The sequence below is a fragment of the Streptomyces sp. NPDC088747 genome (genome assembly GCF_044751025.1).
GTDB lineage: Bacteria > Actinomycetota > Actinomycetes > Streptomycetales > Streptomycetaceae > Streptomyces.
Genome location: NZ_JBIVKZ010000029.1, coordinates 1 through 56,505, shown reverse-complemented (window position 1 = coordinate 56,505; position 56,505 = coordinate 1). Strand labels below are relative to the sequence as shown.

At 67.7% G+C, this 56,505-nt stretch carries 55 protein-coding genes and 3 CRISPR repeat arrays (1 of these 58 only partly in view); of the genes, 23 read left to right on the top strand and 32 right to left on the bottom strand.

The annotated features are described in order from the left end of the window. Positions 1–763: the 3' portion of a Ku protein gene (locus ACIP79_RS41755; protein WP_401233077.1), read on the top strand. The gene continues 155 nt to the left of window position 1, outside the view; only the last 763 of its 918 coding nucleotides appear in the window; its start codon lies beyond the left edge, outside the window; its stop codon occupies positions 761–763. Positions 764–873: 110 nt separating this feature from the next. After that, positions 874–1,095, top strand: coding sequence for a hypothetical protein (locus tag ACIP79_RS41750; protein WP_401233074.1), 222 nt, complete (start codon positions 874–876; stop codon positions 1,093–1,095). 619 nt (positions 1,096–1,714) lie between these two features. Here ACIP79_RS41750 and ACIP79_RS41745 read toward each other — a convergent pair. Then, positions 1,715–2,053 (bottom strand): DUF6233 domain-containing protein, encoded by a 339-nt coding sequence (locus ACIP79_RS41745; RefSeq protein ID WP_401233071.1) that lies wholly within the window; start codon positions 2,051–2,053, stop codon positions 1,715–1,717. 89 nt (positions 2,054–2,142) lie between these two features. On the opposite strand from ACIP79_RS41745, the gene ACIP79_RS41740 reads away from it, so the two are divergent. After that, on the top strand, positions 2,143–3,150 hold the full coding sequence (locus ACIP79_RS41740) for a hypothetical protein (RefSeq protein WP_401233069.1): 1,008 nt from the start codon (positions 2,143–2,145) through the stop codon (positions 3,148–3,150). A 162-nt stretch (positions 3,151–3,312) separates the two neighbouring features. On the opposite strand, the gene ACIP79_RS41735 is transcribed toward ACIP79_RS41740, so the two are convergent. Genes ACIP79_RS41735 through ACIP79_RS41725 form a run of 3 tightly spaced genes read right to left on the bottom strand, consistent with a single transcriptional unit; the run spans position 3,313 to position 5,058 of the window. Then, the gene (locus ACIP79_RS41735; RefSeq protein ID WP_401233066.1) at positions 3,313–4,302 is read right to left on the bottom strand and encodes a pentapeptide repeat-containing protein; all 990 of its coding nucleotides are present in this window, start codon (positions 4,300–4,302) and stop codon (positions 3,313–3,315) included. A 22-nt stretch (positions 4,303–4,324) separates the two neighbouring features. Continuing rightward, positions 4,325–4,630 (bottom strand): hypothetical protein, encoded by a 306-nt coding sequence (locus ACIP79_RS41730; protein ID WP_401233063.1) that lies wholly within the window; start codon positions 4,628–4,630, stop codon positions 4,325–4,327. Beyond that, entirely contained in the window at positions 4,627–5,058 is a 432-nt protein-coding gene (locus ACIP79_RS41725; RefSeq protein WP_401233060.1) for a DUF6313 family protein, read from the bottom strand. The genes ACIP79_RS41730 and ACIP79_RS41725 overlap by 4 nt, the downstream gene beginning before the upstream one ends. 1,111 nt (positions 5,059–6,169) lie before the next feature. Here ACIP79_RS41725 and ACIP79_RS41720 point away from each other — a divergent pair. Further along, positions 6,170–6,508, top strand: a complete 339-nt coding sequence (locus ACIP79_RS41720; RefSeq protein ID WP_401233057.1) for a MerR family transcriptional regulator — start codon at positions 6,170–6,172, stop codon at positions 6,506–6,508. Positions 6,509–6,556: 48 nt separating this feature from the next. Here the strand turns inward: ACIP79_RS41720 and ACIP79_RS41715 are convergent, their stop codons facing one another. After that, positions 6,557–7,477, bottom strand: coding sequence for an NAD-dependent epimerase/dehydratase family protein (locus ACIP79_RS41715; protein ID WP_401233054.1), 921 nt, complete (start codon positions 7,475–7,477; stop codon positions 6,557–6,559). A gap of 68 nt (positions 7,478–7,545) precedes the next feature. Between ACIP79_RS41715 and ACIP79_RS41710 the strand changes: the two genes are divergently transcribed. After that, a complete protein-coding gene (locus ACIP79_RS41710; protein WP_401233051.1) occupies positions 7,546–7,701 on the top strand; it encodes a hypothetical protein in 156 nt (51 codons plus the stop codon). 137 nt (positions 7,702–7,838) lie between these two features. Here the strand turns inward: ACIP79_RS41710 and ACIP79_RS41705 are convergent, their stop codons facing one another. The 3 genes from ACIP79_RS41705 to ACIP79_RS41695 form a co-directional block, all read right to left on the bottom strand. After that, positions 7,839–8,237, bottom strand: coding sequence for a DUF5958 family protein (locus tag ACIP79_RS41705; protein WP_401233048.1), 399 nt, complete (start codon positions 8,235–8,237; stop codon positions 7,839–7,841). A 263-nt stretch (positions 8,238–8,500) separates the two neighbouring features. Further along, positions 8,501–8,734, bottom strand: a complete 234-nt coding sequence (locus ACIP79_RS41700; protein WP_401233045.1) for a hypothetical protein — start codon at positions 8,732–8,734, stop codon at positions 8,501–8,503. 15 nt (positions 8,735–8,749) lie between these two features. Continuing rightward, entirely contained in the window at positions 8,750–9,022 is a 273-nt protein-coding gene (locus tag ACIP79_RS41695) for a hypothetical protein (RefSeq protein WP_401233042.1), read from the bottom strand. A gap of 1,521 nt (positions 9,023–10,543) precedes the next feature. Between ACIP79_RS41695 and ACIP79_RS41690 the strand changes: the two genes are divergently transcribed. Next, positions 10,544–12,289: an HAD hydrolase-like protein gene (locus ACIP79_RS41690; RefSeq protein WP_401233110.1), complete on the top strand. Its 1,746-nt coding sequence runs from the start codon at positions 10,544–10,546 to the stop codon at positions 12,287–12,289. A gap of 26 nt (positions 12,290–12,315) precedes the next feature. Here ACIP79_RS41690 and ACIP79_RS41685 read toward each other — a convergent pair whose 3' ends face one another. Next, on the bottom strand, positions 12,316–14,388 hold the full coding sequence (locus ACIP79_RS41685; RefSeq protein WP_401233039.1) for a tetratricopeptide repeat protein: 2,073 nt from the start codon (positions 14,386–14,388) through the stop codon (positions 12,316–12,318). Between the two features lie 125 nt (positions 14,389–14,513). Further along, complete coding sequence (locus ACIP79_RS41680) at positions 14,514–14,951, bottom strand: hypothetical protein (RefSeq protein ID WP_401233036.1); 438 nt, start codon at positions 14,949–14,951, stop codon at positions 14,514–14,516. 362 nt (positions 14,952–15,313) lie between these two features. Between ACIP79_RS41680 and ACIP79_RS41675 the strand changes: the two genes are divergently transcribed. After that, the gene (locus ACIP79_RS41675) at positions 15,314–15,883 is read left to right on the top strand and encodes a hypothetical protein (RefSeq protein WP_401233034.1); all 570 of its coding nucleotides are present in this window, start codon (positions 15,314–15,316) and stop codon (positions 15,881–15,883) included. Further along, positions 15,864–16,241 carry a hypothetical protein gene (locus ACIP79_RS41670; protein ID WP_401233032.1) on the top strand — a complete coding sequence of 126 codons (378 nt, stop codon included), beginning with the start codon at positions 15,864–15,866 and terminating at the stop codon, positions 16,239–16,241. The genes ACIP79_RS41675 and ACIP79_RS41670 overlap by 20 nt, the downstream gene beginning before the upstream one ends. 486 nt (positions 16,242–16,727) lie before the next feature. Here ACIP79_RS41670 and ACIP79_RS41665 read toward each other — a convergent pair whose 3' ends face one another. Further along, entirely contained in the window at positions 16,728–17,069 is a 342-nt protein-coding gene (locus tag ACIP79_RS41665; RefSeq protein WP_401233029.1) for a DUF5713 family protein, read from the bottom strand. 173 nt (positions 17,070–17,242) lie between these two features. Then, entirely contained in the window at positions 17,243–17,530 is a 288-nt protein-coding gene (locus ACIP79_RS41660) for a hypothetical protein (protein WP_401233026.1), read from the bottom strand. A 47-nt stretch (positions 17,531–17,577) separates the two neighbouring features. Between ACIP79_RS41660 and ACIP79_RS41655 the strand changes: the two genes are divergently transcribed. Then, the gene (locus tag ACIP79_RS41655; RefSeq protein ID WP_401233024.1) at positions 17,578–18,609 is read left to right on the top strand and encodes a nucleotide kinase domain-containing protein; all 1,032 of its coding nucleotides are present in this window, start codon (positions 17,578–17,580) and stop codon (positions 18,607–18,609) included. Between the two features lie 43 nt (positions 18,610–18,652). Here the strand turns inward: ACIP79_RS41655 and ACIP79_RS41650 are convergent, their stop codons facing one another. From ACIP79_RS41650 to ACIP79_RS41635, 4 genes are read right to left on the bottom strand one after another with little or no spacing between them, the layout of a single operon-like run. Continuing rightward, the gene (locus ACIP79_RS41650; protein ID WP_401233023.1) at positions 18,653–19,441 is read right to left on the bottom strand and encodes a hypothetical protein; all 789 of its coding nucleotides are present in this window, start codon (positions 19,439–19,441) and stop codon (positions 18,653–18,655) included. A 43-nt stretch (positions 19,442–19,484) separates the two neighbouring features. Next, on the bottom strand, positions 19,485–20,381 hold the full coding sequence (locus ACIP79_RS41645) for an ImmA/IrrE family metallo-endopeptidase (RefSeq protein ID WP_401233020.1): 897 nt from the start codon (positions 20,379–20,381) through the stop codon (positions 19,485–19,487). Beyond that, positions 20,378–20,785: a helix-turn-helix domain-containing protein gene (locus ACIP79_RS41640; RefSeq protein WP_401233017.1), complete on the bottom strand. Its 408-nt coding sequence runs from the start codon at positions 20,783–20,785 to the stop codon at positions 20,378–20,380. Before ACIP79_RS41640 ends, ACIP79_RS41645 begins: the two co-directional genes overlap by 4 nt. Then, positions 20,782–21,042 carry a phosphopantetheine-binding protein gene (locus tag ACIP79_RS41635; RefSeq protein WP_055612184.1) on the bottom strand — a complete coding sequence of 87 codons (261 nt, stop codon included), beginning with the start codon at positions 21,040–21,042 and terminating at the stop codon, positions 20,782–20,784. Before ACIP79_RS41635 ends, ACIP79_RS41640 begins: the two co-directional genes overlap by 4 nt. Positions 21,043–21,159: 117 nt before the next feature. Between ACIP79_RS41635 and ACIP79_RS41630 the strand changes: the two genes are divergently transcribed. Continuing rightward, positions 21,160–22,044: a nucleoside triphosphate pyrophosphohydrolase family protein gene (locus tag ACIP79_RS41630; protein ID WP_401233015.1), complete on the top strand. Its 885-nt coding sequence runs from the start codon at positions 21,160–21,162 to the stop codon at positions 22,042–22,044. Between the two features lie 329 nt (positions 22,045–22,373). On the opposite strand, the gene ACIP79_RS41625 is transcribed toward ACIP79_RS41630, so the two are convergent. After that, complete coding sequence (locus tag ACIP79_RS41625; RefSeq protein WP_401233013.1) at positions 22,374–22,532, bottom strand: hypothetical protein; 159 nt, start codon at positions 22,530–22,532, stop codon at positions 22,374–22,376. 136 nt (positions 22,533–22,668) lie between these two features. On the opposite strand from ACIP79_RS41625, the gene fxsT reads away from it, so the two are divergent. Further along, on the top strand, positions 22,669–25,272 hold the full coding sequence (gene fxsT / locus ACIP79_RS41620) for an FxSxx-COOH system tetratricopeptide repeat protein (RefSeq protein WP_401233011.1): 2,604 nt from the start codon (positions 22,669–22,671) through the stop codon (positions 25,270–25,272). A 449-nt stretch (positions 25,273–25,721) separates the two neighbouring features. Beyond that, the gene (locus ACIP79_RS41615) at positions 25,722–27,305 is read left to right on the top strand and encodes a DUF6119 family protein (protein ID WP_401233008.1); all 1,584 of its coding nucleotides are present in this window, start codon (positions 25,722–25,724) and stop codon (positions 27,303–27,305) included. Between the two features lie 39 nt (positions 27,306–27,344). Here the strand turns inward: ACIP79_RS41615 and ACIP79_RS41610 are convergent, their stop codons facing one another. Both ACIP79_RS41610 and ACIP79_RS41605 read right to left on the bottom strand, forming a co-directional pair. Continuing rightward, positions 27,345–27,884 carry a hypothetical protein gene (locus ACIP79_RS41610; RefSeq protein ID WP_401233005.1) on the bottom strand — a complete coding sequence of 180 codons (540 nt, stop codon included), beginning with the start codon at positions 27,882–27,884 and terminating at the stop codon, positions 27,345–27,347. A gap of 185 nt (positions 27,885–28,069) precedes the next feature. After that, positions 28,070–28,855: a DUF5995 family protein gene (locus ACIP79_RS41605; RefSeq protein WP_401233003.1), complete on the bottom strand. Its 786-nt coding sequence runs from the start codon at positions 28,853–28,855 to the stop codon at positions 28,070–28,072. Between the two features lie 239 nt (positions 28,856–29,094). Between ACIP79_RS41605 and ACIP79_RS41600 the strand changes: the two genes are divergently transcribed. Next, the gene (locus ACIP79_RS41600) at positions 29,095–29,598 is read left to right on the top strand and encodes a hypothetical protein (RefSeq protein WP_401233000.1); all 504 of its coding nucleotides are present in this window, start codon (positions 29,095–29,097) and stop codon (positions 29,596–29,598) included. A gap of 303 nt (positions 29,599–29,901) precedes the next feature. On the opposite strand, the gene ACIP79_RS41595 is transcribed toward ACIP79_RS41600, so the two are convergent. Next, positions 29,902–30,528 (bottom strand): hypothetical protein, encoded by a 627-nt coding sequence (locus ACIP79_RS41595; RefSeq protein WP_401232997.1) that lies wholly within the window; start codon positions 30,526–30,528, stop codon positions 29,902–29,904. 721 nt (positions 30,529–31,249) lie between these two features. Here ACIP79_RS41595 and ACIP79_RS41590 point away from each other — a divergent pair. The 6 genes from ACIP79_RS41590 to ACIP79_RS41565 all read left to right on the top strand — a co-directional run bounded on the left by ACIP79_RS41590 (position 31,250) and on the right by ACIP79_RS41565 (position 38,463). Next, positions 31,250–31,483 carry a hypothetical protein gene (locus tag ACIP79_RS41590; RefSeq protein WP_401232995.1) on the top strand — a complete coding sequence of 78 codons (234 nt, stop codon included), beginning with the start codon at positions 31,250–31,252 and terminating at the stop codon, positions 31,481–31,483. After that, positions 31,480–32,364 carry an XRE family transcriptional regulator gene (locus ACIP79_RS41585; protein ID WP_401232993.1) on the top strand — a complete coding sequence of 295 codons (885 nt, stop codon included), beginning with the start codon at positions 31,480–31,482 and terminating at the stop codon, positions 32,362–32,364. Before ACIP79_RS41590 ends, ACIP79_RS41585 begins: the two co-directional genes overlap by 4 nt. Further along, the gene (locus tag ACIP79_RS41580) at positions 32,361–33,191 is read left to right on the top strand and encodes a hypothetical protein (protein WP_401232990.1); all 831 of its coding nucleotides are present in this window, start codon (positions 32,361–32,363) and stop codon (positions 33,189–33,191) included. The genes ACIP79_RS41585 and ACIP79_RS41580 overlap by 4 nt, the downstream gene beginning before the upstream one ends. Positions 33,192–33,270: 79 nt before the next feature. Further along, on the top strand, positions 33,271–33,867 hold the full coding sequence (locus ACIP79_RS41575; RefSeq protein WP_401232987.1) for a DUF6417 family protein: 597 nt from the start codon (positions 33,271–33,273) through the stop codon (positions 33,865–33,867). 101 nt (positions 33,868–33,968) lie between these two features. After that, positions 33,969–34,658 (top strand): HNH endonuclease family protein, encoded by a 690-nt coding sequence (locus ACIP79_RS41570; RefSeq protein WP_401232985.1) that lies wholly within the window; start codon positions 33,969–33,971, stop codon positions 34,656–34,658. Between the two features lie 191 nt (positions 34,659–34,849). Then, positions 34,850–37,741: direct repeats of the CRISPR family, unit length 29 nt; unit sequence CGGAACACCCCCGCCTGCGCGGGGACCAC. 461 nt (positions 37,742–38,202) lie between these two features. Beyond that, the gene (locus tag ACIP79_RS41565; protein WP_401232983.1) at positions 38,203–38,463 is read left to right on the top strand and encodes a DUF6207 family protein; all 261 of its coding nucleotides are present in this window, start codon (positions 38,203–38,205) and stop codon (positions 38,461–38,463) included. A 788-nt stretch (positions 38,464–39,251) separates the two neighbouring features. Here ACIP79_RS41565 and ACIP79_RS41560 read toward each other — a convergent pair. Continuing rightward, positions 39,252–39,848 (bottom strand): NADPH-dependent FMN reductase, encoded by a 597-nt coding sequence (locus tag ACIP79_RS41560; RefSeq protein WP_401232981.1) that lies wholly within the window; start codon positions 39,846–39,848, stop codon positions 39,252–39,254. A gap of 112 nt (positions 39,849–39,960) precedes the next feature. On the opposite strand from ACIP79_RS41560, the gene ACIP79_RS41555 reads away from it, so the two are divergent. Together ACIP79_RS41555 and ACIP79_RS41550 are read left to right on the top strand one after the other, a co-directional pair. Then, on the top strand, positions 39,961–40,800 hold the full coding sequence (locus ACIP79_RS41555) for a helix-turn-helix domain-containing protein (protein ID WP_401232979.1): 840 nt from the start codon (positions 39,961–39,963) through the stop codon (positions 40,798–40,800). A gap of 82 nt (positions 40,801–40,882) precedes the next feature. Beyond that, positions 40,883–41,095: a CRISPR direct-repeat array (repeat unit 30 nt; unit sequence TCGGAACACCCCCGCCTGCGCGGGGACCAC). A 201-nt stretch (positions 41,096–41,296) separates the two neighbouring features. After that, a complete protein-coding gene (locus ACIP79_RS41550; protein ID WP_401232976.1) occupies positions 41,297–41,794 on the top strand; it encodes a hypothetical protein in 498 nt (165 codons plus the stop codon). Between the two features lie 149 nt (positions 41,795–41,943). Next, positions 41,944–42,521: direct repeats of the CRISPR family, unit length 29 nt; unit sequence CGGAACACCCCCGCCTGCGCGGGGACCAC. A 549-nt stretch (positions 42,522–43,070) separates the two neighbouring features. Here the strand turns inward: ACIP79_RS41550 and ACIP79_RS41545 are convergent. The 11 genes from ACIP79_RS41545 to ACIP79_RS41495 form a co-directional block, all read right to left on the bottom strand. Next, complete coding sequence (locus ACIP79_RS41545) at positions 43,071–43,871, bottom strand: aminoglycoside phosphotransferase (RefSeq protein WP_401232973.1); 801 nt, start codon at positions 43,869–43,871, stop codon at positions 43,071–43,073. Positions 43,872–43,960: 89 nt separating this feature from the next. Beyond that, positions 43,961–44,110 (bottom strand): hypothetical protein, encoded by a 150-nt coding sequence (locus ACIP79_RS41540; protein WP_401232970.1) that lies wholly within the window; start codon positions 44,108–44,110, stop codon positions 43,961–43,963. Continuing rightward, positions 44,107–45,228: a radical SAM protein gene (locus ACIP79_RS41535; RefSeq protein WP_401232968.1), complete on the bottom strand. Its 1,122-nt coding sequence runs from the start codon at positions 45,226–45,228 to the stop codon at positions 44,107–44,109. Before ACIP79_RS41535 ends, ACIP79_RS41540 begins: the two co-directional genes overlap by 4 nt. 265 nt (positions 45,229–45,493) lie before the next feature. Beyond that, a complete protein-coding gene (locus ACIP79_RS41530) occupies positions 45,494–46,426 on the bottom strand; it encodes an endonuclease/exonuclease/phosphatase family protein (RefSeq protein ID WP_401232965.1) in 933 nt (310 codons plus the stop codon). A 206-nt stretch (positions 46,427–46,632) separates the two neighbouring features. Further along, the gene (locus tag ACIP79_RS41525) at positions 46,633–47,493 is read right to left on the bottom strand and encodes a hypothetical protein (RefSeq protein WP_401232963.1); all 861 of its coding nucleotides are present in this window, start codon (positions 47,491–47,493) and stop codon (positions 46,633–46,635) included. Between the two features lie 159 nt (positions 47,494–47,652). Continuing rightward, entirely contained in the window at positions 47,653–48,699 is a 1,047-nt protein-coding gene (locus ACIP79_RS41520) for a type II CAAX prenyl endopeptidase Rce1 family protein (protein ID WP_401232960.1), read from the bottom strand. Positions 48,700–48,785: 86 nt separating this feature from the next. Then, on the bottom strand, positions 48,786–48,935 hold the full coding sequence (locus ACIP79_RS41515) for a hypothetical protein (RefSeq protein WP_401232957.1): 150 nt from the start codon (positions 48,933–48,935) through the stop codon (positions 48,786–48,788). A 70-nt stretch (positions 48,936–49,005) separates the two neighbouring features. Further along, positions 49,006–50,400, bottom strand: coding sequence for a glutamine synthetase family protein (locus ACIP79_RS41510; RefSeq protein ID WP_401232954.1), 1,395 nt, complete (start codon positions 50,398–50,400; stop codon positions 49,006–49,008). Beyond that, positions 50,400–51,824, bottom strand: a complete 1,425-nt coding sequence (locus ACIP79_RS41505; RefSeq protein WP_401233108.1) for an amino acid permease — start codon at positions 51,822–51,824, stop codon at positions 50,400–50,402. The genes ACIP79_RS41510 and ACIP79_RS41505 overlap by 1 nt, the downstream gene beginning before the upstream one ends. A 163-nt stretch (positions 51,825–51,987) precedes the next feature. Continuing rightward, complete coding sequence (locus ACIP79_RS41500; RefSeq protein WP_401232951.1) at positions 51,988–52,977, bottom strand: hypothetical protein; 990 nt, start codon at positions 52,975–52,977, stop codon at positions 51,988–51,990. A 209-nt stretch (positions 52,978–53,186) separates the two neighbouring features. Next, positions 53,187–54,119, bottom strand: coding sequence for an ATP-binding protein (locus ACIP79_RS41495; RefSeq protein ID WP_401232948.1), 933 nt, complete (start codon positions 54,117–54,119; stop codon positions 53,187–53,189). A 392-nt stretch (positions 54,120–54,511) separates the two neighbouring features. On the opposite strand from ACIP79_RS41495, the gene ACIP79_RS41490 reads away from it, so the two are divergent. Both ACIP79_RS41490 and ACIP79_RS41485 read left to right on the top strand, forming a co-directional pair. Continuing rightward, positions 54,512–55,840, top strand: coding sequence for a hypothetical protein (locus tag ACIP79_RS41490; RefSeq protein WP_401232945.1), 1,329 nt, complete (start codon positions 54,512–54,514; stop codon positions 55,838–55,840). A gap of 21 nt (positions 55,841–55,861) precedes the next feature. Then, positions 55,862–56,407: a GNAT family N-acetyltransferase gene (locus ACIP79_RS41485; RefSeq protein ID WP_401232943.1), complete on the top strand. Its 546-nt coding sequence runs from the start codon at positions 55,862–55,864 to the stop codon at positions 56,405–56,407. The last annotated feature ends 98 nt before the right edge of the window (positions 56,408–56,505 follow it).

The window sequence follows — 56,505 nt, the reverse complement described above, 5'->3', positions numbered from 1 at the left end:
GGACCGGGAGGTGACGCAGGGGGAGATCGGGAAGGGGTACGAGGTCTCCAAAGACCAGGTCGTCACCGTCACCGATGAAGAGCTGCGGGCGATGCCGTTGCCGACGGCGAAAGCGATCGAGCTGGACGGATTCGTGCCGGCGTCGTCGATCGACCCGCTTCAGATCGGCGAGGGCTACTACCTGCAGCCGAGCGGTCAGGTGGCGGCCAGGCCCTACACCCTGCTGCGGAAGGCACTCGAGCGGAGCTCCAGGGTAGCGGTGGCCAAGTACGCCTGGTCCGGCCGGGAACGCCTTGGCCTGCTCCGTGTGCGGGACGACGTGATCGTGCTGCACGCGATGCGCTGGCCGGACGAGATCCGCGACCCGTCCGAGCTGGCCCCGGACGAAGTCGAGCTGGACGAGGACGAGATCCGCGGAGCCCAGACCCTCATCGACTCCATGACTCGCGAGGGCATCGACGACGCCGAATTCGCCGTGGACGGCTACACCGCGGCAGTGGAAGAGATGCTCGATGCGAAGCGGGAGCACCGCGAGCCACCCCAGGCGCCAGCCGCTGCGGAGCCGAAGGGCAAGGTGCTCGACTTGATGGCGGCCCTGTCGGAGTCCGTGGCCAAAGCGAAGGCCTCCCGCGGCGAGAGCGGCGACGCCGACGTGCACGAACTGCCAAAGAAGAAGGCCGCGGCCAAGAAAACGGCGAAGAAGCCAGCCGCCAAGGAGGCCGCCGCGAAGACGCCGAAGCGGGCAGTGAAACGCGGCGCGTGAGCTGGCCGGTAGATGTTTCCACCCTTATGAGTGTTGTGTCCTGGGGTTCTGGCCGGGCTGATGCGGGGAGGGCTTGACTGCTGTGTTCACCGTTGTGGAAGGAGCCCGTCGTGGCAGAGGAGACGCCTGAGACCGAGTCGGCCGGTCCTGTAGGCCGTACGCCGGGGCACGGGGGCGGGCCCGCGTTGCCGCGCAAATCGAAGTCCCCGGTCACCTACGCGAAGGGCCCGGCACCTGATCCCAACGGGGGTGGGGGTGGTTCGCCTGATTCCGCGCCGGAGAAGTCGGACAGCCCTGCGCTGCCCCGCAAGAAGGCCGACGGGGACAGCTAGTCCACGGGCAGCAGAACGAGAGTGAGTACGGGCTGCCGCCCTCCTGGATGGCAGCCCGCACGGTGTTCGCTCCCGCCGGGGTCCAGGCCGGCCCGCCGTAGGAATTCGAGGAGGCCGCCGGATGCCGGGGGCGGGCGCCGGGGATCTCGCCGTCGCAGCGCACCCGACCCCCGCCCCAGCGTCCGGCAGGTAGACGATCACGCGCAGGTCGGGACAGCAGCTGACGCCGACGTGCACGAGCTGCCGAAGAAGCGGGCAGCGAAACGCGGCGCGTGAACTGCCGCGCGCCCCTTCTTTGGCCGGGCAGCCGGTCAGGTGCGGGTGTTGAGGTAGCGGACGCCGGGTCCCCATCGTTTCTGCACGGGGTTCATGCACCACTGGCACAACGGGCAGCCGCCGGCACCGTACCGGTGCGTTTTGCGCCGGCAGCCAGCGCAGCTCCCGACCCGGTCGCCGGGGCAGGTCAGTGCGGACGGGTCCGGTTCCCTGACGGGCGGGGAAGCCGTGGTCATCGGCAGCGTCCTCTTCTGGACGATCATCGCAAGTCGCCTGGTTGGCAGGATATCGGGCGGGTAGTACGGCCGTTCGAAGCCGCGCCACGGTGACATCGCCTGCCGCCTCAGCCGAGGAAGGCGAGGTCGTTGTCGGGGCGGCAGGCGGCGCATGCCGGCAGTCCGGCGTCCAGGAGGCGCAGCGCCTCCGTGCGGTCGACGGCGCGCCGCAGTCTGCCGGCGAGGTAGCAGCCGCCCGCGTGGAGGGTGGTGGGCGGCTGGCCCTGGCCGGTGCCCAGTTCGGCGAACCAGTCCGGATCCTGCGGCCGGGTCCGCCGGCCGTGTTCCTCTTCGGCTTCCCGCTGTCGCACTGCGGCGATCCGGCGGTCGATGCGCTCCAGCCACATGGCATGCCAGACCCGGAGTGCGTTCAGTCGCGCCAGGTCAGGAGGCAGGTCATCGAACATGTTTCCGATTCTAGATCAGCCTGCACCCGCCGCACGTCTCGCGTGTTCGATTTTTTGTTCGATAGCGTGGGGTGGAGGAGGTGAGGGTCATGACGGTTGGCGTTCCGATGCGTGGGGTGGCGAGTGTGATGCATGTGCGCTGCCCCGACCGCCTGCCCGAGGACCGGTTCCGGGAGGTCCTGGAACTGCTCGCGGAACTCTGCCCGGTCGTCCAGGCGCTGCCGCCGTCGGCGGCCCTGGTAGAGGTCAAGGGTGCCCTGCGCTACCACCAAGTGGACCCGCGGAGGCTGGCGGAGATCGTGCGGCTGCGGACGGTCGCCCGCCTCGGTGTCGACGTGCGGATCGGGATCGGGCCGACCATCACCGTCGCGGCCACCGCATCCCGGCAGATCACATCGCCCGGCGGCATCCTCGCCGTCGACCACGACCAGGTCGCCGCCTGGATGGCGCCGCTGCCAGTGGAAGCCATCCATGGCATCGGCCCCCGCCAGGCAGCCATCCTGCGGAACTACGGCGTCGACAGCGTCGGGGTACTCGCCGCGCTGCCGTCGGCCACCGTGCAGCGCATCCTGGGAGGCCGCACCGGACGCCTGGCCGCCGACCGGGCCCGCGGCATCGACCCCCGCCCCGTCACCCCCCGGACCCTGCTCACGGTCACCACCGTCAGCCACACCTTCGCCCGGGACACGCTGGACGGGGCCGAAGTCCGCGGCGCACTGCTCGACCTGGTCGTGCAACTCGGAGCCCTGCTGCGCCGCCGCGGGCAGGCGGCCCGCGCCCTGCACCTGACGCTGCGGTTCGCCGGCGGCCCGTCCTGGGAGAAGGTCCGCCGCCTGCCGGAGGCCTCCGCGCACGAGGACGACCTGCGCACGATGGCCTACCGGCTCATCGATGCCGCGGGCCTCCAGCGAGGCCGCCTCACCGGTCTCACGCTCAGGGGCGAGGACCTGGTCGACGTCGATCAGGTTGCGCAGCAGATCAGCCTGGACGGCGCCCGCGAGGACCGACTGGTCGCGGAGGCGGTCAGCGACCGAATCCGCGCAAGATTCGGGCCCGGAGCGATCGTCCCCGCCGCCACGCTCCTGCGGGTCTCCTAAATCAGCCTCTCCCCGCGGAATCGGTCCCGGAGAGGGCTCCGCTGGGCCCGATGTGGGGTGCCGTAAGAGCTGTCACCGGCCGCAGGCAGAAAGGGGCCTGGTGCTCCGTTTTTGGCGCAGATCCAGAGGTATGGGGTTCCGAGATGCTGGGTGCCGGGCCTGTTACACCTGGACGGTGCTTCTGTCCGGGACCGTCCCGCCGCGCACTTGGTAGACACCTGGGCGTATCTCGTCGGAGCGCGCGGCGACCGCTGATGCCAACTCGGGAGGCCACAGAGTTTCCCGGTTCCAGATCGCCCTTGGCGGAATGTGCATGTGCATAGCATTTGCCAGATTCGTTCCGATCAGGTTCACACCGGCCAGATTCGCCCCGGACAGGCGCGCATCGTCCAGGTTCGCGTTGGCCAGGTTCGCATCGGTCAGGGTCGCACCGATCAGGTGCGCGTGGGCCAGGTTCGCACCGATCAGGACCGTGTGAATCAGGGTCGCGCCCATCAAGTTCGCGTCAATCAGGTGCGCACCGGCCAGATTCGCGCCGGACAGGCGCGCATCGATCAAGCGCGCGTCGGTCAGGGTCGCGTCGGTCAGGTCCGCGTTGATGAGGTCCGCGTTGGTCAGGATCGCGCCGGTCAGGTCCGCACCGACCAGGTCCGCACCGGTCAGGCGCGCGCCGGTCAAGGTCGCGTCGGTCAGGGTCGCGCCGACCAGGTTCGCACCGGTCAGGTCCGCACTGGCCAGGTTCGCGCGGATCAGGCTCGCGCCCATCAGGTTTGCGTTGGCCAGGTCCGCACGGGTCAGGAGCGCGTCGGCCAGGTCCGCGTCGGCCAGGTCCGCGCGGATCAGGAGCGCGTCGGCCAGGTCCGCAGCGATCAGGCGCGCGCCCTTCAGGGTTGCGCGGGTCAGGTCCGCGCCAGACCGGTCCGCGCCGGACAGATCCGCGCCGGACAGATCCAGATGGGCAGAATCGCCTGGGAGCTTGGGTTCTGTGAGCTGGGTGGCCTGGGGGACCGCTTCTTGGGGGGTTCCCTGCGGGCGTTGTGCGATGGCTTCAGCGGTTGCGGTAAGGGCGGTGGCCGGGGCGTCAGGGCAGGCGAGATAGAGCAGTCCGCGTAGGGCTGCTGTGTGTCGGGCCCGTTCGGTGTCCGTCACCACGTCTCCAGGGTAGGCCGGTGGTTCACAGGAAGAGCCTGTCCTCCTTGGCACAGATGGGGCAGCGGTAGTCCGGCCGGCTATTGACCGCCAGAAGGAAGTCAACGGCTGCGTTTTCGGCCCGGCTCACGATGGCCGCGAATCCGGTCTGTGGCGGTGCTGCCGTTCCCATGATGGCTGCGATCAGGTCAGTGAAGTGTTTCTCAGCCCGCTTCCAGTCCGGTCCGGCGTCCCAACCGACGCCTTCCAGAGGGTGGCGGCCACCGAAGGACTCGACCGCGGCCTTCACCGCCGCGCTGCCCTGCTCATACACATCATGCAGGGTGATCATGAGCCGCTCCCGGACGGTGGGGGCGGGCTCGGCTGTTCGGCCAGGCGGCGCAGTTCGTCCAGGACGTCGCTCAGCTCGCGCGCGTGATGGGCCTGGATCTGCTCGGTGATGACATAGCCGGCGGCCGCTCCGACGATGGCGGGGATCACGGCCCAGCCGACAAGGGACAACGGCCATGCACACCAACGAGGGCGGACGTCGGAGGGCGAAGTGATCCCCGTCATCACGTCGTAGGCGTTCGCCCAACCGACCAGGAACCCGTTGAGCACATAGAGCACTACGGCCACCGCCAGCACGACGGCACCACGGCTGACCAGCCAGTAGCCGAACCGGGGCAGCGCATACCGGTCAGCCCACTGTGCCCGCAGTCGTTGCCGTCGACCAGGTGGCGGAGGCCCGCCAGGCGTAGGCGCTGTTGCTGAGGACACCTGCCCACGGTAGGGGCTGGGTCGGCCCCGGGCAGGTGAACAGCAGCCTTGGCAGGAGGAATTGACATACGGGACATGACGAGGCGTGTCGGTTGCGGCTGGCGACACCGTTCCTACCGGCACTTCGACGAAGGAGCCCGTACCGTCTACCACCTCACCGCGGAAGCGGCGGCCGCCGACCCCGAGCAGAGGATTCGAGGAAGGACAGAGATCCCGCCGGATCTACCCCCAGGTCTGGTGGCACAGACCTAGGATTCCGGAGGCTGCGACCGCGCGCATCCTGCTGTTCCCTCTATCCGTCGGGACCGTGCGAAGTCCACAGGGGCTCACCTGTCAGGGTTCAGTTACCTCACTGTCGAACACGCGGAAATCTGTGTTGGCTGGAGTAGACATTGGGCGATCGCCTGGTTATGGTTTCTCTCGTAGCCAGAGATTGAGCAGGGCCCGGCAGACACGAACTGGCGGGCAGTGCAAGGCAGTTGAAGTAGTTGCAGTGTGCAGGGCGGTGCGGTGGTGGAGTTGCGAAGCCAGGGCTGGTGCAGGACGGCGACGGGACTGACGACCGGACCGGGTGGCCCGCGGTGATCAGGGGCCGCCATGAGCAGGACCGCGGCTGACGCGGTGGCAGTACCAGTAGGTGCAGTGCGTAGGACCAGCAGCGTGGTTGTCAATGGTTCCTCGGTAAAGGCGTCGGCTGCGGGCGCGCGTACCGGGAGGTTCGGCAGTGGGGTTCCAAGCCAGAGCAGACGCAGGACGGGCGACGGGGCTGGCTGTCGAAGCGTGGCGCTCACCCAGGCCACCAGCAGTTCGCATCACCAGCAGTACGTAGTTCCCATCGGTAAGTGCTGGTCAAGAGGGAAGAACGGAGGAGCCGAGCGCCATCGGGATCGCCCGGGCGGAACTGTTGAGCCCGGGTACCGCAGGACATCGATAGTGAGGTGGTCTCCGGTCAAGCAACCGCGATCCCCGCACCCCCGACAGAGCTCAGGTCGGGTCAGCGGAAACAGAAGGCCGGCGCAGTACCAGGGTCGGCAGATGGTGTAGCAGTTCCTTCGGGGCCCGGGTGCCAGTGCGCACCCGGGCCCCTCCACGCGTGATGCAGAGAGGTGCGATGACAGCAGACGACTCGTTCAGCAGGCTCGATGACGACGACTTCCCCGCCTACACGATGGGCCGGGCCGCCGAGATACTCGGCACCACCCAGGGCTTCCTCCGCGCCATCGGCGAAGCCCGCCTCATCACCCCGCTCCGCTCCGCGGGCGGCCACCGCCGCTACTCCCGCTATCAACTGCGCATCGCGGCCCGCGCGCGTGAACTCGTCGACCAGGGCACCCCCGTCGACGCCGCCTGCCGCATCGTCATCCTCGAAGACCAACTCGACGAAGCCCAGCGCCTCAACGCCGAACACCACAACGCCGCCGACTCCACGAACCGGACCGCCACAGTCTGAAGCAGCGGAATCCCTCTGCTTCCCTGCTGGCCTTATCGCCGGTGAGGGCTACGAGGCGGTCTTTGTCCCGATGCCGTGGGCGAGGAGGCTCTCGGCGGTGTCCTCGATGGTGTCTTCGATAGGGCGCGCTCGCCATCCGAGCAGCTTCTCCGCTTTGGTGCTTGTGGCGTCGAGATCCCGGCCGAGCTGGTGCTTGAGCAGTCGCAGTTCCGGGTTCACGATGCTCAGTGTGCGGGCGGCCCAGAGGGGCAGTTCGCGGGTCGGGGCCTTCGCGGCGCGCTCACCGAGGCGGTCGTGCAGGATGCGTGCGATGTCGATGACGCGCAGGCTGTGCCCGGCGATGGCCAGGAAGCGTTCGCCGGCGGCTGCCGGATCGGTCATCGCGCGCAGGTGCAGATCCGCGACGTCGCGTACGTCGACGAAGCCCATCCCGAAGGGAGGGCACGCAGGAACCTGTCCTTCGAGCATTCGGCGGACCAGACGCAGGGATGGCGGGTCGTCCAGGCCGAGCAGGGGTCCAAGGACCCCCACGGGGTGAACCGCCGCCAGTTCCAGGCCGCCGCCTTCGTCCTGGATGAACTGCCAGGCGGCGCGTTCGGCGAGGGTCTTGGACCGCTGGTAGGGCGGGATGTCGGTGTCGACGTCTGTCCAGTCCTCCTCGGTGAACGGGGTGGAGCGCGGGGGGTGCCCGATCCCGATGGCGCCGAAGGCGCTGGTCAGGACGGTCCGGCGCACACCGGCGTCGCGGGCTGCGCGCAGCACCCGCAGGACGCCCTCGCGTGCTGGGACCACCAGGTCGTCGTCGTTGGCCGGTGTGTGGCGCAGGGTCGGCGAGGACGGAAGCATCCGCCCGGACGCCGACCGGGCGACTTCCTTCAACTCACCGGCGCGCTGTGGCGCGCCGCGTCCAGCCCCGAGGACCGGGCGCCCCACATGCTCGCGCTCATCCTCGACGGACTCCGCACGCACCGGTGAACGCCGTGCACGACGGGACTGTAAGACGTTCGGTTTAACTCCCGATCATGGAAGATGCATCGATGAGCAGCGAGAACGTGACCGATCCCAAGTCTGTCGAGTCGGCAGAGGCGGTGTCGGCGAAGGCTGTGGACGACCAGTTGATCGACGAGCTGGTGCACCGGGCCCAGGTCGAAGGCCTGCAGCTGACTGGCGAAGGCGGGCTGCTGCAGCAATGAGGGATCCGATAATGATCAAGTCTGCTCTGCGGGGCTGAACTTGCCGTCCGGGACCGGTATCCCGGGAAACGGATCACCGGATGCGGCTTGCCCGGCACCAGAAGCAGCCAGAATGGTGGCGCAGCTCCGCGCGGGACTCAGCCGGCGGCGGTCAGGCTGTGCCACCAGTGACCGCACCCGCCGGAGCAGAAGCGCTCGCGCCGCCGGCCGTCGGCGATCGCGAGAACCGCGACCAACAGCCGGAACGCCTTGCGGCGTTCGTCGAGGGGAGTGAGTCGGGCGATCTTCCCCAGCTGCTGCTCGATCCGGCCGCGCGTGATCAGGACCGCGGGTGTGTGCGTCGGGCGTAGGCCGGCGCGGCGGATGCTCTCCGGGCCGTCCTCGGCGACGGCGCGCGCCTGGACACAGTGGTGGCACAGAAACAGCAGCACTTCGGACTGTTCCTCTGGGCCGAGTGCGTCGAAGTATTTGATGCCCTGCGACATCGGGCGCAGTCCTTGCGCGAGTGCGTTGAGCATGATGTCGCGTTCGGTCACGATTGCCTCCTATCGGATATGCGGCGACTCTGCGCGGAGTCCAGTTCAGTGGAACCAGGCAACAAGCCGTACATGGTCGGCTCCGTGGAGTTCGCCGAGTGTCCGCATCACGCTCCAGACCGGTCCCCAGTGGGTTTGGTCTCCGGCGACCGACTTCCGGCTTCGCTTGCCGGAGCTGTCTGTTCCTGCCAGTCGGCGCAGGCGAGCTCGGCCCAGGTGATCCATGTGGTCCCGTGGGCATCGCCGGTGGCGTCGTAGAGGGCCTACTCAGCTCGTAGCGTCTTGGACGCATCGCCGGGAAAGCCGCGGTCTTGTGCCAGGGCTCGGAAGCCGAAGGAGTTGCGAATGCCGAAGAGGCAGGCGAGGGCGTCGTAGGCGTTGCCGTTGTTGAGCAGGAAGAGGTCGATGGCGGCGCGCCACCCCGAGTCCTCGTCACCGGGACCCCAGAGACGGGCACCGGGCCGACATTCGATCATTCCGCCGACCTCGGTAGACATACGGGCATCCTGCCTTCACAGCCCACGACTCAGCACCCGCATTTCCGGACCAGGATGTGGGCCGATCAGCCTCCGTAGCCGTTCGTCGCCGCACTGGAACTGGAACCAGCCCGCCAGGGCGGAGTCCACCTGCTCGTAGCTCGACTTGGCCTCCCCGTGGGGTGCGTCGAAGCCGTTGGCGAGCGGGGAGCGACATCGACTGTGAGGCGGCAGGCTTGGGCTGAGGGCCTTGTCCCACCATGTGCCGATGGGGATCATGACCGGGTGCCGCACGAACAGAGACTCCACGAACTACTCGAGCGCGCCGGACTCACGGTCGTTGAGGATGTGCTCTCGGGCAGCCTGTTCCCGCCGGAGGCCGGCTGGCGGATCGCGCGGGGGATCGCGGCACCGGACTGCGCGGCCCGGGAAGCGCTCGACGCCGCGTGGTGGCGCCGTCTTCGCGATGCCGACGGCGAGTTCCTGGTGGTCGTTCTCGTATACCGGATCGGCGGCAACGACTCCCGGTGGACCCGGGTCCGGTACACCGGGAGCGGTGTGCCGGAGCTGACCGGCGACCCCGGGTTCGTGGCGCTCTCCCTGGACGGGCAGGTGCTGCTGGCGCAGGTGCCCGGCGTGGACGGGCCTCGGGTGACGGCCCTCGACCGGCTGCCGGAAGGCGCGGCCTGCATGGCGGTTTCCTCGGCGCGAGTGGGCCAGTTGACGCACAGGGCCTCATTGCTGTTGGCCGTCTCGTTATCGGCCGACTTGACGGTCTTCGGATCTTGCGATGTGGATACGGTAAACGTCTGCCCCAGGCCGGCCAGGATTTGCAGTTGGAATTGCTCTGGTTGTCGGCGTGAAGACCCGCTCGCCCTCGAGTGCGGTACTTGGGCCGGCGAACGCCATCTTGACTCGCCTGCTGCGCGGTGGAGATGCCCTCGGTTGAGCGACGACCCATGTCCACGTCCTGGTGGCAGTAACCTGATCCGCTGTCGACGCGGACCGCGACTGTCGGTGCCTCCTGGGGTGGTGCCGGTGGAAAGGAGTCCCAGGGCATGCTCGCGGTGCCAGGGGAAAGCGCGTTGCGTGTGACGCGCCGGTGGTACCGGTGGACCTTTACAGGGGTCGTCCGTCAGGACGGAATGTTGACGGTTTAACAATCCGCACCTGCGTGCGTGTGCTTCACGGGAGTGTCGAGGGGCGACACGCCACTTGTGTGGTAACTCACAGTAACAGCCCAGTGGGATTGGGGCAGTTGGCGTAGTCGATGCAGTCCCAGCCCTCCCGCGGCGCGGGCGTGCGAAGAGCGCGGGGGTCGCGCACGCCGAGTGGTACTCGCTGGATAGGCTATGAGTGCACGCCCTCCCTCGCTGAGCACCGGAAGACACTGCAGCCGAGGAAGGGAGCGCGACGGATGGCGGGTCCAACTGGACTTCCACCACCACAGGAGGGTGACCAGCCACCAGCCGGACGGCAATCCGGCAGAAGCACCCGGCTGACACCGGGAGCCTGGTGAGCGGCCTCACCACTCCGGGCCTCGAATCTCTTCGTCCTGGCAAGTCAGGAGATTCGGGGCCTTCTTCTTATGTTGTCCATGGGTGTGAGTGTTGAACCTGAACGGTCCCCCTCCCAACGCCCCTGGAGCAACTACCAAAGTCTCGCGTCGGCGCAAGGGCAGGAACAACAACTGCGCCTCCTAATTACTCAAACGCACAGTTCACGAACTTAGAGCACAGTGAAAAGACACCCCTCTACCCACGCGCTGGGTTTCACTAAACTGTACCCGTCGGAAGGTAGGGGGCTGCGGTGGCGCGAGGACTCGTGGTGATGTTCAACGGCTTGAGACTGCGTCAGGCGCGAGCTGTCGCAGACGGCGGTCAGGGCATCAGTGCAGCAGAGCTGGCCAGACGGATCGGTGCCACGAAAGCTCAAGTCATTGCGTATGAGAACGGATCAAGCAAACCTGATCCGAGGCGGATCCGTGCCCTTGCGGATGCATTGGGTGTGGAGCCGCTGCAACTGTCTGACACCAGCGACAAGGCAGAGTGGTCTCTTGCCGATCGGCGTCGCGCACAGGGGATGACGGCTGCGGAGGTCAGCAGCGAACTGAAGCTTTCCCTGAGGGCCTACCGGCGGCTGGAAGCTGAAGGGCTCGTACCGGCAAGGCGCTTGGGGGTACTGGATGACCTCGCGGCTCTTCTGAGGATCTCGGTCGGCGACGTTGAAGGCTGCCTGGCCCGGGCGCCCATGCTTGCGCAGCGCCTGGACGAGGTGCGCGAACCGCTCACATGCCTGCTCCATTTCTATCTGCGGCCTCGCATCCTTGAGAAGCCGCAGCAGGATGATGACGAGATCATCGCTCTGGCGGACTTGTACCGCAGGCCGCCGTTGGTCCTGGCTCGCATTCTCAGTTATGAAATCGACCGGCTGCGCACCGTGCAGCGTCGCCAGGCGAATTACCGCACAGCGGCGGACTTCGGCGCGACGGTCGAAGCCCAGGACAAAGGCCACCGGGCCGCCCTGGCCGAGTCCCGGAAGTTCCGCGACGTCATTGAGACGCTCCCACAGCGCCTGGACGAATTCTTCCGGGTCATGCTGCCCCAGGACGTGTGGCGTCTGCTGGCGCTCATGTACGCCTTGCGCCCGCTGGGCGGCTGGCTACCCGGCGGGCGGCTGCAGACACAGCCCCAGTCTTGGAACGACGTTCCGTCCTACCTCCTGGACCGGCGGGCAGCAGGGAAAGACGCTGTCGGCGAGATGGACTACCGGATCTCTGAGCAGGGATCCAAGCACTGCAGCACTTATCGTCAGTGGTACGACGCCTGCTATCCGGCCGTACAGCTGTTTGTCCAAAGCCATGAGAGAGCGCTCGCAGGTCACATGCGTGAGTCCGAACTGAGTGATCTCCTCTACGGCGCTGACGCAGTGCTGTTCAGTTTCGATGGGCTGCTGTGCCGCCTGTTCGGTCAAAACCTTCAGGACATCTCAGATCGCCTGCTGCAGCGCGCGCAGTCCCTGCGACTGGCCTTGGCACCGCAGACTCCCACGGACCCTGTCGGTATGCTCCGGTCCCTGGTGCCGCAAGGATCGGCTTCACAGATCCGCCGACTGGACGGCTTCCTGACGCACTTTGAGATAGAAGCCGCACAACGTGCTGACCCCCTTCCCGGAGTGGAGGAGCTGCTGAAGACGCTCATCGACGGCGCTTGGCGTCTTGCCGTGGTCACCGACCATTCGTCCATGGCTGTGGAGGCATTCCTTGAACGTCTGCCCCAGCAGATACCGTCGAGCCGTATTGCGGTCGTCGGTCGGTCGGCGGACCTGGAACTGACCAAGCCCAACCCGCATGCTCTCCGGCGGGCCACGACGAAGCTTAACGTGGCCAACGAACGGGCGCTGGTGGTGGGGGAGTCGGCAGACGACGCAAAAGCCGCTCAATCCGCAGGCATTACCTTCGTCGGGATCGCTCAGAATGCCGAGCATGCCCGGGTCTTGCGTAAGGCGGGAGTGACTCGCACCGTGGAGAGTCTGGATATCATGGCGGCCCTGGTCCGGGAGCAGGCCAGCGGGTGAGCCAGCGCAGCTTGTGCGCCTTGTCGCTATCCGTCTGAAGAACCACCCAGCTCTTCCCAGGACTTGAGTGTGTCGGCGTACCGCCGAGTCTGGGGGTGGTCTGCTCCGAGTAGACGGACACTGATGTCGCACACATCCCTGAGCATGTTGCCGGCCTCAGTGGTGGCTGACAGTGCATGCAGTACCACGGCCAGCAGGTGCGCGGTTGCCAGACTTTTGGGATGGGCATTCCCATACAGGCGCTTGCGCGTCTGCAGGACCTGCTGGCTCTCCGATCGGGCTTCCTCCAGTCGGCCCATGTCGTGCAGGACGCACGCATGATTGTGGCGCGCGGTGGCCGTGCTCGGATGGTCTACACCCAGACGACGGCGCCGGATGGCGGTCAAAGCGGCGAACTCCTGCCGCGCGGCATGCAAGTCGCCGCGGTCATGGAACACCCGGGCTAGCTCGTGCCGGGCGGCCAGCGTGCAGGCGCCCTCGGGACCGTCGATGCGCAGCCGGGCCTCGAACACTGCGCGCAGATGGGTTTCCGCCTCGGTCAGCCGCCCTCGGTCATGCAGCAGTCTGCCCAGTTCGTGCCGGGCGGTCAGAGCGTCCGGATGCTCCTTGCCTTGCACCTCCACCAGCATGCCCCACACCTGCGTCCGCGTAGTCTCGGCCTCGCTCAGATCGCCTAGATCCTGCAGAACCTGCGCGAGGTTGTGCCGGGTGGTGATGGTGTTGAGATGCTGAGCCCCTCCCGTCTCTTGGCGGATGACCAGCACACGTTCGAATTCCTTGCGTGCCTGGGCGAACAGCCCTTGAGCCTGCAAGTAGCGGGCGGCGAGCTCTGCGGCATCCGCGCAGACATTCCGCTGCCGTGGACTCAGATGCTCCCCGGCCTCGGCGTACTGCAACAGCTCGAGAGCATGCGGGCTCAATACCTGCCAGATGGGCCACGACTGGGGGTCTTCCGGTGGCAGACGCACCTCGTCCAGAGCGAGAGCCTGCTCGATCAGCGTGACAGCTACACGGGTGTCAGCCCGGGCAATATCCCGGATCAACGGATGAAGTCGCACGCAGGGTAACCCTCCTGGTTTGTCAGGTGAGTCAAGGGTATCCACCAACCCAAGGGCCGCCAGTTCACGCAACGTGTGCCACAGCTCTTTTCCCTCCATGCCGTCGCAGCCCGCCACTACGGCCGACACCGTCGACGGGCGCAACAGCAAGGTGTAGGGAATCGCTGCACTACCGAAAGCCGCCAGCACTGTCAGCAGCAGACGAGCGCGGGCCAGTCCCATCTGGTGCAGCAGATCCACCGACAACTGCCAGGCATCGGCAACGGCAAGCGCTGGATTCAATCTTGTGCCGCATTCGTCCAGCGCCCGTTGGTAGGAACAGAAGTCCGATGGTGTCCCGGCGTCCCTGAAGACGGCCGGCATCTCGTTGACCTCGGCAAGATACGAACCCGCCAGGCACAGCGCCAACGGCAGTGCGCCCAGCCGCGTTGCGAGACGACGTGCGGCATCGACGGAACCGGCCTTGTGCCCTGCCCGGTCAAGGAGCACTTGAGCGGCGTGCTGAGGAGCCAGTGGTCTCACCGGGTGCAGCACCGCATTCGCCCCCCACAGCTGCTGAACCCCCAGGCAGGTGAGCGCGACAACCATGCCGCCCGGACAGCGATGAGGCCGCAGCCAGCCAGTTCCTGCCGCCAGCCGCCCCGGACCATCCAGCACGCTGAGATCTTCCACATTGTCGATGACCAGAAGCCACCTCCCCTCAAAGCTCTCCAGCTTCTCCCACAGGGCATCTGCCACTCCGCCCCCCGGTACTTCCTCCGATGCCAGCCCCAAGTGCCGCGCCAGGGCGTGCATACTTGCCGTGAACATGGCGCTGTGCCGGGCGTCCACCCACCACATACGGCAGCCCGGCGCCGTCCGCAGGCGGAACGCCAGTTCCAGGGCCACGGCGGTCTTGCCGCACCCGCTCATGCCGTGCAGCACGTGAAGACGTCCGTCGCCGCCTTCCAGGCATTGCCCGAGTAGCTCATCGACCAGATACTCCCGGCCGCGCAGCGCATAGCGCGGGTCCCGTTCGCCCACCGGCGCGACGAGCGTCACGGCCGGCTCCCCAGGGATCGGTGCGGTCGGCGGTATGACCAGGTGAGCGATCTCCATGCGGTTGGCCGCAATGGCGCCGTACTGGGCAACCACTCCTGCCGAAGAGGTGAACGGGCCTGCGCCTTCTACTGCTGCGGGCCGCGGGGGAAAGGGGGAGACAGCTGGATTCCCCCGTCAACCCGGAGCACCCCGCCCGCCACCGACCCGCCCTCCGCCCGGACCGAGACATCCTTGCCAGCGGCCAGCCCGCCGTGCGTGGCACTCGTGGGCTCCGCCCTTGCCGGCGTACCGAACTGCCGTACCAGCGAGTCCAACTCCGCCGTCGCCCCGCTGAGTTCTTCTGCACTGAGCCTCCCAAGGAACTCCTCGAGATGAGCCCGCCACATGCCCTCCCAGTAGTACGCGGGCGGCCGTTGAAGGTTCTGCGAAGACGACAGGCCCGCTTCGGTCTGGTCCAGGCGCTGCAACTCGGCCTGTTGACGCTCGGCGTCACCCCGGCCGAGCAGCAGAGCAGTCTGGTGCCGCACAGCTGCCCACGCGTCGGTGCCCACTGCCTGCACCACTGCCGTGCCACCAGCTGCCGCTAACGCCGCTATTGACTCACCCAGCACTTTCTCCCCCAATGTCTCCTGTGTTTCCCTCAGCGCACAGTCCATGATCGATAAAGATGTTTCGCGGAGCGTTCTAACGGATTCTTCCTCGTATCCTCTAGGCTCATCCATCCCGGCTCTGATCGCTGACAGGAAGAAGCCGTCAAGCCGAGGGAGGCGTGCAGCCGCAGCGCCATATCAGCACGTGGCAAGACGTGAGCACTGTCTCGCACCGACTGATGGTGCGGTAACGTCCGAACCCGAGGTGAATAAATCTGCGGTCGCCTCAACGCGCCCCGGAAGTCGGGCGGAAGCGTGGGAGAAGGGGGTCCGGCGTGAAGGGCCGGCGGGGTAAGCGCGCCATCGAGGACCCTCGGCGCAAGGAAATACGGCTTCAGTACAACAGCTTTATCGTCCCGCTGCAGTTCTACCTCCTGATCAAGTGCGCCTACTTGGTCATGAACCCACGCGATGTCGCCGACGAGGCCTACATCACGCTCTCCACCAAGCATCGGGGTCCGTGCACCTATGACGCTCTGCGTCAGCTTGCCGACGAGATCGTTCAAGAGCGGGTGGACGGCGGTGTCGACAGTCGTTCCGACCACTCCTCCTTGAAACAGTTGTTCGACTCCTACTTCAGGGGTAAATACCATGTGGTGCGTGAATTGGTATGCGCACTTGATGACCTTGAGGACGAGGACAGGAAGATCCAGGAAGCCCGGTTACTGGATCTTCTCGCCAATGAAAACATTGCCGCCGTGATCGGAGAGGCTGTTTTGGCGAACTCGGGGCAGGAGCGAAAAGATCTCGCTAGGTTGACGGAGGAGAGCAGCGACCTGGATGAACTCAAGTCGTTCTTCGCGGATCTGTGGAGGGGGAGCAGCGATGATTCAACAGGACAGTGATGTCACAGTTCGACTCTACCGTTCCTTTGTGCGGTTAAAGTTCGACATCCGTGCTGATGAGCAGGAATTGAATTACCGCTTCGAGCAGGCTATGGACGCTATCGACCGCGCCGGACGGCAACCCGACTGCACCTGGCGGCGCACTCGCCGGGCGCTCACCACCGCTACGCGCTTCAGTGCATCCACCCGGAACAAGGCAGCCGCGCTAGCCGTCGCTGCCGTCACGGCAGCGGGTGGCGTCCTCCAGGGCATTCTCGGTGCGTCGGTATGCCTCGGTGTTGGCGTCCTGGTCACAGGCGCGCTTCTGGCGATCCTTCCGCATGGCACGCCTAGCGCTCGCGGCTCCGGACGCGGGTGAGCCGGCTGCTGGGAGCCGACTCGGCAGGACGACCCATTGCGCTGCTCGCGAGGCACACCATCGAAAGACCTGAGCCGATGAACTGGCCGTCCGGCGGGACGAGGGGCCAGCACCAGAAACGGCGCCTTCGCGACGGTCGCTGCCCGATGGATCACGGCATCGACGACGTTCTCCACGACCAGCCTGAGCAAGTGCGCCAGCGGTCAGGATCGTAGGAAAGTCATGGGTGTGCTCCTGCCCGACATTCACGGTCAAGACCACCAGCCAACCATCGTCTTTGGCAGCTCTCGGGGAATCGCCGCGTCGACCGTTCACCTCTGATCCCTCGTCCAAATGGAAGCCGACAGCCTGGCCCCTGTGGGGGATTCCCGAAGTCAGAGACGCCCCGAAGGCGGGCGATCAAGCTCGCCGTCCGCTACGAGGCGACCGTGCTGATCGCAGCTCTCAACGAATGGCTTTGAACGGCGGCGGCCTTCCCGTTCTCGTTCACCAGTCCCGGCCGGCGGTCAGCACCTCGGCATCCGCATCCGCGAACCCGTATGCCAACGCGACGAAGCAGAACTTGTCGCAGATCCACTCGCGCGCAACCGTCTCGATCCCGCTTCCGGCCGCCACGAACTCCCTGTCCAGCAGGTTGAACTCCTCCGTCGCTGCCTGGGTGAGTCCATACAGGGTCTCCAGGTCCGACGGCTCCCCAGCCTCAGCGCGCTCGCACAGCCGTAGCAGGATCGCCTTCCCCCGGTCGACTACGTGATCAGGGAAGTTTGGGTCGTCGCACATCAGCTGCAGGAACGCGTGTCCCGCTATCTGCTGGTTTGTGATCGGCACGGCGCTTCCCTACCTATGTGAAGAACTGACACGTCGATCATGCACAGCACCACTGACAACGACGCCGCCTATGTACGGCAGACCCCGCGCGACCAGGACTTTCACTAGGGCTGTCGGCGGCGTTCACCGGGGTACCGATGAGGCCCGGATGAGGAGCCGGGGCTGACGCGACGTCACCTCCTGGCGCGGGTGCGTCCGGGAGAGCGCACGGAGGGCAGGTCGTCGCGCGTTTTGTCCGTTTCGAGGGCGTCGGCGGGCATCCGGCGGTAGGAATGGAGGAGTTCGGCGATCGCGGAGGGGTGGGCCTCGGCCGCCGTCACGAGTGCGGCCAGCACCTGCGAACGCGACGTTTGCTCCCCGGCCGCGGCCGCGGCCCGGACCAGGACATCTAGCCTTCCGTCCACATCCTCCGGCCAGTCGACCAGCGTCTTGCGTCGTGGACGCTGCCACAGCAATTCCACACGTCCCCCTCGCTGACACCAATGTATATTCAATATATATTGAGCCTATGGTGACGGTGCTGCAAGAGCGCGCAGAGCAGAGGGTCTTAGACCACGACCTGGCGAGGAAGATCCGTGTGGCAGGCCGCACACTGACGGTGACGCCGGTGTTCGACACCTACTGGCGCTTCGCGGCGGCGCGCCAGAAGGTCTACGAGGCGCGGCTTGCCGGGCGAGCGGGACCGTTCACGGATGATCCGATCCTGCAGCGACACCGTTTCACCAACTGCTTTAGGGCCGCGGACCGGGTCAGCCAGGATTTGATCGGCGGCGTGATCTACCAGGGCGAGCAGGCGTGGGAGGAAATCTTCTTCCGAACCCTGCTGTTCAAGATCTTCAACAAGACCTCGACGTGGCTGCTGCTGAATGGCGCGCTGGGAGAGGTGCGGTGGGACGCCTACGACTACCGGGTTTTTGACCGGGTGCTCTCACAGGCCTTCACTGCGGGGCAGCGGTTGTACTCGGCCGCCTACATCGTGCCCCCGCCACAACTCGGACAGGAGCGCAAGCACCAGAACCATCTGCGGCTGCTGGAGATGATGATGACCGCGGACGCGCCGCAGCGCGTGCTGACCGCGCCGACGCTGCAGAGCGCCTACCAGGTTCTGCTCGGGTTCCCGGCGATCGGGCCCTTCCTGGCCTACCAGTTCGTGATCGACCTCAACTACGCGGCCGAGTTGCCGTTTTCGGAGATGGACTTCGTCGTCCCCGGGCCCGGGGCACGCGACGGGATCCGCAAGTGCTTCGGGCCGGCGGCCGACGGCATCGAGGCGGACGTCATCCGCTACATGGCCGACACCCAGGACGAGCACTTCGCCCGCCTGGGCCTCTCTTTTACGGGGCTACGCGGGCGCCCGCTGCAGCTGATCGACTGCCAGAACCTGTTCTGCGAGGTCGACAAGTACGCCCGTGTCGCCCACCCGGACATCGCCGGGATCAGCGGCCGCAGCCGCATCAAACAGACCTACCGGCAGCAGGCCGACGCGATGCCGGCCTGGTTTCCCCCCAAGTGGCAGCTCAACGGCCCGCCTGGACGCTGAGGTTGCCGCATACGACGCCTGCTCGTCTCGCGACAGCTGCCCGTCATGCCGCGAGGCGGCTGGTGCCGGTCAGTAGGGGACGCAGTTGGGTGATAGGGCCGTCCAGCCGGGCATGGCCGGCCACCACGGTCAGGGTCCCGCAGCCCAGTTCGGCCTGCTGGGCGATGTAGGCCAGCAGGCGGCCCAGGCCGAGGTAGTTGCCGTAGGCGCGTTCGAACATGAAGTGGCTGCGGTAAAGGACCGCGGCGTGCACCCGCCTATCGCGGTCCAGTTGGAGGGAGATGTGGCTCAGGCAGGGGAAGCCGATGTAGCTGTTGTCCTTCCCGGCTGTGTGGACCAGCAGGTCCGCGCTGACCTCCTCCGTGTCCGTGGCCGCGGCTATGTCGATCTCGTAGGCGGCGGCTATTTTGGTGCCCGCGGCCTGGGCCCGCAGGCGGCTGATGGTGGTGCCGAGCTGGTCGACGCCGGTGTTCGACGCCGCGGGGTAGGACACGAGGCGGCCGAAGTACGTACCGCGGTGATTGCCCGGGTACCGCTTGATTACTGGATACATCCGCCGGTAGCGCTCGGCGAGGTCATCTGGGCCAGCACTCCGTGCGGCCAGGGCCGCGGGGAACAGGGTGCTGGCCACGGTCTCCAGCGGCCACAGTCCGCGAGCGGTGCGCAGCCGGTCGAGTTCGGCGCGGAACACTGGGTCGTCGCTCGTCGGGTCGGCGATGCGCACCACCGTGTGCAGGCCGGTCCGGTCCGGGTTGTCCTTGCGGTCCAGCTTGTTGCAGGCGGCGACCCAGGCCTGGGTGACGTCGCGTTCGGTCACGGTGAAGGTGTGCATCAGTCCTCCTGACACATGCGGGTGTGGGTCCGGGGAGTCGGGCTCAGGCGGGCCAGGTCTCGTCGACCCCGGCACGCGGGGCTTCGCGCACCACCGTCAGCCGCAGCGCGGCACCGTGCGTCGGCACCGCGACCTCGATCAAGCCCTGTTCGCCCGGCGGAAGTTCGTCGGTCACCACGGCGCTCGCCAGCGGCGTCGTACCGTCACTGGTCCACGGCTCCACTCCCTTGGGCAGGATGTCGAAGAGTGCGTTGTCCAGGTGCAGCACCAGCACATCGCCCGCGTCGGCGTGCACCGTCTGCCCCGCGGAGGCTGCTGTGATCACGTGCACTTGGGCCTGCCCGGGTAGCGAGGCCCCTCCCGCCAGTGAACTGCGCAGGTCGGCAGGAGCGATCTTGGACCACTGGCCAGCCCGGCCGGCATCTAGGAGCCGGAGGTTGACCAGGTGGCGTACGGTTCCGGCGTACGATGTCCCCAGTTCGCGCGCCACCCGGTAGACGTGCTCGGGACGCGACGGCCGGCTGCCGCAGATCCGATCCAGGGCTGCCCGCACCGCCGGCAGGGGCATCAGGAACCATGCTGCGAACGCTTCCGCTGTCTTCTCCTCCTCGGGCCAGCTGCCGTTGCCCCAGCGCAGCGCGGGATCGAGTTCCTCATCGGCCGAGGTGCGATGGCCCAGCCGGTGATGCCCCAGCTCATGCGCGGCCGTGTGTCGCTGGGTGACCGCGTTCAGTGAAGCGTTGAGCATCACGGCTGGTCCCTTGTCGGCTGGGGAGAAGTACACGCCGAACAGCCGGGGCATCGGCTGTGCCATCCCGATTACGTCCGCCGCTCCCAATGCTCGGTGCACGTGAACGTACTGCGTGCGGTCGATGCTGAGGTCGCGGTGCGCCTGGACGGCTGCGATCGATGCGATCCGGTGTGCCAGGGCCCAGTTCACGCCGTCGGACTCCCGCCCTCGACGTTTTGATCCTCGCGTTCTGCCGCGCGCCGGAGCGTGAGGTATTCGGCAAACTCCAGCACGGTCTTGGCATCCCCGTCGGTGAGTTGGGCCAGCGCTCGCGGCAGACCGGCCAGTGAGTACTCGCTGGCGTCGGCGTCCTTCTCCTCGGCCAGGAAATAGGCGACCGGCTGCCGGTACAGGCGGGCCAGCTTCTTCAGCTCCAGGCTGTCCACACGCCGCTCGCCGCGCTCGATGTCGCTGATGGCCGAGCGGGGGATGCCGGTGGAGTCCGAGACGAACTGCTGAGACATGTTCAGGTAGTCGCGGGTCTTCTTCAGCCGTTCACCGAGCCGCACCAGCTCGGGATCGCGGTCACGGCTGTCGGAGGGGGGAGGGGTCATGACTGCTGCCTTTCTTCGATCGCGTCCAGGACCGCTGCGGCGAATGCCCGCACCGAGCCGGTCGCCTGGGCCGCTTCCCGGTCCGCGGGAATTGCGACGTGGTAACGCTCCTCGATGCGTGTGAGGATCTCGACCACCAAGAGGGAGTCCACGGGCAACTCCCGCCCGCCCTGCTCCAGTTCGGAGCGGAGCCCGTCGGGGGAGACGCCCTCGTACTCGGCGAGGAAGTCGATGACGACCGAGGTGATGTCGTCCATGCTCGGTGTGCCTGTGTTCGACAACTCTCCCCAATCGTCTGTATATCCAACGGTGCTGTCGTAGCATACGACATAGTGTCGGGAAAGCCAACAGGGCTGTCCCAAGATCAGACAGGCGTGCGTGTGGACTTCAAGCGCTACCAGCAAGCGGCCATCAAAACCCTCCAACCCCCCGCAGAGGGCACCGACCCGGTCCTCGTCCCTCTCCTCGGTCTCGCCGGTGAAGTCGGATCCCTGACCACCGCCTACAAGAAGTTCCTGCGCGACGGACCCGCCTTTGAACAGGGAAAACACCAGTTACGCGAAGAACTCGGCGACGTCCTGTGGTACATCGCCGCTCTCACCCACCGATTCGGACTCGACCTCGACGACGTAGCCGCCGCCAACCTGGAGAAGGTCAAAGACCGCTGGCGCACCACCCCCCAAGAGGAGCACGCCCCCTTCGACGCCGGCTTCCCCGCGCACGAACAGTTGCCCCGGCAGACCTCATTCACCTTCACGCCCACCACGACCGACGACGGCCGCACCGTCATCGTCCTCACGCGGGAAGACGGGACCCCCGCCGGTGACCCTCTCACCAGCGCCTCCCACGTCGAAGACGGCTACCGCTTCCACGACATCTTTCACCTCGCCCACGCCACGGTGCTGGGCTGGTCTCCGGTCACCCGCTTCCTGCTGGGTCGCAAACGCAAAAGTGACCCCCGCGCCGACGAAGCCGAAGACGGCGGCCGCGCCATCGCCATCGAGGAAGGCATCTCAGCCCTCGTCTTCTCGTACGCCGCCCGCCACCGCTACCTCGCCGACATCAAGCACATCGACCAGGAACTCCTCGCCACCATCGGCCACATGACCGCCCACCTCGAAGTCAGCATCTGCCGTGCCGCGGACTGGGAACACGCCATCCTCACCGGCTATGCTGCCTGGCGCCAGCTCCGCGATCACAACGGTGGCATCGTCCACCTCGACCTCGACCAGCGCACCCTCACCGTCACCCAGGACTGACACCCCGGCGGTTCGGAACGCCCCGGCCGACGCGTTCCGAACCACCTCGAACGTGAGCACGCCGGCCGGTGGTAGCAAGGCCGAGGAGACACATCCCACCGGCACGCTGAGCACGGACGATGCGGGCTGGCTCCATGCAGCGGTGGGCGTCCTCATCGTGAGTTGTTCCAATGCGTCTCGGCTGGGATGTCCGTGTGAGGGAGCGGCGCGGTAATCCGCCGCCAACGCTCTTGAGCAGCCTGCGTTTTGTCTGTGGCGAGCGGACCGCCCAGCCTGTGGGCACGCATCCGGGACCGTGCTGCTGCTGGCCCTCACCCACGTCATTGGCCTCACCGGTCGCGGCGCGGCCGCCGCCGCAACCGCCGGTGCGCCAGTGAGCACGACACGTAAAAGTCGGCGGCCGCGGTCACGAACTCCAGTAGCGTCGTGACCTGCGGAAGCGCCATCCAGAAGGACTCTGTCCAGGCAGTAATCGTCGTGAACGACATCGCGAGCTCCTTCGCTCAGGGAACCGATGCCTTTACGGTGAGCGTCGGAGCGGTCACTTTCGACTAACGTAGAAATTTGGACGCTGGACACTCAACGACCTCTCAATCGCGCGACCGCCTCCCGGGGGGAAGACGGATGCTCGACGATTTGAAGCGGCTGCACGCTCTGGTCGGGTCCCCATCGCTGGAGACCCTCGCCCGGCACGCTCAAGCCGAAGGATCAGCGACGTCGAGGTCCACCTTCGGCAACCTGCTGAACGGCAGACCCACACGACTCGACACGGTGGAGGCGTTCGTCCGGGCCTGTGCCCGGCATGCCCGCACCCGCCGTCCCTCCATCGCCCTCGACCCCCAGGAAGTCCACCTCGAAACGTGGCGTCACCGCTACGCCGACAGCCACCGCTCAGGGGGCACACACCGAATCTCGGCCGCACCGCGCCGAGGTGAGGCCATTACCGGCACACCGCACTGGCCGCAACCGTGGCCCCACCAGGTGGGAGTGCTGCCTCTGCTGGCCGACTGTCGCCAGGAGCGCCCCGCTGACCGCGACCTCGACGCGTTCATGGCTACCGGCAGCGGCACCGCCGTGGTGTGGCAGGTGTTGTTGTCGGGGATGGGGGGCGTCGGGAAGACGCAGCTCGCCACAGCCCTCGCTCACCGCACGTGGCGGGCAGGGCAAGTCGACCTGCTGATGTGGGTGACCGCTGCGTCCCGCGACGCCGTGGTCATCGCCTACGCGCAGGCCGCTGCTGACATCACTGGACTGCAGGACGACGACCCTGAGCAGGGCGCGGCGCGCTTCCTGGCCTGGCTGTCCGAACCGCATCGCCGACGGTGGCTGATCGTGCTGGACGACCTGCAGAACCCTGCGGACCTCAACGGGCTCTGGCCTCCCACGGTCCCCTCCGGCCGGGCGGTGGTCACCACCCGCCGCCGTGACGCTGCCTTGTCGAGCGGGCGGTACCTCGTGGAGGTCGGCCTCTTCACCCCCGGGCAGTCAACGGCCTACCTGAGCGCCCGGCTAGGCGGCGACGGCAATCTGCTCACCGATGACGACCAATTGGCCGAGGATCTCGGACACCTGCCGCTGGCATTGGCCCAGGCAGGTGCCTACATCCTCGATCGGGGCTTGTCCTGCGCCGAGTACCGGCGCCGCCTGAACGACGTCCGCAGGCGCCTGGCGGACCTCACCCCCGAGCCCGAAGCTCTGCCGGATGAGCATCGAGCCACCGTCGCGGCCACGTGGTCGCTGTCCATCGACCACGCCGACACCTTGACCCCGCGAGGGTTGGGCCGCCCCGTCCTGGAGTTGGCAGCACTGCTCGACCCCAACGCGATCCCCGCCGAGCTACTCACCACGAGCGTGGTCATCGCTTACCTCCGCGGCCGCCGCAATTCCCAGGAGCCTGTCGAAGCCGACGATGTGTGCGACGTCCTGCACAGCCTGCACCGTCTCAGCCTGCTCACGCTCAATCCGGTCGACCCGACCATCCGGGTGCACGCCCTGATCCAGCGTGCGGTCCGCGAGTCTGCGCACCCGGAACACGCCAACGCGCTGGCGACGACCGTGGCCGACGCCCTGGTGTCGATCTGGCCGGACATCGAGTGCGACCCTTCCCGCGGGCAGGTGCTGCGGGCCAACACAGCGGCCCTGCACGCTGTTGCAGGCCTGGCCCTGTGGAACACCAAAACAGGCGCTCACCGCGTCCTGTTCACCGCTGGCAACAGTCTGGGCGAGTCTGGTCTGGTCTCGGCGGCCGCCGCCTACTACGGCGACCTGGGCTCCACGGCAGCGCAGCGGCTCGGCGCCGAGCACTCCCACACCCTCGCCGTCCGCGCCGGCCACGCACGCTGGCGAGGCGAGGCCGGGGACGCCTCCGGCGCTTTCGCCGCCACCGAAGCCCTGCTGGCGGACCGGCTGCGGATACTGGGGCCCGACCACCTTGACACCCTCACCACCCGGCACAACCTGGCCTACTGGCAGGGCGAGTCCGGTGACCCCGCCGGGGCGGCGATCGCGTTCGACGCCCTGCTGCACGACATGGTGCGGCTGCTAGGACCCGATCACCCCGACACGCTCACCACCCGCAATGACCTGGCCTGGTGGCGAGGAAAGGCGGGTAACCCGGCTGGGGCGGCTGCGGCGCTGCGCGTATTGCTCGGTGACCGGCAGCGGGTACTGGGGCCCGACCACCCGCACTCGATGATCACCAGGAACGACCTGGCCTGGTGGCAAGGGCTCGCCGGTGACCCCAGCGGCGCCGTCGATGCGTTCAGGTCCCTCCTCCCCGACCTCGTGCGGGTGCTGGGCCCCGACCACCCACGCACCCTGACCACCCGGAACAACCTCGCCTGGTGGCAGGGCGCAGCCGGGGATCCCTCCCACGCACTGGCCGCCCTGCGAGAGGTCTACGCCGACCGCCTCCGAGTGCTGGGTCCCGACCACCCCCACACAATGATCACCCGAGGCAGCCTGGCCTATTGGACCGCGATGGCAGGTGACCCAGACGGTGCGGTTACGGCGTTCGAGGCACTCCTGACCGACCGACTGCGGGTACTCGGCCCCGACCACCCGCACACCCGCACCAACCGTCATCAGATCGCCTACTGGAGCGACTACCCGGGTGACCAGACCACCGCCGGAACCCTGCTGACCGACATATTGCAGGTGCTCGGCCCCGACCATCCCGACACGCTCACCGTTTGGAGCCACGACTCCACGCAGGCACCGCTACCCTGAACCGGCCCTGGGGAACCCGACCGTCACTCACCGCCGCGCCGGGCTGCGCACAGCTGGCAGCCGACACGACTGGCCCTCACTCCGGCGACCCCGCCCGCCCGTGCCGCACCCGGCCAGCACTGCCGGCCCTGTGCCAAAGACGGCAGCGCCCGCGCCAGAATGCCCCGGCGGCACATGGCACCACTGGGCCAGTTGCTCCTGCGCCACCGCATTGAGGCGCGGTGCGGCAGCGGCTGAAAGATTCCTGCTGCCGGAATTCCTCCTGGTCGGAGACATGTGTTCGATGGTGTAGACGCATGTCATCTGCTTTCGTGATGTCCTCAAGATTCGCGCGTGTGGAGGTCGTCGTGGGAAGAAGCCGCACATCCCGATCCGCCACCCGTAAATCCACCCTCCACCGGCTCAACCCTCCCGAAGGCACGACGTGGGAACTGCGCACATTCGTCCGCGTGAGATACCTCGACAGTGAGGACTACCAGGCCAGGGAGTTCACCCGCCCGGGAATGGAAGGCCTGCTGATTACTGGAGGCGTTCCCCGGGAGCGAGCCGATTGGTGCAGCGCGGCGGAATCGATCACCGGACTGGACGTCAGCGAACGCAACCGTGCTGCGGCGGGACTCATCATCATGCGCACCGGCCGAGGCGCTTACGCGCTGAGTTATGGGGTGGGGCAGCACATGCTGGATCCCTACTTCCGCGACGACGAGTTCGGGCTGGAGTTCGCGACCCGCTGTCTCGACGACGACGGGGTCATCAAAATCCGCAACCAGATCATGGACGGCAGAGGCCGGGTGGACGAGTACTCCGTGTCGCGGGGCGAGCGGATCGACGACTTCGGCCTGGACCGTTTCGGCGCCGTCGTCCGCCGGATCTGCGGCACCGTCAGCGGGCTGTCGCTGACCTCCCTGGAGACCGGCAACGCACGGCAGGTCCGCGTCGAATGCGGACAGGCCACCATCAAACTCCCGCTGGCCATCACCGTGGACCAGTTCCTGAGCGACCTCACGGCGATCGAAGACGTGTGCGCAAAGCCGGATCCGCTGCCGCAACTGCGTTTTGTCAGCAGGGTCCACGCCCTCGATAACCGCAGCCACAAAGCCGTTCAAGCCCAAAAGCTCCTGGAAACACACCTCGCGGATCCGGACAGTCCCCGACTGACCATCGGGATCCCCGACTCATGCCAGGAAAGCTACAGCTCCGCCCAGGCATTCCGCGCCAGACGAGGCGCCCGCACGATGGAGACCCACGAGCTCGAACTGCACCACCTGCTGCAGTTCGTCCAGGACAAGCCCGAAGGAGAGCGTCTCAAGGCACTCTCCGACGTACGCGTCACTATGTTCAGTGACGACGACTGCCGGACACCGGCTGGCGTTACCACGAACGGCAAAGAGTGGCTCATCGCCGACATCACGCTGGGCACCGACCGCCTCTTCTACGGCAACGGCAAATGGTTCGAGGTCGGGGCCGGCTTCCTGGAGACCCTGGAGGAAGAACTCACCGCCCTTTTCACCCAGCCGCAGACCGTCACCCTGCCGCCGTGGCCCAAGGGCGCGCCCAACTCCCAGGGCCACGACTCTCACGACGAGGACTGGTTCAACCACCAGGCGGCAGAGCCCGACGGGTACCTCCTGTTCGACAAGAAGGCCGTCGTCACCGAGAAGTTCAAGGGGGGAGGACTGGAAATCTGCGACGTCCTGGGCCCCGAAAACCAGCTGATCTGCGTCAAGAAAGCACCCGTCAGCACCGCCCCCCTCAACCACCTCTTCGCCCAGGGCCTGGTCGCCGTCGAGACACTGCGCAGCGACATCGACGTACGGACCAAATTCCTTGCCCAGGTGGCCGCGCACACACCCGACCACCGTCTGCTCGACGACTTCGGCACACTCCGGGTGGTCTTCGGGATTCTCCTCAAGGACGGCCAGGACATCCGTATCGACTCACTCTTCGCCTTCGCTCAGGTCTCCCTGCTCCAAGCGGTCAGACGGCTGCGCGCGATGAACGCCGAGGTCGAAGTTGTCGCCATCCGCCGCTGAATCAAGGCGGATTTTTGCGACATACATGCCGCACCACACTCAACCGGCGTGCACTGGGGCGTGGTCGAAGAAGCTCTGTTCGTCGCTGATGTGGAACTCCCGCACGCCGGCATAGGTGCGGGGGAGCGGATCATTGGTCGCGGCGATGATCTGGTAGGCGTAGCCGTCGGGCGAGGGGGCGGCGGCGACGGAGGTGAGCGTGTCGATCAGACGCACACTGGTTTCCTGGTCCAGCTCGGTGGAGCCCAGACCGGCGAGCGGTGAGTCGATGACCAGCAGCGGCGGAACCCGGACCGTCGGGTCCGCCCGGCCGAGGTCGCGCAGAGACAGCAGCAGCGCGACGTTGGCAGCGGCCCTCGGGCTGCCCCCTACGGAGATGTCCGTGAACGTCCTGACGGGTTCGCCGCGTTCCTTGGCCCGGATGGTGAAGTCATGCGGATCAACAGAGGCGGTTTCCACGGCCGGGTTGATCTGCCGCAGCCGGTCGAGGAGGAACTGCGACCAGCGGCCGGTGACGTCCTTGCGGCGGACGTCGTGCGCGGTCTTGGAGGCGTCCCGGGCAGCCTGCGCCGCTTCCATCGTGCCGTTCGCCGCCTCGACGACCTTCTTCTGGGCCCGGATGAATTCGGGGTCATTCAGACGCAGTTTGAGCTGGGTGGCATCCCGGCTCAGCCCGTGTGCTTCCTTCTCCGCCTGCTGTCGACCACGGTGACCTGTATGAAGCGCCGGGGGAGGGTACTGCCCTGACCTGGGTGGAGTGGCCCTCACCCCGTCGGCTGCCGGGCGGAGGGGTCCTCCATGGCGTCATCCAGATGGGTGATGACGGCCGGTACGTCATTACTCTCGGTGTTCCGGATCAGGTGCAGGGCCGGCTGGACAAGGGGGCCGGGTCGCGTGATCAGGCGTGCGAGCACGGTGGCCCGGATGTCGAGCCGCTCGATGGTGGCCGCGCGCTCTTCCTCGTTCTGGCCGGCGAGCAGGACTGCGTTGTACCACGCCTCCTCGCGGGACTGGCGGACACTAAAGTCGAGGATCTGCTCGTCGGTGCGGCCTCCGACCTTGTCCAGCAGCGACATAAGGGGCGACAGGGCGTCGACCGAGTCCTGTACCGCCAGGACCACTCGCCCCAGGATGTCGTTGATCAGCCGAAAGTCGCGTCGTAATGCGTGGATGTCCTCGGCCGGGCTGGTCCGCGCGGCGGCGATGGCGAGGTCGAGGTTGATGTGCGCGTTCACGCCGAGCAGCAGATGCTGGACGATGATGGTGTCAACGCCATCGAGCAGCCCGAACGTCTCGCGCCAGCAACGTGGCCCGCTCCGGTCGCGGCGCCAGGCGTCGTACGCGTCGAAGTAGCGGTTGCCGAAGTGTGTGTCGAAACGGTCCATTCGGGCGCCGTCGTCGAACAGCCCGCCGTGAATCGCCGTGCGGACCTCTACGGTCACTTGTCGGTACAGCGCCGCGAAGTACCCGACCCGGTCACCGGCTCGGCTCGCCTCCCTCACGATACCGGCAAGACCGTCCACCACGTCGTCGATGCTCTCTGCCACCATGCCCAACTCCCCTGTCGCGTCCCCTCGTCCGGCCCGCACTCCGGCTGCTGTCCGCCGTACCGATGACAGCCCTGTCCTACCACCGCACATCGGGGTGGGTTCCCGCTTTGCAGGAACCGGGCGCTCCGAGGGCGGCCCGATACCGCGCCGCCCTTGGAGCAGCAGGCCGGGGAACAGCTGCTCCGAGCAGTTCTCGTGGCAGGCTTTCCGCGCAGCGATGAGTGCGATCTGGGAGGGGCATGGCCACCGCGCACCACGTGTACGTCCCCGAGGGCAGTTTCGGTGTTCTCGACGCCGGAGAGATTCCGGTGGAAACGGCCGACTGGAGCAACGGGCTTGCCGTGCCCATGTCTCACGGAGTTCTCGTCGTCACCGGCATTCACACCGGCACGATCCGCGTGGCCGCGGTCTCTGTGACCGGTCCGCCGCCCGGGCCCGCGGACGACATCTGGGAAGAGATCGTAGAAGCCAGCGTGCACGCCCCCGCGGGCCGCCTCCAGGTCGAGTCCCTCGAGCAAGGCCGGGTAGAGGGACTCGCGCCTCTCAGCCCAGCAGGGCCCGGCTGGTACCGGCTCCGTGTCCACGCACGGGGCCGGAACATCCTCCGGGACAAGGTCAGCATCGAACCCGTGGAGGACTACCTCCTGCTGGCATGGCCCGCGCTCCAAGCCGACACGGACGTCGTGCGCACCAGCGACCACACCCAGGCGCAGAAGATGCCGCGCGAATCGCGCTCAGAGTAGGCGCGGTGACCAGGTCCTGATCGGCGGAGCGGAAGACCACCGACTTGAGGGCACGTGCACGCCTCCCGCGCCCCGGCCCGTCCACCCTGTATCGGCTTCCGGCGGTCTACCGGCCACCGACGCGGCCTCCCACGATGCGCCAGGCCGTCGGCGAAGAGGTCCTCGAGGAGGCGTCCGGCCGCGGATCGACCCGGTGGATGCAGGGCGCTGTCCTGCCGGTGCGGTGGTGCACGGAGAGGGAGTTGGCTGCTGATGTCGTCCGGCGCACGAGTGCCTGGCTGGTACGTCCATGTGCCTGCTTCGTCAGGCGGTGGCCGGGTCCTTCTGCTCTGCCGGGGTGCCGGCCGTAGGGGTGGTGGACGTGCTGTAGAAGACGGAGCTGCCCTGCTTGGTGCGGTTTGCCAGTCCCTTGGCGACGAGTCCTTCCAGGGTGACGCGCACGACCTTGGGCTTGATGTCCCGGTCGGGATGGGCTTGAGCGAGCGCGGTGGTGATCTCCGCGGCGGAGTGCGGCTCGGGCTGCTGGCCGAGGCGGCTGCCGATGAGTTCCACGAGGGTGGGCTGCTTCACCGCGGCTGTGGGTGTCTTCGTGCCATTCTTGGCCGCCGTTTCCACCCGCTTCGTGGCAGCGGCTTTCCCCGGCTTGGCCGCCCTGGGCTTCCTGGCCGGAGCCTGTCGCGGTACCGAGGAGGCAGCCGTGGCGCTCTCCTGGGGTTCCGCGCCGGCTGCTGTCAGGCTTTCCCCACCCAGTGTCTGCTGCAGGTTTGCCAGCAGTACCTGGTCATTCTGCAGGGTAGCCAACTGTGCCTGGAGTGCGGCGACTTCGGCGCCGATACGTTCCTGCTCCTTGGCGTTGACCTCAAGATCTGCGGTCACCTTGGCGGCGTACTGTGCTTTGAGTTCGGTGCTCGTCGCTGCGGCGTCGGACATGACAGCTCCCTTGTCTCCTGCATCGTGTGGTGCTGGAGCTGGATGGTACTCGCATCATTCAGGCCATGATCTGCACATGTTGTACCCGCGGCAGAGCCAGGAGGCTCTTTTGCCCGGCCGAGGCGCAGGCGGCAGCATCCTGTACGAGAACCCAACCGGCCCTCCGTTCCCGTGCGTTGTGCAGCCGCGCAGTCCGCCCGGCCCCAGGGAAGCCCCGGCCCGGGAACCGCGGCCCAGACTGGAGTGCCGCCTGCAGGTCCAGGAGTGGAGGCCCGGCTCCACGACGGGCACTGCGAGGGCCACGACGGTCAACGGACGGGGGAGGGAGTGCACCGCTGCTCATGCCGAACGTGCATGGCAGGTGTGCGGGGATGCCGTGCGGCCCCCTCTTGGGGTCTCTCTTCAGCACAGGGGGACCGCACGGCACAGTGCGGCGTCGAGTGGCGCCTTGGCTTCCCATGATGGGGTATCAGGGCCTGGGTGTGGGCAGAAGTGACGTTCCCCCCTCAAAGGGTTGAATCATCTGCTGTCCTGCCCTCTGCCGAGGGTGGCGAGGGGTAGCGGGACCCGGCGCCCCCAGGGGCATTGTTCCGTAACTCCATGATCACGTGGCGTGTCATGAGGCGGACACGCAATGCTGTCGTCGCTCTCCTGACAGCGCTTCAGCACCGAGGCCAGGAAGAGCTGTTGGTGTATGAACCGCTCACAGAAACCGAGTGCGATGTCGAGTAAGAAGGTGGTGACCGTTGCCGTCGCGGCGACGGTCCTCACGTGGAGCACGGTGATGACCGTGCTGGGACACGTCGCGGCCGTGGCCGCTCTGCTCCCGTCCCTGGGCCTGCTCGTGCAGCAGCTCGTCCAGGCCCTGACCGCGCCCGACGGCCCCAGCCCGCCCGACGGCTCCCACCCGCCTGCCGGTTCCACTGCCGCCGGCCGTCAGGAGCCGCCCCGATGATCTGGTCCCCTGATGCCGACCAACCGCCCCCACCAGATACCCAGAGCCGCCGGGGCCGCAAGCCGGCCCCGATCGCCGACACCGCAGGCCCCTCACACCGGGCCTGGCTGGAACCGGTCCGCGGCTTCCTCCTCTCCAGCGGTCTGACCCTCAACGACCTCGTCGACCGCTCCGGCTACTCAAAGACCCGCATCAGCGAACTCCTGCGCGGCAACGGCTACTACCCCGCCTGGGAGATCACCTTCAGCGTGATCCGCGCCCTGGGCCTGCCCGTCCAGCCAATGCGCCGACTGTGGACCGCCGCCGCCCGCGAAGCACAGAAAGAACCCGGCTGGATCGAGCACTGCATACAGCAAGTCGCCCTCCAGCCCGAACCCCCACCCCTGGCCCACAAGGCATTCACCGAGGCCGTCACCGACGCCTACACCGCCTACGCACGCGCCTTCCTCCTCACCGACCACCGCGCCCGCTGGGTCGTCACCGAAACCTTCGACATCCTCTGGCTGTGCTGGAGCGAAGCCGCCACCAGCGAGAACATCCGCCGCTACGCCTGGCTGCTGCTGCGCGAACGCGTCATGGCCCGCGCCCACCGCCAGCACGACGGCCACCCCGACCTGCGCGCCGCCGTCTTCTCCACCGCCGAAATCCACGACGCATCACCGGGCAACTTCGTCGCCATCAGCGAACTCGTCGACCTCTTCGACGCCATCAGCCGCCTCCCGCACGACCAGATGGACGTCGCGGTCCTGCACTACCTGTGCGACATGCCCCACACGGAGATCCCCGACGTCCTGGGCCTGAGCCCCGCCCTCGCCCACGCCGTCGACCACCACGCCCGCGCCACCCTCGAACGCCTGCTCCAACCCAGCCTCCGGGAGTGAACCCAGCCGCCATGCCCTCCATCGACGCCCTCCTCGCCCGCGCCCGCCTCCACCACCACCCCCGCGTCCCCGCCGACACCATCGCCTACGAAGACTGCCCCTACCTCGAACTCACCCCCACCACAGCCGCCCTCGTGCCCGAGGAGCCGAACGACGACAACGCCGCCACCCAAAACCTCGACCACCTCTGCGAAGTCGTCGTCACCACCGTCACCCCCGGCACCCTGGAATTCCTCACCGACCAACTCCCCGAACCCCCCGGCGCCTGGCTCCTGGGCTGCGCCCTCCACCTCGCCGGTGTCGATGAAGGGGCACGTTTCTGGTGGCAGTACGCCGCCGGCGCCGGGCACACCCCGGCCGCCTACTGCCTTTCCCTCTACCACCACGCCCGGGGAGAGGCTCACGCGGCCGCCTTCTGGTACGACCAGACCGGCCTCGAGGCGACCGCCGAATCCGACACCTTCCCCGTCGCCGGCGTCTGCCCACCCCTGAACCTCCTGCGCTTCGACGCCAGCGTTCCCACCGTCCTGCGCATCCTCAGCCACCTCACCGCACCCGGCGCCCGCCTGCTCAGCCACCGCGCCGACGCCATCACCAACTACGTTGCCCAGGCCGTCAGCGACGGCCGGCTCCGCCATCCCGGCGTCGAAATCCCTGTCCCTGAACCCCGTTTCGCCGACCGCGTCAGCTTCCTCCTCACCTTCACACCGCCCTGGACCCGCCGCGTGACCCGCGGCTTCAACCCCGCCCTGCCCAGCCGCAGACAAAGCACCCGCACCAACAGCGCACACACCCGCAACGCCGCCGTCAAAGGCGCCAGCGGATGAACGCGACGTCCCCACCCACGTCTACGGCAGGCGCAGGCGCAGAGACCTGGAGGAGCAAATGAGGAGCGGGGCGAAGGCAATGGCCGTCCTGGAGACACTGAGTGAAGGTGGGCAGGCGGCCGGGCACGGCTGGGTGCTCGACACCGCACTTCTCCCGCCGCAGCGGGAGAACGCCAACACCCTGGAAAAACAGGGTCTGGTAGAACTGGCCGACCGGGAGGACCGCGCCGAATTGTCGGCGATCGAAGGCCGCGCCGTGCGGTGGGCGGCCCGCCTCACTCCCTGCGGTCACGACGCCCTCGCCTACGCCCACTCCGGTGACCAGCCCGCACCATCACCGGGTGAAAGTGCCCCGGACAGACAGCCGGTCCAACTCATTCCCTCGCAGATGACGGCACTGCGCCGATTCATGCACCTCGCCGACCAGCTCCGGACACCGCCCGCTGACGGGCTGACCGAGGCAGTCCGGACGGCTTCATGTGATCACAGGACCAACCGATGGCTGCTGTATCTGACGCAGCAGCAGATCGAGTCGGTGGCGTACGGCCTCTGGCTGCACCGAATGGCCGGCTCCGCGGCGGAAGCCAACCGCTTCGGCCGCGAGTACGGCGTCCTCCACCGCGCCGCCTCCCAAGGAGTCCTCCAGGCTCTGCCGACCATTCCGGACACGATCTGACTTACCGCCCCTGCGGGTGAACAACGCCCGCGCGCCGGGCGGGTCGCCTCATGCCCCCGATACGAAGATCACGAACTGTCGGATCTTCGAAAGGCCCCGCCTTGCCCCTCAACCGCACCCTCCAGCCCGCCGCCGTCACCCTCTCCGTACTGGCCGCGCTACTCATCCCCACCGCCACCGCCCAGGCAGCACCACACGCTGAAGGTGCCCCGGGGGACACCGTGACCCTCCCCGTCCGTGACGCCCTGAAGGCACTCACCATCCACGACGAGAGCCGCACCGGGTACGAGCGCAGCAAGTTCCGCCACTGGACCGACGCCGACCGCGACGGATGCAGCACCCGGCAAGAAGTCCTCCTCGAAGAAGCAGTCGACGCGCCGGCCCAAGGTGCGAACTGCGCCTTGACCGGCGGATCCTGGTACTCCCCGTACGACGACAAGTACTTCACCGAGGCTCGCGCCCTCGACGTCGACCACCTCGTTCCGCTCGCCGAAGCCTGGGACTCCGGAGCCTCCGCCTGGAGCGCCGCCGAACGGCAGGAGTACGCCAACGACCTGGGCGACAGCAGGGCGTTGATCGCCGTCTCCGCGGCCAGCAACCGCAGCAAAGCCGACCAGGACCCGGCGACCTGGCAGCCGCCCGCCGAGGGCTACCTCTGCCAGTACGTCACCGATTGGGTGGCGGACAAGACCAGGTGGCAACTCTCCATCGACCCCAGCGAAGAAGCCGCGCTCTTCGAGACCCTCAGCCGCTGCCCCGCCGGACCCATCACCGTCACCCTCGCCCGGTAACAGCAGCCACACTGTGGCCGGGGCGGGCCGCGGTGGCACAACGTCAGCTCCGGCTGGACAGGGGGAGACCAGCCGGGGCCGAAGACGCTGACCGGCGGAGAGCGGGCGCCTCCCGGCAGCGCCCGTCCCCTGGTCACTCGGTGCCGAAAGTCCTTGCTCAACTCGTCCGCTATCGCCGAGATCTCCAGCTACGGAACACTCCCGCCTGCGCGGGGACCACCGGCATCTCCCAGAGGCGCTCCCACAGTTCGGCGGAACACCCCCGCCTGCGCGGGGACCACACGGCGGCGAACCGTGGCGGCCGTCCTGAACGCGGAACACCCCCGCCTGCGCGGGGACCACACGACGGAGCCGTACGCCTCGGGCGTGACCTTCGGAACACCCCCGCCTGCGCGGGGACCACGAAGCGACGGTGGACCAGATCATCCCGGCACGCGGAACACCCCCGCCTGCGCGGGGACCACATGCCGGATGCGGTGATCGACGTCCACGCATCCGGAACACCCCCGCCTGTGCGGGGACCACCGCTGAGTGATGCCACGCCGCAGCCGCTGCTGCGGAACACCCCCGCCTGCGCGGGGACCACGCGACGTAGACGGTGTCGGCGGTGCAGAGGTGCGGAACACCCCCGCCTGCGGGGGGACCACAGCAGCACCACGTTCGGCACCGGCAACTACAGCGGAAACACCCCCGCCTGCACGGGGACCACGCTGAGCCCACATACCCCCGGGGCCGGCCGTCCGGAACACCCCCGCCTGCGCGGGGACCACGGCGCCGACTCGGGCGGCGTGGGCTGTTGGAGCGGAACACCCCCGCCTGCGCGGGGACCACGAGCTGCGGGTCTGCCTCCGTGATCCGCAATTCGGAACACCCCCGCCTGCGCGGGGACCACACCGCGCTGACGATCGAGGCGAACCTGGCCACCGGAACACCCCCGCCTGCGCGGGGACCACACGATGAACCGCACCTGGCAGCCGCCCGCAGACGGAACACCCCGCCTGCGCGGGGACCACTACTACAACGTCACCCGCCGCGAGTGGGACCGCGGAACACCCCCGCCTGCGCGGGGACCACGGAGCGCCAGCAACTGATCGACCGTATCGAGGGGGAACACCCCCGCCTGCGCGGGGACCACTCCTCCGGGCCCCGCACCGTGCTGGTGCGGGGCGGAACACCCCCGCCTGCGCGGGGACCACTTGCCGCGGTAGATCGATGACGTCTTGAGGTGCGGAACACCCCCGCCTGCGCGGGGACCACTCCATGACCCGTGGGGGCATCGAGGGCGCGGACGGAACACCCCCGCCTGCGCGGGGACCACGTCTGCCCCGCCACCGGAAGGGATACCACCACCGGAATACCCCCGCCTGCGCGGGGACCACCATGGGCGACGACCGTACGCGGCGCGGCACGTCGGAACACCCCCGCCTGCGCGGGGACCACCCGGCGAGGGTGAGGCGGCTGGGCATGCGGTGCGGAACACCCCCGCCTGCGCGGGGACCACTAGGACATGGTGGGTGCTCATGAGGGGACCGCCGGAACACCCCCGCCTGCGCGGGGACCACGTCGCTGGTCAACTCGAACGTGACCGACGCGCAGGAACACCCCCGCCTGCGCGGGGACCACCCGCAGGGCGCCACGACTCACCGCCGGGACGACGGAACACCCCCGCCTGCGCGGGGACCACTTGGCCGCGATGCCGGCGCTCTGCGCGGTCGTCGGAACACCCCCGCCTGCGCGGGGACCACGACGCAGCCCCTGCCCTACACCCGGCCGCCGCCGGAACACCCCCGCCTACGCGGGGACCACGCTTCGTTGCGGTGGCCGCGCTGGTCGGCGACCGGAACACCCCCGCCTGCGCGGGGACCACCGCGGTCCTACCGATCCGGGCGCGCGCGGTCGGAATACCCCCGCCTGCGCGGGGACCACGAGATCCGCTGCCGCGACCTGATGGTCAGCGACGGAACACCCCCGCCTGCGCTGGAACCACCCACGGCTCCATCACCTCGGCCGACCAGCCCTCGGAACACCCCCGCCTGCGCGGGGACCACGCGGTGAGTGTGGCGACGGAGAGCGGTGCCCGCGGAACACCCGCGCCTGCGCGGGGACCACTTCGCGTCGTCCGAGAAGCAATATCCGCCGTACGGAACACCCGCGCCTGCGCGGGGACCACGGCGAGGTGGCGGTCTCCCAGTCCTGCGGAGCCGGAACACCCCCGCCTGCGCGGGGACCACTGGCAGGGCTCACACAAGGGCTCGGCCCGCCTCGGAACACCCCCGCCTGCGCGGGGACCACTACCGCGCTGCGCCGATCTGCTCGCGCGCTGGCGGAGCACCCCCGCCTGCGCGGGGACCACCGCGGCGTCCTGCTCATCCCGAAGGGCACCCGCGGAACACCCCCGCCTGCGCGGGGACCACACATCGCAAACCATGGTTGACGTCAATTCGTGCGGAACACCCCCGCCTGCGCGGGGACTTCGAGGTCCGCGATCGGGAACACGCTGTCGAACTCGGAACACCCCCGCCTGCGCGGGGACTTCGAGGTCCGCGATCGGGAACACGCTGTCGAACTCGGAACACCCCCGCCTGCGCGGGGACCCCACGTTGGCCGACGTGGATGCGCGGCCGGTGGTCGGAACACCCCCGCCTGCGCGGGGACCACGCGTCCTACAGCACCTTCATCGGCAAGCCGGTCGGAACACCCCCGCCTGCGCGGGGACCACTACTCGGGTACGGCGCCGCTCGGTCCGGCGTACGGAACACCCCCGCCTGCGCGGGGACCACGGGCATCGCGGACGGCGCCGTGTCCGTCGGCGGAACACCCCCGCCTGCGCGGGGACCACGCCCCAACATCACCCGATGATCGATTACAAAACGGAACACCCCCGCCTGCGCGGGGACCACCGCCGTCAGCAGGGCCACGCACTCGGACACCGCGGAACACCCCCGCCTGCGCGGGGACCACGACCGACCCTTCGTCCACACCGTGCGCAGCTCCGGAACACCCCCGCCTGCGCGGGGACCACTTGACCACCCAGTCCCACACGGCCAGCGTGACCGGAACACCCCCGCCTGCGCGGGGACCACGCTTCCTGACCTGCGACGTCAGGCGGCCTTTGCCGTGTCTTTACAGTCAACTTGCTTGGGTGCCATGGGATTCATAGTGGCAGAACTCCGGTGAGGGAGGGCCAGTACTTCACGGAGCAGTATGGCGCCGGTATGCGGGTCTCCAGGTTCTTCCGCCGGTGACGAGGGTTCGGTTGCGTTGCTGGTCAACGTTGTTGGCGGGGCGTTGTCAGTGGCATGTGGTGGACTCTGCGCGCAGGAGCGAGCGGCGTCATGCACCACTGGCAGAGTGGGCTCTCTCTGGCTGAATGTGCGGTGCGAGCGCGGCAAATTCTGGTGGTGGCGGGGCAGCCGCAGCCCCTACTCGCCAGGACCACGGAGGGGCAATGACGGTCAGCGATCCTGGGGCGTCACCACACCCGGTCGGGTGAAGTCGCCACCTTCGGCGAACTTGTGCCGGGGGCGGGCTCGTCCTGGCGAGTATGGAGCCGATCAACGAGGTACACGTGAGTGAGCGGGGGCTTGCTGTGGTGGACATTACGGCCGCTGACGACGCGACGGCGTTCACGCTGCAGGAAGCCCTCGCCGGGCGATGGGCGACCGCGACGGCGGACCGCACGACCCGGAGTCCCGGCCAGCCGGGAGTGCGTCTGCGCTGCTACCTGGACCTGCGCCAGCCGATGGATGCCGGCTGCCTGGATGGTGAGACTGGGCTGACACCCAGCTCATCGACCGCATCGTGAAGACGTAGCGGAAGGCCGGTGAGGACTGTAAGTACTTCGCCTCGCCCCCCGTAGAGCGGGAAACCGCACTGCGGCGATATCTGGGTGTCGTTTTGCCGGTGAAGGACTGGTGTCGTTCGGTGGATTTGGGCGGCCGTGTCGCTCCTGTGAGTGGGTGTGGCGAAACGCCGGATGGGGCTGTGTCGTGTTCGGGGCAGCGCGCTGTCGCCGACAGCGGCGACGTCGTGATCGTCACCGGGCCGATGGCTGACGTGGACTGCATCGATCCCGCGAGGGTGTGGCTCTTCTGCGGGGACGTTCCTGATCAGGCTCTGAGGCCGTAGTTGCGCTGGTCGGGGGCGGGGGAGAGGCGTTCGTGCTCGCGGGCGGAATGAAACGCCCGATAGGTGTTGAAGTCGCCGTTGTGTGGCGACCGGGCGCTCCTCGATGGGTTGCGCCGGTCGGACGCGCCGCCTCTCATGGGCGGGGACTTGGCGATGTCCGTCTACGGCGAACTGTTCCGTCCGCGGCGCTCGAGCAGGGGTTGCTGTTCACCTGGTGAGAGGTTGCGGCATCGGTGGATGAGCGGGTCGCACCGCCGGTAAGGGGCGAGTCCCCCGAGCCCGCATCATCAGCACCGGCATCTGGTGGAACATGCCCCGCGCGGTGGGCTATCTGCGGTCTGCAGGCCCCTTCCCCCGGCCGACGTCTCCGAGCCGGTCGCCGACGAGTTCATCGGCACGTGCGCGCCGACCTGTCCAAAGCCTGGGGGTGGCATCCCACGCAGGCGTGGTGCATCGTCGCCGCACTCAGGCCGGGTAAGGGGCAGCCTCGCGTGCCGACTTGAGCGCACCCGCCCACCAGGCCAGCTGATCGAGCAGCGACTTGGCGTACCCGGGGGCCTCGGGGTCGAGCGGACGGCCGTCCTGCCATGCCGTGAAGTAGTTGGGAAAGGCGAGACCGTCGCGGATCGTCACCGCATGCAGTTCGGTCAGCACGTTCTCTAGGTGCAGGACAGCGTGGCGGCCGCCCGCCGCGCCCCCGTAGCTGACGAAGGCGACAGGCTTGGCCGTCCACTGGGTGAAGTGCCAGTCGATGGCCGCTTTCACGGAGGCGGGGTAGCTGTGGTTGTACTCGGGTGTGATCACGACGAACGCGTCCGCGCTGTCCAGTGCGGTGGTCAGGTGCCGCATCCCGGCCGGGCGAGGGTAGTCGTCGCCGGCGTACTTCGGCGATGCCGCGGGCAGGGACAGCGGGATCTCGACGTTGGCCAGGTCGACGACATCGACGTCGAAACCGCCGTGCGAGTCGGCCTGTTCAGCCAACCAGGACGCCACCACCGGACCGAACCGCCCTTCGCGGACGCTCGCCACGATGACCACCAGCTTGTGTGTGTTGTTCTCCATGCCCACCACCCTCGGGTCTGCCCTCGACCACAGCCAGGCCGAGTTCAGGCTGGCCCCCGCAGGGCCCCCCTGAGCTCCCCGCGACCGGGCCGGCCCGCCCTATCCTCAAGACATGGGTACGCCGTTGGGAGACTTCATCCGGAGCATGCGCGATAGTGTCCAGCCGGAGACACTCGGCCTCCCGGATCGAGGCCGCCGCCGCTCACCGGGGCTACGCCGCACGGATCTCGCGGCGCGCGCCGACATCAGTGTCGAATACCTGACCCGCATCGAGCAGGGCCGTGACCGCAATCCCTCGGTGGCGGTGGTGCACGCTCTCGCCGACGCCCTCAGCCTTTCCCCCACCGAGCGCACCCACCTGCGCTACCTCACGAGGATCACAGGCGGAGAATGCACCGCCCACACCCGACCCGCACCCCCACCCCGGCATGTGCGAGACGCCGTTCAGCAGACACTCCGCCTCCTCGAACCAGGCATCGCCGTGGTGACCAACCGGCTGGGTGACATCCTCGCCCACACCTCCGCGTACCAGTCGGTGACGAACGGCAGCGGACTGCTCGACACCGAAGCCCCGAACCTCACCCGCTACGTCTTCTCCGACCCCCGCGCCCGCACCTTCTTCGTCGACTGGGACGATGTCGCCGACGAGCAGGCATTCGACCTGTGGCTCGCCCCCTCCGTCGAGAGCTCCGAGTGGTTCACCACGGAACTCGCACTCCTTGCCGGCCCCGATCTGACCCGGCGCCTGAACCGGCACGTCGTTCCGCAACGCGGAGTCCTCCGGCTCAGCCATCCAGCCGGATGCGAGCTCCGGCTGCTGCGAGAGACACTCGAACTCCCCGCTGACGCACAGCAGTTGACCGTCTTTCACCCCTCGGACGACGAGACTGCCGAGGCCATCGAGCAACTCCGCCGCAGGCGCCGGCACGGCATGCTGCGGACTATCTCCTGAGGGTGCAGCTCTTCTGTGGGGAAGGCGCGACCTGCCAGAACCCCGCTCCATGGGTGCCGGAATCGGAGGGCTGACCTGCTCCTCGGAACACCCCCGCCTGCGCGGGGACCACTGGTGCGGCCACACCACGTAGCCGCTCGGCTTCGGAACACCCCCGCCTGCGCGGGGACCACTCACCGGGCCGCGCGCTGCGCGCCTTCAGGTGCGGAACATCCCCGCCTGCGCGGGGACCACGGCACCACGGTGTGGCTGTCCGCCCGCCGGCTCGGAACACCCCCGCCTGCGCGGGGACCACATTCCTGGCCGCCGTCCGGTGCGTCCGATCACCTTCGACTCCGCGGTGTAGCTGCGACACTGGAGACTGCGCGCCGGGTAACGCCCGGTATAACGAGGCCCTGCCGTGTACCCCGTCACGGTGGGGCCTTCGCCGTTTTCGCCCCGGCTGTCAGTGGGCGCGGCTACGCTCGCGGCCCTCATCTACGTTCCGGGGGGAACCATGCGCAGACCCATCGTCATCGCCGCCGCCCTCAGCATCGCCGCCACCATCGGACTCGCGGGCTGCGGCGGCCAAGACAACGTCAAGGCCAAACCCAGCGTCCGCAGCGAACCCGCCTCCCCCACCCCTGACGTGGTCGACCAACTCGTCGAGTGGCGCGACAGCGGCGGCAGCGAAACCCTCGACACCTTCCTTGAGTACCTCTCCGCAGTCGACAAGGCGTCCGACCCTGTGGATCTTGGCGGCCTCCGCGATGCCTGTGCTGATCTCGCCGCTCACGTCGAAACCGCAGAACTCGAAGACCCCATCCCTGACGAGACTGCCAACAACAGTTGGAAGCTCGCCCTCGGACACTTCGCCGCGTCCGCTACGGCATGCACCAACGGCGCTGTCAGCGACAGCCAGGACGACTTCGATCTGATGGCGTCCGAGATGGACATCGGCATCCGCCACATGACTGCCGTCAGTGACCGCATCGGAGAGTTCGCTCCCGAGTGACGTCCGCGTTGGAAGGGCCCCGCTCTCCGGGAGGGCGGGGCCCTCGTCATGCGGCGGGCTACTCGTCCAGGGTGAGCGACACCTCCGGCCACGCTTTCCCTTCGGGGGCAGTAGCGTGGCCGCCGCGACACGCCAGTCCCGCATGGTCACGGAACACCCCCGCCTGCGCGGGGACCACCCGCTATCAGGGCCCACCCGATCCCGAACTCGCGGAACACACCCGCCTGCGCGGGGACCACTTCGCGATCACGTGGACCCGGGCGCCGGTGTCCGGAACACCCCCGCCTGCGCGGGGACCACCCGGCCTTCCGCTTCTTGTTCAGGAACACCGCCGGAACACCCCCGCCTGCGCGAGGACCACGACTTCCATCGGTGCCTCGCAAAGACGCTGCGCGGAACACCCCCGCCTGCGCGGGGACCACAGCAGGTCCGACCGCAGCCCAGCCTTCGCCAACGGAACACCCCCGCCTGCGCGGGGACCACGAGTCGGTGCCTGCTGCGGTGACGAGTGCGATCGGAACACCCCCGCCTGCGCGGGGACCACGAGAGGGCCGAACACGACCAGGCGGTCGGGTACGGAACACCCCCGCCTGCGCGGGGACCACGCCATTGCGGCCGTTGTGGCGGCCCCCTGGGGCGGAACACCCCCGCCTGCGCGGGGACCACTCGGCGACGCGCTCGGCGTGGTCGAAGTGCCGCGGAACACCCCCGCCTGCGCGGGGACCACTCTTCCTGCGACGTCAGGCGCTCTTTGCCATGCCTTTGCGATCAACTTGCTTGCCTGCCATGAGATCCATAGTGGCAGAACTCCGGTGCGGAGGATGAGTACTCCACGTAGCCGTTTGGGCGTCGGCACCAGGGCCGTCACGGGTGCCGTGGGTTCCGGCTCGCGGGTCACCTTCAGCTGTGGCGCGGGGGCAGGAGCGCGGGTTCAATGCCTGTGGCTGCCAGCCAGGTCGGCCAGGTTCGCGGCGTGCCGGCCGAGGCCGCTGCCGAGGTCGAGGAACGCGTAGTCCCGCCATCTCACCGAGGGCGTTGATGCCGGGGCCGGTCTCCGGGATTCCCCAGTCCCACCGGTCCAGTTCGGGCAGCTGAAGTCCTCTGGTGAGCTGGTGGGTGCCGTAGGTGTTCCAGATTTCGAGGGTGTCCTTCTCGGTGGTCACCGAGTCCTCCATCGGCCCTGACGGTAACCGGCGGTGGGCAGTTGTCCAGGGACAACTGCTGAGCGACGCGTACCAGCGTGGTCCGAGGCCTGCCACTGAGGCGCGCAGGGGCGTCACTTTCGGTAGTCGGCCCAAGCGGTAGCGGCGGTGCACAGGTTGTGTGTCCACTCGTCGTCTGTGTCGGCGCGGGCGATGGACTCCCACAAGCGGCGTTGGGCTCGGGCGAATGCGTCGATGAAGGGCGCGGGGGCGGTCTTCCAGGCGGGGTGGCTCTCGACCAGGTGGTGCGCTCCTTCAGCGGTGTGGCCGGAGGCGATCAGCCAGATCACCCACAGGGCGGGGTCGATCCAGGCGGCACCTCGCGAGGCCCATGCCCAGTCCACCAGCCGGGCCTGGCCGTTGGTGATGAGGACGTTGTCGGGTTTCCAGTCCGTGTGCACCAGGTGAGGGCCGCTGAACTTCTGCAGGTCGTCGGGATCGCTGACGTAGGCGCTCATCCGTTGCGGCATGGTCTTCGTCTCGATCTGTGACGGCACGGTCAGTGAGGCCAGCGTCGCCATGGCGGCACTGATCTGTTCCAGGTCTGCGGAGTCCGGCGAGTAGTCGGCATGTCGGCCTCCCAGGTCCTCGAAGCTGAGGAGATCCCACGAGCTCTGGCGGATGTGCCAGCGCAGGCTGGGGGCGAGACCGCCGGTGTGCGGGTTGATGTCGGCCTCGCGCTGCTGTGTCCACACCCGCGGGTGGTCCGTGCGCAGACCCTTCACGAAGGTTGTGCCGCTGGCGAAGTGGATGCGCGCGGCGATCTCGGAGTTCAGGCCGGCCGACACCATCTCGACCCGGTGGACGTGACCGTCGATGGTTTCAATGATCTTCAGTACGTCGCTGGGGATGTCGGTCAGACGGTGCGTGGGCACGGGATGGCTCCAGGGTGAACTGGTCGGATCAGGTACATGGTTCACGAGTGCGGCGGGGGCCCACATGGGGCGGCCCCCGCCAGGGTGGGTCAGTTGTAGGGGTTGTCGTCGTTGCAGCCTGGCAGGGTCTCCGCGATCAGCGCCGCGACGTCTTCAACGAGCACGACGTCGTTGGGGTCTTGCGCAGTCGTGGGCTGGACTGGTGGCGGCGGTTGGATTTCGACCATGACAGCGGTCATGAGGTCACCTGCTTCTTCCTGTGTTGGCAGTAGTTCTCCAGTGGTGCCTTCGCCTCCTGGAAGACCTTGGCCATCGGCCTGCACACCCGGCAGGTGCCAGAGAGCTGACAGCCGGAGCATCCTCCGGTGCGAAGCATGAGGGAATCGGCGATGCCGCCGAGTCGGGCCAGTCCTTCGACGCCCTCCGCGAGGAGGTCGATGTTCGGCTCCCGGCCGACCTTGCAGATCGAGGCACGGCCGAAGGGATCCGCGTGGAAGAACGTGTGGCCAGCGGGGCAGCCCGTGAACGGTGCCCGCTGGGTGAGGTGTTCGGGGGACTGCGCGGGCAGCGTCTCGCCAGTTCCATGGATCGTGGGCGAGATGTTCGCGTACTCGCGGTAGGACAGGCCCAGTTGAGCCGCCCAGGCCCGCATGGCTTCCTGTTCGTGCGCGTTGCGCCGCACGATGATCAGGCTCAGATCGAGGTTCAGCCCGGCGGCCACGGCCATGGCCAGGCCGTCACTGAACCGCTTGAAGGCTCCACGGCGCCTGGTGACGGCGTCGTAGGTGTCGGCGGTCGCCCCGTACACGCTCAAGGTGATCTTGGATGGGCGGTACTCGGTGAGCAGACGCATCACCGCTTCTGTGCGCAGCCGTGAGCCGTTCGACAGGATCTCGATCTGCATGCCCAGCTCGTTGGCGAGTCGGTAGACGCTGGGGAAGTGCGGGTCGATCAGAGGCTCACCTCCGGTGATCTGCAGCCAGATCACCCCGGCATCCCGCATCACGTGCAGCAGTTCCCGTTTGCCCTCCAGGTCCAGGCCGGCGAAGCGTTTCTCACCGAGGTAGCACATCTCGCAGTCGAAGTCGCAGCCCAGGTTGATCTCCCAGGTGGCCCGGCTGAACTCATAGGGTCCCGCCGTGCGCACCAGGACAGTTCCCGCGGCCGGCCGGCCGCTCAGATCGATGCCCCACTGCGCAGTGGCAGCTTTCGCCAGCCAGCCGGGCACGGCGCCATTACCGGTGACCGCTGCGTCGATCTCCGCGAACTTGGCCGCACCGAGCTTGATGGCTTTGGGGCTTCCCGGTCGCAGGACGAGGTGACTGGTCCCGAAGGGGACTGCGGTGACGGCATGCATGCGACGACCTTCCTGTGACGGCGCGCTACGGCTGGACGGTTTCTGCCGCGCCGCCGTGGCGGTCAAGAGGTGTTGGAGAGGTATGGGTTTCCGACTCATGGACGGTCGGCCTGGGACTGGGAGCGGCTCTTCTCCCCCGGGCCACCGCCGGGTTCAGATACCAAGGGGGCTTGTGGGGCTCTACCTCAGGGATGAGGAAGGCGGGATGGTCGGGCCGCACTGTTGTGGTGTCCTTGATCTACGTCGCGAGAAGGGCTGAGAAGGGTCACAGGGCAAGGTCATACGCGGCCCGCCGGGCGACGTTGCGGCGTAGTGCTTCGGCCATGCCGGCGCGGGAGTAGACGACCTTCAGGCCGTCGTGGTCGCTGTCGGGGGTGTCGATGATGCTGACTTCAAGGACGGCGTTGATGAGCCAGGGGTCGACGTAGTGGCGGTCGATGCGCCGCGGGCCGCCTTGGGAAGGCTTGTTCTGCCCGGCGGTGGCGCAGAGCGCGTCGGGTTGGTGAAGTGTGTGTGCGGCGTAGCGGGCGGGGTCGTGGAGGCCAGCGCCGAGCAGGGTCTCGTCGGCGTAGGTGCAGCTGATCCGTGTGCCGTCCGGGCTGCGGTTCGTGCGGTGCATCATGTGCATCCGGTCAGTGATGCCGTCGTCTGTCCAGTCGATCGGCGGGACCGTCTCGCCTGAGGGGTGCGGGTATTCGTTCATGTCGCCGCCCCCGAGGAATGCCGAGCCTTGGTTGATCTGGTCGGCGAATGCGAGGATTTCGTCGGTCTCCAGCTCCCGGCGGCGGGGCGAGTTGAAGGCCAGGTGCCAGCTCATGATCACGATCGGTACCTCGGGCACCTCGCGCAGGCTGGCGACGATGTGGGTGGGCGGGCAGCGCCACAGCGGAGCGGACTCCAGTTCCTGCTGGACGTCGAATTCCTGGCGGACGTCGAAGACTCCGGGCCGCACGAACAGTCCGGTGGGGCTGTTGCCCCAGCCCTGCCCGCCGACGAAGCCCCGCATTTCCAGGAGTTCTGCAGCGTCGTGGAGCCTGCGTTTGCCGCGGGCCCGGCTGTAGGTCATCTCCTGGCGCAGCAGCACGTCAGGCCGATGCGTTTTGAGCAGTTCGTGGGCGGCACGCCATCGCGCGGGCGGGCGGCCGTTTTCGTCTGGGCCGCCGTCGCGTTCGAGGTTGAAGGTGATCACGGTGATCACGGGTTCGCGGTGGATGCTGTGCGCACTGCTCACTACGGTCTCCTACGGCTGAAGGGTGCGTGGTGGAGGGTGGTGTGGCCCGGCGCGGGGGCGGTTCGACGTCCTCATAGGGGGGAGAGCGCCGGTCCGGCGTCCCCGCGCCGGGCCGGGTCCCGCGCCCGGCAACGAGGGGTGCCTGGCGTGGGACGTTCAGAGCCGGCCCGTGGTCAGTGGCCGGCGGGACGGGTTAGCCCGGGAGGGGGCAGAGGGTTGCTGAACCGGCGCGGCCAGAACCCGGGCGCGCCGATCTCCGACGTCAACGGCACAAGGTCGGGGCGCGTCCAGACCTGGTTGAACGCGTGGAGGCCCAGGGTGTCGATGATCTGTGTCACCTCGGCGGTGCCCTGCGCGAACTCGGCCCGCTTAGGGTTGTGGTCGCGAAGCTTGGTGAGCTCGCGGTATTCGTCGGACGCGAGCGGGCTGATCTCATCGGTCGTGACGGGCTCACCGAAGATCTTCGTGGTGATCTCCCGGTCCGCCCAGTACGCGTGCCCTTCCATCAGAGCCCCGTAGGCCCGGTCGGCGATGCCGCGCAACTTGGGGAAAAACGTTCCCTGCATCGCCCAGACCTCACCGTCACTCGTCGCGTACTGCGCCAGGTGGGTCGTCTCGTGCGCCACAAGCTTGTGCAACAGACGGTCGTCGTCGAGGACGCCCGCGTGCGTGAGCGCCTCGGGGAGGATCACCAACTCGGGACGGCCCTCCGTGAAATCGATGGCCTCGCCGAACATCAACGGCCAGTTCATCTGCAGAAAGCCGAGCGCGGTCATCACCTGGTGCCGGACTGGGGGAATCACTTCGCTGGGGACGCCGAGCTGCGCAACTTCCTCGGCCAGTTGTTCCATCAGGCGCCTCTGATGCGCGCGTAGCCAGTTGTCGACCGTCATCGTGTGAATGACTACCTCGTCCGGCAGGGCCAGCCCGGTGATGGCATCGACGAGAGGGACCGTTGCGGCGGCTATTGCTTCGAGCCGCGGCACGAGCGATTGGAATGTGCGGTCTGCCTCATGGTGAACGGTGATCTTCATACGGTCCTCGTGACGTGGCGGGTTGGTGAACGTGGGGCCGGGGCCCCACGCACGGTCAGTGAGCGTGGTCGGGAACTCCTGGGACCACTGGGCCCGGCGTGCGGGCGTCGGATCGGGCTCGGTCGTGCAGGCCGCCGCCGTGTCCGGGATGGAGACTCATCACGGTGTCCTGCGGTGTGTGAGGAGGGTGTGGTCGGCGGTGAGGGGTGTCCGGCCCGTGGGTGGCGTCGATGCCGGGGCTGCGGTCACTTCGGGTGGGGTGTCCTGAGGGGGTGTTGGGGGCCGGTCCTTGTCGGCAGCCGTCTTCAGCCGGTGGTGGAGCCAGGTGTCGGCCAGCATGATCACGAAGGTGGACGCCCACCGGTAGATGGCGGGGATCCACTGGAGGCAGACCGACAGGTCGAACAGGGCGTGGGCGGCGATCAGGGGCAGGAGACTGCGGTAGCGCAGGTAGAGCCAGATGCGTCCTGCGGCAAAGACCGCGGCGCCGACGGCGGCGAGTCCGAGGTAGGCGTGCAGCAGGACCTCGGCCGTGCAGACCGCGGTGTAGATCTGCCATGCGGGCCGGCGCGCTGCCGTCAATAGCGTGACCGTGGCGGCGATGATCACCACGTCCTCGACCGCCACGGTCCCGACAACCGTGATGGCCAGGCTCCAGATGTCGCCGATCCCGAGGACGGACATCTGGTCGGCGGGCTTCACGGTCGGCAGCCCGGACAGCCCGGTCGACGCGAGGAGTTGCACCACCAGGAAGGCGAATACTCCGCCGGCCAGGCAGGCGACGAGGACCCAGTGCGCGATCTGCCATTCACGCAACCGCTGGGACGCCGTTGCCGGAAGGCTGCCGCCCAGTCGGGCGCCGTGTGCACGGGCCACCTCGATGGCCAGCCATGCCAGCACACACCCGAACACGGTCTGGCCCGCGTTCCGTGCGAGCGCGCTGGAGAAGGGAGCAGCCATGAACATGGCCGCCGCGCCGCAAAGGACCGCGGCACCCCGCTCCAGGAGACGCCGCCGGCGTGTGACCCGGGCAAGAGTCGTACGGGCGATCACAGTCCACGACAGCCAGAAGAACACGATCACCGCCGCACCGAAGTGCGCCAGCCCAGCCACGGGCTGCGCCCACTTCACGCCGTACGCGGCGCCCGCGATCAGCGCGGTACCGGCCAGCGGAAGGATGCACGCAAGCAACAGAAGCCCGGCCACCTGCACAACCACACGCCGCAGCGGCACATCGGATCCCGGCACGGCCGCCGTGCCAGAGGAGTCGGGTAATGCGGGAAGACGCAGTCTCACGCCGGTCCTCCCGTGGTGAAGGGGGCGAAATCGTCGACGTCGTACACCGCAAGCTGCGCCCACGGGCTGGTGCCCGACCCGAAACGGGCACTCTGTTGGGTCAGTTCGAACAGCAGGCACAGCACGGTGCTCGCGATGCGGTCCATGCGGTCTGCGCAGTCGAGAGCGGTTGTGGCAGGGCTGGTTCGGTGGGTCTCCGCGAGGTGGGGCAGGAGGTCACGCACGGAGGAACCCCCGCTCGCGTTCGATGTCGGTGACCTGGTTGTGCTGGGCGTTGATCTCGGCCGCGGCTGCGTGGGCGTAGTGCCGTACCAGGGGTGCGCCGAAGGCTCGCAGGGCGATCCCGCCTGCGAAGTCCGCCAACGCTTCTGCCAGGTTGCGCGGCACCAGCAGCCGTCTGGTCTCGTGGTAGGCGTCACCGGTGCAGGGCTCGGGCAGTTTGGGGTGATCGGTGATGCCGTGGATGATGGCGGCGGTCACCGCGGAGAGCGCGAGGTAGGGGTTGGCGTCGGCTCCGGGCAGCCGGACTTCCAGGTGGGTGTTCTCGTCGCGGCCCACGACGCGGACGGCGCAGGTGCGGTTGTCGATTCCCCACGTGTAGTTGATGGGGGCGAAGGAGTGCGGGGCGTACCGCTTGTAGGAGTTGGGGGTGGGTGCGTACAGCGGGGCCAGTTGCGGGAGCGCGGAGAGGAGCCCGGCGATCGACTGCTGGAGCACGTCGGGCAGTTCACCGTCCGGCGCCATGGCGAAGACCGGCTCGCCGTCTCCGTTCACGAGGGAGATGTGCAGATGCATGCCAGAGGCGATGCCGGTCTCCGGGGACGCCATGAACGTGGGCGCCATGCGGTGCTCGTCGGCGATGTGCCGGACGGCGTGCTTGTAGAGGGTGTAGATGTCGCAGGCCGGGACCGGGTCCCCGTAGGGCCAGGTCACCTCGACCTGACCCGGAGTGCCTTCGGTTTTGATCGCCTCTACGGGGGCGCCGGCCTGGTGCAGGGCGTGGCGCAGGTCGCGGAAGAACGCGTTCAGCGCGGGCGGGCGGCTCAGCGCGTAGTCGAGGTTGTGGGGCCATGCCGGTGTCAGGTCCTGGTATCCGGCTTCTCGGACCTGAGCGGCGGTGCCCTTGTAGGCCATGAACTCGCCCTCGATGCCTACCTGGAGGAACAGGTCGTGTTGTTCGCCGAGGGCTTCGATCTGGTTGCGGAGCATCCGGCGCGGGGCGCTGTCGACGGGGCGGCCGTCGGGGTGGGCGGCGTCGGCGTGGACGAGGACGGTGCCCGGCAGGTAGGACAGACGGCGGACGGTCTCCAGGTCGGGGACGGAGTGGAGGTCGCCGTATCCGTTGTGCCAGCCGGTGAGGTCGAAACCGTCCATCGGGGTCATGTCCACGTCCGAGGCCAGGACGTAGGCGCACATGTGCGGGCCGGCGGGGAGATGGGACAGGAAGTGACGGGCGTCCAGGTCTTTGCCCGCGAGGCGTCCCAGCATGTCCGGGACCGCGACCAACACGGTGTCGATCTCACCGGACTCGACCAGGCCGTGGAGGTGTTCATCGGTCACGAGTTGCACAGACGGAGGCCGGGTGCCGTAGGGGCTGGGCTGGTCAAGCATCAGATCACCTCCCCGGCGAGGGCGCGGTTCTCGGCTTCGCTGCCAAGCGGAGGGATCTTGTAGTCGCGCTTGCCCTTGGTGATCCACATGATCCAGGCCAGGAAGAGGACGGCGATCAGGGTGACCCCGGCGTAGTTGAAGGACTCGCCAGTGATCGGTGAAGTCTGGGGCAGGCAGAACACCACGGTCAGGACCACCACGTAGGTGACGGAGATCCAGCCCAGCGGCTTGCTCCAGGCGCCCAGGTTCCACGGGCCGGGCCGGAACCTCTTGCCTGCGCGGAGCCGGAGATAGACCGGGATGGCGCAGGCGGGGGTCATACCGATGACGTTGATCGCGGTGACCGCGGCGTAGGCGGTGGGCGAGTACAGGCTCGGCAGAGCGAGAAGGAACGCGACGCCGACCGACAGCCACACCGCGGCGATGGGGGTGCGGGTGCGGCGACTGACACGCCGCCACGTCGAAGAGAACGGCAGTGCGCCGTCCCGGGAGAACGCGAACACCATGCGGCTGGCCGCGGCGGTTTCCGCGTTGCCGCAGAACAGCTGGGCCACGATGACGACCAGGAGCAGGCCCTTGGCCATGCCCGTCCCCAGCACGTCGATGAAGATCTGCGCCGGCGGCACCCCCGTGCTCGTCCCCAGCGTGCCGTCGTAGTCCTGGATCGCGAACAGCATCCCGGCCAGGAGCACGAACCCGGCGGCCCAGGACCAGGCGATGGCCCGGACGATGCCCCGGGGCGCGGCCGTCTGCGCCTGAGTCGTCTCCTCACTCAGGTGGGAGGAGGCGTCGTAGCCGCAGAACGTGTACGCGGCCAGCAGACATCCCAGGGCGGCGACGTAGAGGGGGCTGGTGAAGCCGGTGCCGTTGTTGAAGTGACCGAACACGAACGTCGCACTCTGGTGCTCGACCGGGGCGAGGGTCAGCGCCCCGACGATCAGCAGGACACCGCCGAGCTGCCACCACACGGAAATGCTGTTGAGGACGTTGACCAGACGCACCCCGGCGGCGTTCAGGGCACCGTGGAGCAAAAGGATGCCCGCGAAGATGAGGATCGTCGTCTCCGGGGTGGGCACTATGCCCCACTGGAGGTTGGCGAACGCGCCGACGAACAGGGCACACCCGTAGTCGATGCCGGCAATGGCGCCGAGCAGGCCCAGGAGGTTGAGCCAGCCCGTCACCCACGCCCAGCGAGGGCCGCCGAGACGGTCCGCCATGAAGAACAGGGCACCGGAGGTGGGATAGGCAGAGGTCACCTCGCCCAGACACAGGCCCAGCAGGAGCGTAAACAAGCCGATGGCGACCCAGCCCCACATCATGACCGCGGGGCCACCGGTGTTCAGGCCGAACCCGAACAGTGTCATGCCGCCGGCCAGGATGCAGATCACGCTGAAGCTGATCGCGAAGTTCCCGAAGCCGCCCATCCTGCGGTCCAGTTCGGGAGTGATGCCCTGCGCGAGCAGCGCGGCATCATCGTTGAGAGCGTGAGCTCTTCTCGGAGACAACGGAGAAATCCTCTGATCGAAAGGGTGGATAAAACGCGTGGGAAGGGTGGTGGGGGGCGCTGGGGCGGAGGTGCCCGGATGGTCACCGGCGGCCACCCGTGACGTTCAGGGCTCTGCGGCGCGCCGTACGGAATTCGCTCTGCCACCACTGCGGGTTCGGGGTGACCAGGGCCCACGGTGCGGCGGTCACGTAGGGGCCGATCGCCTCGAACACCCCCGCCGCATGCCCCACGCCTGTGGCGGTCGCGGCATAGGCCAGGTAGTGGAGGTCCAGTAACGAGCAGGACCGCAGATCAGCGTGGGCGAACCAGACGTCCAGACCCCTGCGCACGTAGTGGGCCTTGTCGGCGGTGCTCCAGTACGCGATCACACTGGCGGTCTGCTGGTGTTCCAGTTGCAGCCGGTAGGTCTCGACATAGGCGTACAGCGGCAGCAGATTCAGCGGCGACCCCTCAGGCGCGAAGGTCGTACACCACTGGGCGAAGTCCAGGCCTCCCCGGCTGCGAGCGTGGTAGACGCCCAGCATCCGGTGATAGGCCTCGCGGTTGCCAGGGTCGCGCTCGTTCACCCAGTCCAGCACCCTCCACGGCCCGCGCGGCAGCATCTGTTCGGGCGGACGGTCCCAGTGGAGCCGGTGATGGGGGAACCGCTCGTCGACGTCGGTCTGCGCGAGTGCCAGGTAGCACACATAGGGCACGGGATCGGCCGGCCACCGATCCGCAGCCGCCTTGCATGCAGCGCGGGCAGCGACGACCGAGGCGGTGAGAGGCGGACCGGAGAGCCCACTGCGGAAAGCGTTGAGGACACGCTGCGTCAGGACCCGGGCCCGCATCATCAACGCGTCCGGATCGGAGGGCTCCTCGACACACCACTGGTCGACCGCCTTGTTGTTCGCGGCCCCGACAGCCAGCACCTGACTGCGCGAGGTACGCAGCGCCCAGTTCCCATCCGTGGCACGCAGCAGCTGCTTCGCCGCGAGGTACCGGTCCATCCGCAAGTCCTCAAGCGCCAGGCGCAGTTCCTCGTCCGGACCGGCAGCATGTTCAATCAGGTCCATGTCACCGCGGGACATCGACGCAGCCCCCTATCGGGCGAGGGTCTACAAGCGGGAGACATGCCTGACCGGGCGCGAGTAACGGGGACATGGAGGGTGAATCCTCAAGAAAGGGGGGTGAGTGGGAGACCGTCGGGCGGCAGCCTGCTTGTCTGGTTCTTGGGGGAGCCAGAGAGCCGATGACTGCGGCCCGACGGCCGATGAGGGGAGGCAACGTGCCGGGGAGTTCATATGGAGATGTCTGGCGGCCGGATCAGCGCTTGGACGACCTTGCCGCTCTCAGTGGGGGCGTAGGCGATCTCGGCGCCGAGCTGGCGTGCGGTCCACAAGCCGCGAGGCTTTTCGCCCTGCGCTGGCTCCCACGCAACGGCCTCGTCGAAGCCAGGAAAGTCGATGCGGGCGTCGTGCACCTGGATGACAAGTTCGCCGGTCTTAAGGAGCGTGCATCGCATGGGGATCTCTGCGTACTCCGGTACTCCCGAGTGCATGACCGCGTTGGCCATCAGCACACCCCCGACCTCAGCCGCGTCCTCGACATCGACAAGAACGTCCGCCAGAGTCAGGTACAGACGGGTGTAGCGGCGGGCGTTGCCTGCCGCATGACGGCCGGCCCGCAACTTCCAGTGCCGCGTCCAGACCGGCTCATCGCGGACGGGGCCGGGGATCGCAACGATGCCACCCTCTTCCATGGTTGTCGTTCCTTCTCGGTGGGGGAGGGCGCACCAGGTCGTCGTGCCGTCCCGGCTGACGCCCCAGTCGTCGGCGATGGAGGCGACGATCAGGAGACCGCGTCCGTCCTCGTCGTCAAGAGCGGTGTTGGCCGGCTCGGGACGTCTGTGAGAGCCATCCCGTACCTCAATCACGAGGTGGGTAGCTGTGAGATACAGGCGTACTCCGACGTCACCACGACCGTGCTCGAACGCGTTCGTGACGAGCTCGGTGGCAAGGAGCTGGGTCGAGTCGATTAGTCCGGACAGACCCCAGTCCGTCAGTTTGACCCGAATAGCGAGCCGCACCTGAGATGGCACAGTTCTGTCTACTACCTCGATGGCGCCGCCCGTTGAGCCGCTGGAACGAGCGAAGGACATTTCAGTTTCGGCGTATACGCGGCGGCGACGGAGGACTTCGCTATCCGCCCGCGAGGCAGTAATCAGGGGCATGCCAATCTCTCCGTACGTCCGGGAGTTATGGACGCCAGATACATCGCCACTCTCTCGGCATGGCAAGCAGATAAGGGCGGAATTGTCCCTGTTTGCTCCCGCACCTCCATGGGGAGGGTTGCGGTGTGCTGCATCTCCAGCTTCACGGGGGGACTCCCTGATTGCACACTCTCGTGCCTGGTCAAACACCCTCTGCAAGGGCTGATACGAGCGTGGCAATGGTGGCGGTACGGATCCAGTCCCATCCCTTCATCGGTTCCTCGTACATGGCCGACGTTCTTCCTCGGATGTTCATCGACTCCGCTAAGTACCGTCTGTATGGGGCATGTTGATGGCGTGACCGACTTACCGTCTTAGCAGGGACATGTTCGGCAGACAGGATGGGAGGCACGGTGCGCACGTTCTTCCGGTACTGGCTCGACGAGCGGGAGCTACGCGACCACAAGGACTTCGTGCAGCCATTCCTAGAAGTGGCCGCACGGCTGGGGCTGAAAGGCTTGGAGCCCGCTAAACCGACCATTCAGGCCTGGTACTACGGGACGCGAAAGCCACAGGGAGACTTCCGCCGGGTGATCGTCGCCTGGACCAACCACAGCATCGACCAGCTGTGGACTGAGGTTCCAGAAGGGACCGTTCCCGACTTCCGGCCCTTGTCCGACACGTCATCCACTGCACGTCATGCCGATCTCGGCATGGATCTAAGCGACATGAAAAGGACGGGCGCGATGGCTGTTCGACGCGCGAAGGAATTCCTTCTGGGAGCCGACCGAGACAGAGTGGGCACGGACACTTTCGACCTACTCAAAGACGACGTTGCTCGACTCGTCGCCGCGTATCCACGAGAGCCCCTTTCGGCCATCTGGACCGATCTGCTGGATTCCCAGGGAGAGGTACTGCGTCTTCTGGAGGGCGGCAGGGTCCGACCGTCGCAGCTGCGTGAACTCAACTTCATGGCCAGCGCCCTGTCCTTCCTCGTGGCCAAGGGTTTCAACGACATGGAGGACCGGAGCCAGGCGATGACGATGGCCCGGGTCGCCGCAGCTTGTGCAAGGGATGCCGAACACCCGCCCCTCGTCGCCCTCGTGGACGGTCTCAAGTCCCTGATCGCTTACTGGGGAGACAAGCCCGGAGACGCTCTCCACTTCGCCCAGCAGGGCGCAGCAACAGCCGCCGATCACAAAGGCACCGTGGGACTGTGGTTGCTCGGTCTTCAGGCACGGGCCTCAGCCGTCCTAGGCGATGAGGAGACAGTCCACTCGGCGAACCAACTGGCCACCGACCGACGCGACCACGTCGTACCGGATGAACTCGACTCACTCGGCGGCCTGTTCACCTATTCAGAGGAGAAGCAGCTCTACTACTCGGTGGAATCCGAAGCTCTCCTCGGCCACGGTGACGCGCAGCTCGCCGCGCAGGCCGAACTGGCTGTGCAGGGCTTCAGCGATCCCACCGCCCCGTCCTGGGCCTTCGGGGACCTGGCCGGATCGCAGTGCGACCTCGCTCTCGTCCGTCTTTACGGTGGGGACGTAGAAGGTGCCGCCGCCGCCCTTCGCCCGGTCCTGGATCTGCCGTCCTCACACCGGAACAACGGCATTGTCGTGTCAGCCCAACGCGTCCGCCGGGCGCTCACCAGCGATCAGGTACGCACTGCCATTGCGGCGCGTGAACTCCGCGAGGAGATCGAGATCTTCCCGCCAACGCGCCCTGCGCTACCGCGATAGCCCACAGGTAGAGTCCCCAGCATGCACCCGGTCAAGCGTTCCAGCCAGCGCCTGGATCTTCGCGAACTCGCGATCGACGACGTGGACGCTGTATTCGCGATCTACGGCAGCAGAGAAGCCACGGAGCATCTGTCGTTCGAGCCGCGTACCCGCGACCAGGTCGGCCACATTGTCGCCCGATCCGTGGCTTCTGCCACAGAGAATCCGCGACCCGAGTACGCACTCGCGGTCGTGGAACGGGACACGGGACACGTGATCGGCTTTGGACGGCTTGCCCTGGACCCCCATCAGCAGCGCGCGGCCACCTTCGGTTTCGCGCTGCGCCCAGACACCTGGGGCATCGGCTACGGCCTTGAGACCGTGCGACTCCTGCTGGGACTTGGGTTCGAAGAACTTGCCCTGCACCGAATTTGGGGCGCACGCTCCCCCCTGAACGAGGCTTCCGCGAAGACCATGATGGCGGCAGGCATGGTGGCGGAGGGCACCATCCGGGGCCACATCGAGAAGGCGGGCCAATGGCGCGACTCGGTCGTGCACTCAATCCTCGTTGAGGAGTGGAAGCCCTAGTAATGCTTCGTTAGGTCTTTCCGTTGATGCTGATCAGGAGCATGTTGGGTGTGTGGACGCGTATGAAGTGAGCCGGTTACGGGCGGCGTTGGCGTTGT

Bases quoted from the DNA above. Each gene is read 5' to 3' on its own strand.
- ACIP79_RS41690 (WP_401233110.1), top strand. From the start codon at position 10,544: ATGTTCAACGGCTTGAGACTGCGTCAGGCGCGAGCTGTCGCAGACGGC.
- ACIP79_RS41555 (WP_401232979.1), top strand. From the start codon at position 39,961: ATGGGTACGCCGTTGGGAGACTTCATCCGGAGCATGCGCGATAGTGTC.
- ACIP79_RS41605 (WP_401233003.1), bottom strand. From the start codon at position 28,855: ATGGTGGCAGAGAGCATCGACGACGTGGTGGACGGTCTTGCCGGTATC.
- ACIP79_RS41670 (WP_401233032.1), top strand. From the start codon at position 15,864: ATGATTCAACAGGACAGTGATGTCACAGTTCGACTCTACCGTTCCTTT.
- ACIP79_RS41740 (WP_401233069.1), top strand. From the start codon at position 2,143: ATGACGGTTGGCGTTCCGATGCGTGGGGTGGCGAGTGTGATGCATGTG.
- ACIP79_RS41720 (WP_401233057.1), top strand. From the start codon at position 6,170: ATGACAGCAGACGACTCGTTCAGCAGGCTCGATGACGACGACTTCCCC.
- ACIP79_RS41525 (WP_401232963.1), bottom strand. From the start codon at position 47,493: ATGAAGATCACCGTTCACCATGAGGCAGACCGCACATTCCAATCGCTC.
- ACIP79_RS41655 (WP_401233024.1), top strand. From the start codon at position 17,578: ATGGTGACGGTGCTGCAAGAGCGCGCAGAGCAGAGGGTCTTAGACCAC.
- ACIP79_RS41540 (WP_401232970.1), bottom strand. From the start codon at position 44,110: ATGACCGCTGTCATGGTCGAAATCCAACCGCCGCCACCAGTCCAGCCC.
- ACIP79_RS41590 (WP_401232995.1), top strand. From the start codon at position 31,250: ATGTCGAGTAAGAAGGTGGTGACCGTTGCCGTCGCGGCGACGGTCCTC.
- ACIP79_RS41625 (WP_401233013.1), bottom strand. From the start codon at position 22,532: ATGTCGTTCACGACGATTACTGCCTGGACAGAGTCCTTCTGGATGGCG.
- ACIP79_RS41550 (WP_401232976.1), top strand. From the start codon at position 41,297: ATGCGCAGACCCATCGTCATCGCCGCCGCCCTCAGCATCGCCGCCACC.
- ACIP79_RS41745 (WP_401233071.1), bottom strand. From the start codon at position 2,053: ATGTTCGATGACCTGCCTCCTGACCTGGCGCGACTGAACGCACTCCGG.
- ACIP79_RS41535 (WP_401232968.1), bottom strand. From the start codon at position 45,228: ATGCATGCCGTCACCGCAGTCCCCTTCGGGACCAGTCACCTCGTCCTG.
- ACIP79_RS41595 (WP_401232997.1), bottom strand. From the start codon at position 30,528: ATGTCCGACGCCGCAGCGACGAGCACCGAACTCAAAGCACAGTACGCC.
- ACIP79_RS41560 (WP_401232981.1), bottom strand. From the start codon at position 39,848: ATGGAGAACAACACACACAAGCTGGTGGTCATCGTGGCGAGCGTCCGC.
- ACIP79_RS41500 (WP_401232951.1), bottom strand. From the start codon at position 52,977: ATGTCCCGCGGTGACATGGACCTGATTGAACATGCTGCCGGTCCGGAC.
- fxsT (WP_401233011.1), top strand. From the start codon at position 22,669: ATGCTCGACGATTTGAAGCGGCTGCACGCTCTGGTCGGGTCCCCATCG.
- ACIP79_RS41650 (WP_401233023.1), bottom strand. From the start codon at position 19,441: ATGCACACCTTCACCGTGACCGAACGCGACGTCACCCAGGCCTGGGTC.
- ACIP79_RS41730 (WP_401233063.1), bottom strand. From the start codon at position 4,630: ATGATCACCCTGCATGATGTGTATGAGCAGGGCAGCGCGGCGGTGAAG.
- ACIP79_RS41505 (WP_401233108.1), bottom strand. From the start codon at position 51,824: ATGGGCGGCTTCGGGAACTTCGCGATCAGCTTCAGCGTGATCTGCATC.
- ACIP79_RS41635 (WP_055612184.1), bottom strand. From the start codon at position 21,042: ATGGACGACATCACCTCGGTCGTCATCGACTTCCTCGCCGAGTACGAG.
- ACIP79_RS41585 (WP_401232993.1), top strand. From the start codon at position 31,480: ATGATCTGGTCCCCTGATGCCGACCAACCGCCCCCACCAGATACCCAG.
- ACIP79_RS41485 (WP_401232943.1), top strand. From the start codon at position 55,862: ATGCACCCGGTCAAGCGTTCCAGCCAGCGCCTGGATCTTCGCGAACTC.
- ACIP79_RS41515 (WP_401232957.1), bottom strand. From the start codon at position 48,935: ATGGACCGCATCGCGAGCACCGTGCTGTGCCTGCTGTTCGAACTGACC.
- ACIP79_RS41600 (WP_401233000.1), top strand. From the start codon at position 29,095: ATGGCCACCGCGCACCACGTGTACGTCCCCGAGGGCAGTTTCGGTGTT.
- ACIP79_RS41495 (WP_401232948.1), bottom strand. From the start codon at position 54,119: ATGCCCCTGATTACTGCCTCGCGGGCGGATAGCGAAGTCCTCCGTCGC.
- ACIP79_RS41575 (WP_401232987.1), top strand. From the start codon at position 33,271: ATGGCCGTCCTGGAGACACTGAGTGAAGGTGGGCAGGCGGCCGGGCAC.
- ACIP79_RS41610 (WP_401233005.1), bottom strand. From the start codon at position 27,884: ATGGAAGCGGCGCAGGCTGCCCGGGACGCCTCCAAGACCGCGCACGAC.
- ACIP79_RS41640 (WP_401233017.1), bottom strand. From the start codon at position 20,785: ATGACCCCTCCCCCCTCCGACAGCCGTGACCGCGATCCCGAGCTGGTG.
- ACIP79_RS41710 (WP_401233051.1), top strand. From the start codon at position 7,546: ATGAGCAGCGAGAACGTGACCGATCCCAAGTCTGTCGAGTCGGCAGAG.
- ACIP79_RS41700 (WP_401233045.1), bottom strand. From the start codon at position 8,734: ATGTCTACCGAGGTCGGCGGAATGATCGAATGTCGGCCCGGTGCCCGT.
- ACIP79_RS41510 (WP_401232954.1), bottom strand. From the start codon at position 50,400: ATGCTTGACCAGCCCAGCCCCTACGGCACCCGGCCTCCGTCTGTGCAA.
- ACIP79_RS41565 (WP_401232983.1), top strand. From the start codon at position 38,203: ATGGAGCCGATCAACGAGGTACACGTGAGTGAGCGGGGGCTTGCTGTG.